Source organism: Alcaligenes sp. CHO6 (genome assembly GCF_037120595.1).
Lineage (GTDB): Bacteria > Pseudomonadota > Gammaproteobacteria > Burkholderiales > Burkholderiaceae_B > Alcaligenes > Alcaligenes ammonioxydans.
Genome location: NZ_JBANCI010000002.1, coordinates 285754 through 342334, shown reverse-complemented (window position 1 = coordinate 342334; position 56581 = coordinate 285754). Strand labels below are relative to the sequence as shown.

Annotated in this window: 51 protein-coding genes, 1 tRNA gene and 1 other RNA gene (2 of these 53 running past the window's edge); 25 read left to right on the top strand and 28 right to left on the bottom strand. The window is 58.8% G+C overall.

Features of this window, described 5'->3' with window-relative positions; all coding sequences use genetic code 11:
- Positions 1–612, bottom strand: the 5' portion of a protein-coding gene (glyQ, locus tag V6936_RS09545) for a glycine--tRNA ligase subunit alpha (protein ID WP_003803477.1). Its footprint begins 294 nt before the window's first position; 612 of the gene's 906 nt are visible here — the first part of the coding sequence; its start codon is at positions 610–612; its stop codon lies beyond the left edge, outside the window.
- Between the two features lie 242 nt (positions 613–854).
- Between glyQ and V6936_RS09540 the strand changes: the two genes are divergently transcribed.
- Complete coding sequence (locus V6936_RS09540) at positions 855–1622, top strand: crotonase/enoyl-CoA hydratase family protein (protein WP_003803475.1); 768 nt, start codon at positions 855–857, stop codon at positions 1620–1622.
- Positions 1623–1661: 39 nt separating this feature from the next.
- A complete protein-coding gene (locus V6936_RS09535; RefSeq protein WP_003803474.1) occupies positions 1662–3182 on the top strand; it encodes a fumarate hydratase in 1521 nt (506 codons plus the stop codon).
- A gap of 148 nt (positions 3183–3330) precedes the next feature.
- Here V6936_RS09535 and V6936_RS09530 read toward each other — a convergent pair whose 3' ends face one another.
- The gene (locus tag V6936_RS09530; RefSeq protein ID WP_336579788.1) at positions 3331–3615 is read right to left on the bottom strand and encodes a hypothetical protein; all 285 of its coding nucleotides are present in this window, start codon (positions 3613–3615) and stop codon (positions 3331–3333) included.
- 242 nt (positions 3616–3857) lie between these two features.
- On the opposite strand from V6936_RS09530, the gene V6936_RS09525 reads away from it, so the two are divergent.
- The 3 genes from V6936_RS09525 (at position 3858) to V6936_RS09515 (ending at position 7051) form a co-directional block, all read left to right on the top strand.
- Complete coding sequence (locus V6936_RS09525; RefSeq protein ID WP_003803472.1) at positions 3858–4136, top strand: hypothetical protein; 279 nt, start codon at positions 3858–3860, stop codon at positions 4134–4136.
- 139 nt (positions 4137–4275) lie between these two features.
- Positions 4276–5481, top strand: coding sequence for a putative DNA modification/repair radical SAM protein (locus V6936_RS09520; RefSeq protein WP_003803469.1), 1206 nt, complete (start codon positions 4276–4278; stop codon positions 5479–5481).
- A gap of 52 nt (positions 5482–5533) precedes the next feature.
- On the top strand, positions 5534–7051 hold the full coding sequence (locus V6936_RS09515; RefSeq protein WP_301607459.1) for a UdgX family uracil-DNA binding protein: 1518 nt from the start codon (positions 5534–5536) through the stop codon (positions 7049–7051).
- Here V6936_RS09515 and folK read toward each other — a convergent pair.
- Genes folK through hda form a run of 4 tightly spaced genes read right to left on the bottom strand, consistent with a single transcriptional unit; the run spans position 7035 to position 10310 of the window.
- The gene (folK, locus tag V6936_RS09510) at positions 7035–7520 is read right to left on the bottom strand and encodes a 2-amino-4-hydroxy-6-hydroxymethyldihydropteridine diphosphokinase (protein ID WP_059318699.1); all 486 of its coding nucleotides are present in this window, start codon (positions 7518–7520) and stop codon (positions 7035–7037) included. The genes V6936_RS09515 and folK overlap by 17 nt on opposite strands.
- On the bottom strand, positions 7517–8896 hold the full coding sequence (pcnB, locus tag V6936_RS09505; protein WP_059318700.1) for a polynucleotide adenylyltransferase PcnB: 1380 nt from the start codon (positions 8894–8896) through the stop codon (positions 7517–7519). The genes folK and pcnB overlap by 4 nt, the downstream gene beginning before the upstream one ends.
- 10 nt (positions 8897–8906) lie before the next feature.
- Positions 8907–9608, bottom strand: coding sequence for an HAD family hydrolase (locus V6936_RS09500; protein ID WP_003803460.1), 702 nt, complete (start codon positions 9606–9608; stop codon positions 8907–8909).
- Positions 9609–9611: 3 nt separating this feature from the next.
- Positions 9612–10310, bottom strand: coding sequence for a DnaA regulatory inactivator Hda (hda, locus tag V6936_RS09495; protein ID WP_003803457.1), 699 nt, complete (start codon positions 10308–10310; stop codon positions 9612–9614).
- A gap of 54 nt (positions 10311–10364) precedes the next feature.
- Here hda and purM point away from each other — a divergent pair, with 54 nt between their 5' ends.
- The gene (gene purM / locus V6936_RS09490; RefSeq protein WP_059318701.1) at positions 10365–11414 is read left to right on the top strand and encodes a phosphoribosylformylglycinamidine cyclo-ligase; all 1050 of its coding nucleotides are present in this window, start codon (positions 10365–10367) and stop codon (positions 11412–11414) included.
- Between the two features lie 364 nt (positions 11415–11778).
- On the opposite strand, the gene miaA is transcribed toward purM, so the two are convergent.
- Both miaA and mutL read right to left on the bottom strand, forming a co-directional pair.
- Positions 11779–12717 (bottom strand): tRNA (adenosine(37)-N6)-dimethylallyltransferase MiaA, encoded by a 939-nt coding sequence (gene miaA / locus V6936_RS09485; RefSeq protein WP_059318702.1) that lies wholly within the window; start codon positions 12715–12717, stop codon positions 11779–11781.
- Positions 12714–14588 carry a DNA mismatch repair endonuclease MutL gene (gene mutL / locus V6936_RS09480; protein ID WP_059318703.1) on the bottom strand — a complete coding sequence of 625 codons (1875 nt, stop codon included), beginning with the start codon at positions 14586–14588 and terminating at the stop codon, positions 12714–12716. Before mutL ends, miaA begins: the two co-directional genes overlap by 4 nt.
- A gap of 145 nt (positions 14589–14733) precedes the next feature.
- Here mutL and V6936_RS09475 point away from each other — a divergent pair, with 145 nt between their 5' ends.
- Positions 14734–15384: a VTT domain-containing protein gene (locus V6936_RS09475; RefSeq protein WP_003803450.1), complete on the top strand. Its 651-nt coding sequence runs from the start codon at positions 14734–14736 to the stop codon at positions 15382–15384.
- Between the two features lie 51 nt (positions 15385–15435).
- Here the strand turns inward: V6936_RS09475 and V6936_RS09470 are convergent, their stop codons facing one another.
- The 7 genes from V6936_RS09470 to V6936_RS09440 form a co-directional block, all read right to left on the bottom strand.
- Positions 15436–16413, bottom strand: a complete 978-nt coding sequence (locus tag V6936_RS09470; protein WP_301606852.1) for an FAD:protein FMN transferase — start codon at positions 16411–16413, stop codon at positions 15436–15438.
- On the bottom strand, positions 16394–18577 hold the full coding sequence (locus V6936_RS09465; protein WP_336579785.1) for a PepSY domain-containing protein: 2184 nt from the start codon (positions 18575–18577) through the stop codon (positions 16394–16396). The genes V6936_RS09470 and V6936_RS09465 overlap by 20 nt, the downstream gene beginning before the upstream one ends.
- 9 nt (positions 18578–18586) lie before the next feature.
- Positions 18587–19066 carry a DUF2271 domain-containing protein gene (locus tag V6936_RS09460; protein WP_003803447.1) on the bottom strand — a complete coding sequence of 160 codons (480 nt, stop codon included), beginning with the start codon at positions 19064–19066 and terminating at the stop codon, positions 18587–18589.
- Positions 19067–19140: 74 nt separating this feature from the next.
- The gene (locus V6936_RS09455; protein WP_336579784.1) at positions 19141–19461 is read right to left on the bottom strand and encodes a PepSY domain-containing protein; all 321 of its coding nucleotides are present in this window, start codon (positions 19459–19461) and stop codon (positions 19141–19143) included.
- 458 nt (positions 19462–19919) lie between these two features.
- Positions 19920–21290: an N-acetylmuramoyl-L-alanine amidase gene (locus V6936_RS09450; protein ID WP_003803445.1), complete on the bottom strand. Its 1371-nt coding sequence runs from the start codon at positions 21288–21290 to the stop codon at positions 19920–19922.
- A complete protein-coding gene (locus V6936_RS09445; RefSeq protein ID WP_003803444.1) occupies positions 21254–21754 on the bottom strand; it encodes a bifunctional alanine racemase/tRNA (adenosine(37)-N6)-threonylcarbamoyltransferase complex ATPase subunit type 1 TsaE in 501 nt (166 codons plus the stop codon). The genes V6936_RS09450 and V6936_RS09445 overlap by 37 nt, the downstream gene beginning before the upstream one ends.
- A gap of 9 nt (positions 21755–21763) precedes the next feature.
- On the bottom strand, positions 21764–22660 hold the full coding sequence (locus V6936_RS09440; RefSeq protein WP_003803443.1) for an AEC family transporter: 897 nt from the start codon (positions 22658–22660) through the stop codon (positions 21764–21766).
- Between the two features lie 208 nt (positions 22661–22868).
- On the opposite strand from V6936_RS09440, the gene V6936_RS09435 reads away from it, so the two are divergent.
- Positions 22869–23807, top strand: a complete 939-nt coding sequence (locus V6936_RS09435) for a tripartite tricarboxylate transporter substrate binding protein BugE (RefSeq protein ID WP_230406312.1) — start codon at positions 22869–22871, stop codon at positions 23805–23807.
- Between the two features lie 70 nt (positions 23808–23877).
- On the opposite strand, the gene V6936_RS09430 is transcribed toward V6936_RS09435, so the two are convergent.
- Positions 23878–26166, bottom strand: coding sequence for an NADP-dependent malic enzyme (locus tag V6936_RS09430; protein WP_003803441.1), 2289 nt, complete (start codon positions 26164–26166; stop codon positions 23878–23880).
- Between the two features lie 167 nt (positions 26167–26333).
- On the opposite strand from V6936_RS09430, the gene V6936_RS09425 reads away from it, so the two are divergent.
- On the top strand, positions 26334–27311 hold the full coding sequence (locus V6936_RS09425; RefSeq protein WP_336579783.1) for a LysR substrate-binding domain-containing protein: 978 nt from the start codon (positions 26334–26336) through the stop codon (positions 27309–27311).
- Between the two features lie 137 nt (positions 27312–27448).
- Here the strand turns inward: V6936_RS09425 and V6936_RS09420 are convergent, their stop codons facing one another.
- From V6936_RS09420 to dctP, 6 genes are read right to left on the bottom strand one after another with little or no spacing between them, the layout of a single operon-like run.
- Positions 27449–28933 carry an aldehyde dehydrogenase gene (locus V6936_RS09420; RefSeq protein WP_131071339.1) on the bottom strand — a complete coding sequence of 495 codons (1485 nt, stop codon included), beginning with the start codon at positions 28931–28933 and terminating at the stop codon, positions 27449–27451.
- Positions 28934–29821: a dihydrodipicolinate synthase family protein gene (locus V6936_RS09415; RefSeq protein ID WP_003803436.1), complete on the bottom strand. Its 888-nt coding sequence runs from the start codon at positions 29819–29821 to the stop codon at positions 28934–28936.
- A 35-nt stretch (positions 29822–29856) separates the two neighbouring features.
- A complete protein-coding gene (locus V6936_RS09410) occupies positions 29857–30507 on the bottom strand; it encodes a GntR family transcriptional regulator (RefSeq protein WP_003803434.1) in 651 nt (216 codons plus the stop codon).
- 25 nt (positions 30508–30532) lie between these two features.
- Complete coding sequence (locus V6936_RS09405) at positions 30533–31852, bottom strand: TRAP transporter large permease (RefSeq protein ID WP_336579781.1); 1320 nt, start codon at positions 31850–31852, stop codon at positions 30533–30535.
- The gene (locus V6936_RS09400) at positions 31849–32370 is read right to left on the bottom strand and encodes a TRAP transporter small permease subunit (RefSeq protein ID WP_003803430.1); all 522 of its coding nucleotides are present in this window, start codon (positions 32368–32370) and stop codon (positions 31849–31851) included. The genes V6936_RS09405 and V6936_RS09400 overlap by 4 nt, the downstream gene beginning before the upstream one ends.
- A 26-nt stretch (positions 32371–32396) precedes the next feature.
- Positions 32397–33455, bottom strand: coding sequence for a TRAP transporter substrate-binding protein DctP (gene dctP / locus V6936_RS09395; RefSeq protein WP_003803428.1), 1059 nt, complete (start codon positions 33453–33455; stop codon positions 32397–32399).
- A gap of 550 nt (positions 33456–34005) precedes the next feature.
- Between dctP and V6936_RS09390 the strand changes: the two genes are divergently transcribed.
- Positions 34006–34080 (top strand) — tRNA-Arg (locus V6936_RS09390).
- A gap of 1052 nt (positions 34081–35132) precedes the next feature.
- A complete protein-coding gene (locus V6936_RS09385) occupies positions 35133–35612 on the top strand; it encodes a low affinity iron permease family protein (protein WP_003803425.1) in 480 nt (159 codons plus the stop codon).
- A gap of 27 nt (positions 35613–35639) precedes the next feature.
- On the opposite strand, the gene V6936_RS09380 is transcribed toward V6936_RS09385, so the two are convergent.
- Complete coding sequence (locus V6936_RS09380; protein ID WP_003803424.1) at positions 35640–36251, bottom strand: ferritin-like domain-containing protein; 612 nt, start codon at positions 36249–36251, stop codon at positions 35640–35642.
- Between the two features lie 325 nt (positions 36252–36576).
- Here V6936_RS09380 and V6936_RS09375 point away from each other — a divergent pair, with 325 nt between their 5' ends.
- Positions 36577–37002 carry a PACE efflux transporter gene (locus V6936_RS09375; protein WP_003803423.1) on the top strand — a complete coding sequence of 142 codons (426 nt, stop codon included), beginning with the start codon at positions 36577–36579 and terminating at the stop codon, positions 37000–37002.
- A 74-nt stretch (positions 37003–37076) separates the two neighbouring features.
- Here V6936_RS09375 and V6936_RS09370 read toward each other — a convergent pair whose 3' ends face one another.
- Complete coding sequence (locus V6936_RS09370) at positions 37077–37466, bottom strand: winged helix-turn-helix transcriptional regulator (RefSeq protein ID WP_003803422.1); 390 nt, start codon at positions 37464–37466, stop codon at positions 37077–37079.
- Positions 37467–37617: 151 nt separating this feature from the next.
- Between V6936_RS09370 and V6936_RS09365 the strand changes: the two genes are divergently transcribed.
- Complete coding sequence (locus V6936_RS09365; protein ID WP_336579777.1) at positions 37618–38229, top strand: NAD(P)-dependent oxidoreductase; 612 nt, start codon at positions 37618–37620, stop codon at positions 38227–38229.
- A gap of 496 nt (positions 38230–38725) precedes the next feature.
- Here V6936_RS09365 and V6936_RS09360 read toward each other — a convergent pair whose 3' ends face one another.
- From V6936_RS09360 to xerD, 3 genes are all read right to left on the bottom strand, one after another.
- Positions 38726–39952: an MFS transporter gene (locus tag V6936_RS09360; RefSeq protein ID WP_336579776.1), complete on the bottom strand. Its 1227-nt coding sequence runs from the start codon at positions 39950–39952 to the stop codon at positions 38726–38728.
- Positions 39953–40073: 121 nt separating this feature from the next.
- Complete coding sequence (ybaK, locus tag V6936_RS09355; RefSeq protein WP_003803417.1) at positions 40074–40568, bottom strand: Cys-tRNA(Pro) deacylase; 495 nt, start codon at positions 40566–40568, stop codon at positions 40074–40076.
- Between the two features lie 15 nt (positions 40569–40583).
- A complete protein-coding gene (xerD, locus tag V6936_RS09350; protein WP_039943829.1) occupies positions 40584–41480 on the bottom strand; it encodes a site-specific tyrosine recombinase XerD in 897 nt (298 codons plus the stop codon).
- A gap of 185 nt (positions 41481–41665) precedes the next feature.
- On the opposite strand from xerD, the gene modA reads away from it, so the two are divergent.
- Genes modA through V6936_RS09335 form a run of 3 tightly spaced genes read left to right on the top strand, consistent with a single transcriptional unit; the run spans position 41666 to position 43812 of the window.
- Positions 41666–42415 (top strand): molybdate ABC transporter substrate-binding protein, encoded by a 750-nt coding sequence (modA, locus tag V6936_RS09345; protein ID WP_003803413.1) that lies wholly within the window; start codon positions 41666–41668, stop codon positions 42413–42415.
- Between the two features lie 18 nt (positions 42416–42433).
- Entirely contained in the window at positions 42434–43114 is a 681-nt protein-coding gene (gene modB / locus V6936_RS09340; RefSeq protein WP_336579774.1) for a molybdate ABC transporter permease subunit, read from the top strand.
- Positions 43111–43812 carry an ATP-binding cassette domain-containing protein gene (locus V6936_RS09335; protein ID WP_003803409.1) on the top strand — a complete coding sequence of 234 codons (702 nt, stop codon included), beginning with the start codon at positions 43111–43113 and terminating at the stop codon, positions 43810–43812. The genes modB and V6936_RS09335 overlap by 4 nt, the downstream gene beginning before the upstream one ends.
- Here V6936_RS09335 and V6936_RS09330 read toward each other — a convergent pair.
- Positions 43802–44614: a TOBE domain-containing protein gene (locus tag V6936_RS09330; RefSeq protein WP_131071346.1), complete on the bottom strand. Its 813-nt coding sequence runs from the start codon at positions 44612–44614 to the stop codon at positions 43802–43804. The genes V6936_RS09335 and V6936_RS09330 overlap by 11 nt on opposite strands.
- A gap of 108 nt (positions 44615–44722) precedes the next feature.
- Between V6936_RS09330 and V6936_RS09325 the strand changes: the two genes are divergently transcribed.
- The 9 genes from V6936_RS09325 to V6936_RS09285 form a co-directional block, all read left to right on the top strand.
- Positions 44723–47371: a hypothetical protein gene (locus V6936_RS09325; RefSeq protein WP_336579772.1), complete on the top strand. Its 2649-nt coding sequence runs from the start codon at positions 44723–44725 to the stop codon at positions 47369–47371.
- Positions 47371–50796 (top strand): UvrD-helicase domain-containing protein, encoded by a 3426-nt coding sequence (locus V6936_RS09320; RefSeq protein ID WP_336579771.1) that lies wholly within the window; start codon positions 47371–47373, stop codon positions 50794–50796. The genes V6936_RS09325 and V6936_RS09320 overlap by 1 nt, the downstream gene beginning before the upstream one ends.
- 16 nt (positions 50797–50812) lie before the next feature.
- Positions 50813–50910, top strand: an RNA gene (gene ffs / locus V6936_RS09315) — signal recognition particle sRNA small type.
- Between the two features lie 115 nt (positions 50911–51025).
- On the top strand, positions 51026–53395 hold the full coding sequence (gene dnaX / locus V6936_RS09310) for a DNA polymerase III subunit gamma/tau (protein ID WP_131071349.1): 2370 nt from the start codon (positions 51026–51028) through the stop codon (positions 53393–53395).
- Between the two features lie 41 nt (positions 53396–53436).
- Positions 53437–53763: a YbaB/EbfC family nucleoid-associated protein gene (locus tag V6936_RS09305; protein ID WP_003803398.1), complete on the top strand. Its 327-nt coding sequence runs from the start codon at positions 53437–53439 to the stop codon at positions 53761–53763.
- Positions 53763–54374, top strand: a complete 612-nt coding sequence (gene recR / locus V6936_RS09300; protein ID WP_240209016.1) for a recombination mediator RecR — start codon at positions 53763–53765, stop codon at positions 54372–54374. The genes V6936_RS09305 and recR overlap by 1 nt, the downstream gene beginning before the upstream one ends.
- A 103-nt stretch (positions 54375–54477) precedes the next feature.
- Positions 54478–55518: an ABC transporter substrate-binding protein gene (locus V6936_RS09295; protein WP_131071350.1), complete on the top strand. Its 1041-nt coding sequence runs from the start codon at positions 54478–54480 to the stop codon at positions 55516–55518.
- Positions 55511–56317, top strand: a complete 807-nt coding sequence (locus tag V6936_RS09290) for an ABC transporter ATP-binding protein (RefSeq protein ID WP_059318716.1) — start codon at positions 55511–55513, stop codon at positions 56315–56317. Before V6936_RS09295 ends, V6936_RS09290 begins: the two co-directional genes overlap by 8 nt.
- Position 56318: 1 nt before the next feature.
- On the top strand, positions 56319–56581 hold the start of the coding sequence (locus V6936_RS09285) for an ABC transporter permease (protein WP_003803390.1). The gene runs 532 nt beyond the window's last position; the window shows 263 of its 795 coding nt (coding positions 1–263); it begins with the start codon at positions 56319–56321; its stop codon lies off the right edge, out of view.

Sequence of the window (56581 nt, the reverse complement as noted above, 5' to 3'; positions counted from 1 at the left end):
GGTGGACTGCTCCACTTCGTTCTGGTGGAACACGTCGCGGTAGTAAATACGCTGGCCGTTGTGACCTTCGGTCCAGACCAGATCGTAGACGCTTTCCACGCCTTGCAAGTACATGGCCAGACGTTCCAGACCGTAGGTGATTTCGCCCGTGGTTGGCGTGCAATCCAGGCCGCCTACTTGCTGGAAGTAGGTGAACTGGGTGACTTCCATGCCGTTGAGCCAGACCTCCCAGCCCAGACCCCAGGCGCCCAGCGTGGGGTTCTCCCAGTCATCTTCCACAAAGCGGATGTCGTGCGCCTTGGGGTTGATGCCCAGGGCCTCCAGCGAGCCGATGTACAAGTCCAGAATGTTTTCAGGCGCAGGCTTGAGCACGACCTGAAACTGGTAATAGTGTTGCAGGCGGTTGGGGTTGTCGCCGTAGCGCCCGTCCTTGGGACGGCGTGAAGGCTGCACATAGGCCGCGCGCCAGGGCTCGGGGCCAATAGCCCGCAAAAAGGTTGCCGTATGGGAGGTTCCTGCACCGACTTCCATGTCGTAGGGCTGAAGCAGAGCGCATCCGTGCTTGTCCCAGTATTGCTGGAGCGTAAGTATGATTTGCTGAAAGGTGAGCATGAGCAATGGCCAGTAAAGCGAGAATCTGCAAAATTTTTCTATTTTAGCGTGAACTGCGCCCTTACAGCAGAAAAGCGCCTGCAATGCCTGGTTTTGGCCGTCCGGACTACGGGCAAGCGCTGTTTGTACCGGGCGGTCAGCTGGCATTTGGACGTATCATATGCGTTTGTCCAAATACTGCTTATTTGCTGGCCTGATTCCCGAGCGGGAGCCCGGGCCGCAATTTACAGGAGGCTAGGTCCATGAGTGAGCTTGTCACGCTAGAGCGTAAAGGCAAGGTATTGTTGATTACCTTGAACCGTCCCGAGGCACGTAATGCCATTAACCTGGAAACGGCCCAGGCGCTGGCCCAGGCGCTTGACGCGTTCGACGCCGACTCCACTATTGCCGTGGGCGTGCTGACGGGCGCAAACAACACATTTTGTGCTGGTATGGATCTGAAGGCCTTTGCCAAAACGGGTCAGCGTCCCTATGTGGGTGACCGAGGCTTTGCGGGTATTTGCGAACGTCCACCCGCCAAGCCCCTGATTGCCGCGGTGGAAGGCTACTGTCTGGCGGGCGGCTTTGAGATTGCCCTGTCCTGTGACCTGATTGTGGCTGCCAACAATGCCAACTTTGGTCTGCCTGAAGTCAAGCGTGGCATTGTGCCCGGTTCCGGCGGCATGGTGCGTTTGCCCAGTCGCATTCCGTACCACATGGCCATGGAGATGGTGCTGACTGGCGGCATGTACCCGGCTGCCCGTATGGCCGAACTGGGCCTGGTCAGCCGTCTGGCCGAGCCCACCCAAGCCACTGAGCAGGCGTTGGAGCTGGCCGCCCAGATTGCTGCCAATGGTCCGTTGGCCGTGCAAACCGCCAAAAGCATTATTTCCCAGTCGCGCGACTGGCGTCAGGCGGATCTGTTTGATCTGCAGCGCCCTCGCATCGCCGGCATCTTCACCTCTGCAGACGCCAAAGAAGGCGCGACGGCTTTTGCCGAGAAGCGCGAGCCTGTCTGGCAGGGCAAGTAGTTTCCCCTTGTTCATCCCGTTTTTGATATTGACGCCACCATGACCACCATTAAAGAAGACGATCTGATTCAGTCCATCGCCGATGCGGTGCAGTTCATCAGTTACTACCATCCCACTGATTATCTGGAGCATCTGGCCCGCGCCTACGAGCGTGAGCAGAACCCGGCGGCCAAAGATGCCATCGCCCAGATCCTGACCAACTCGCGCATGTGCGCCGAGGGCCACCGCCCCATCTGTCAGGACACCGGGGTGGTGAACGTATTCCTGAAAGTGGGGATGGGTGTGCGTTTCGATACCCAGCGCTCCTTGCAGGAGCTCTGTGACGAGGGGGTGCGTCGCGGTTATCTGAATCCGGATAACCCGCTGCGGGCCTCCATCCTGAACGACCCTCTTTTCACGCGCAAGAACACGCGCGACAACACCCCCTGTATCGTGAATGTCGAGCTGGTCGCCGGCGATCAGGTTCATATTCAGGTTGCAGCCAAGGGCGGTGGCTCGGAGAACAAGAGCAAGTTTGTGATGCTCAACCCCAGCGACTCCCTGGTGGATTGGGTTCTCAAGACCGTTCCTACGATGGGTGCGGGCTGGTGTCCTCCCGGCATGCTGGGTATTGGTGTGGGCGGCACGGCCGAAAAAGCCATGCTGATGGCCAAAGAGGCCCTGATGGAAGACATCGATATGTACGAGCTGCTGCAACGCGGCCCGCAAAGCAAGCTGGAAGAGCTGCGTATCGAGCTCTACGAGAAGGTCAATGCCCTGGGCATCGGCGCTCAGGGTCTGGGTGGTTTGACTACTGTGCTGGATGTGAAGATCAACACCTTCCCGACCCATGCCGCTTCCAAGCCTGTAGCCATGATCCCCAACTGTGCCGCGACGCGCCACGTCCATTTTTCGCTGGACGGTAACGGCCCCGCCGAGTTGGTTCCTCCTCCTTTGTCAGCCTGGCCTGACATTCACTGGGCACCGGATTACAACAAGTCCCGCCAGGTGAACCTGGACGAACTGACGCCAGAAGAGGTGGCTTCCTGGAAACCTGGTCAGACCCTGCTGCTGTCGGGCAAGATGTTGACGGGCCGTGATGCGGCTCACAAACGCATCCAGGACATGCTGGAAAAGGGTGAGTCCCTGCCTGTGGACTTCACCAACCGCGTGATTTACTACGTGGGCCCGGTTGACCCCGTGCGTGACGAAGCCGTTGGTCCAGCAGGCCCAACCACCGCTACTCGCATGGACAAGTTCACCGAGATGATGCTGTCTAAAACCGGCCTGATCTCCATGATCGGCAAGGCCGAACGCGGCCCGGCCGCCATTGAGGCCATCCGTGCTCACAAATCGGCCTACCTGATGGCCGTGGGTGGTTCCGCGTACCTGGTTTCCAAGGCCATTCGCAATGCGAAAGTGGTGGCTTTTGAAGATCTGGGCATGGAAGCCATTTACGAGTTCGAGGTTCAGGATATGCCCGTGACCGTCGCGGTGGATTCGCAAGGTGTGTCCGTGCACAACACCGGCCCCGCTGAATGGCGCAAACGTATTGCAGAGATCTCTTTGGTCGCTGTGTAAGACGTAAAGCGGGAAGCTTGGGCTTCCCGGCGTTGTTGATAAAAAACCCGCATGAGTGTTTCTGGCCTGCTTGTAAAAGCAGCGTCAGTACAGCATTCAATGCGGGTTTTCTTTGGCCTGGACACTGGCTCCTTTTAGCATCACCCGTTCAGGACCTGAGCAACAAGCCTCGCAGCCGCAAATCCAAGGCTGCCAGCCCTTTTGCCAAGCGGGCATCGTCATCCTCGTTCTGGGCTACCCAGAATGCGGTTTCGGCCAGACTGCGGTAAATCAGACAAGCCAGGGCATGGGGGGCTGCCCGTTCAATTCGGCCTTGATCCATCAGCGCCTGGTTCCTGGCTCGGCGGGCAACTGGTGCATGCGTATGGTGTGCAGGCCAATCCGGGGCTGAGCAGTGTGGGATCGGGTGTTGTGTTTCTGCTGCTCTGGGCACAGGTATTGCGTCGCCAAAACTGGATTCGGGAAGGTGGCAGGCTGTCTCTTTGGGTTTCACCAAGCGCAAGCGCGGGTTATTGCGGATTGGTATCTGGCATGCGTACTGCGACGATGATTGTCAGAACTCATTGAAATATTCTGTACATCGTTATGGTGTACGGTATAGGGATGCTTTCTGGCTGACCACCGAGGGGGCCCACACAAGCGGCCCATAGAGGTGGTCTTAATCAAGGGCCTTGTATGACGCAACTTCAGCGCTCCACCACTATTCCGCAGCTCAACCCCATGATTTGGAACACGCTTGAGCTTGTGCGTTTACGCCAGACTCCCTGGCACAAGAAACAAGCCGTGTTTGAACAACTACAGTCGCTGGGATTAGTTCAGGCCATCCCACAAACGACGCAGACTCCTTCTCCTTTTCCCGCGCCTTTGATTGCCATGTTGACCGAAGAAGGACGGCAATTGCTGGAGGCTCGCTCTCATCATCAAGAGGCATTGATCAAGCTGCTGGACGCTTGACTGTCGCTATAACGGGCCTGACGGTCAGCTGCCTGGCAGCTTGACCGGTGCAGGGTTCTCTTTTTTTGCCGAGTCGCAGGCTTGGTGACGCCGTCGCTGAAAACGGTATAATACTGTTTTTATATACAGCAATGGTGCCATGGAGCTTGCGCGCAAACTTGAGATTCTGGCTGACGCGGCCAAGTATGATGCCTCGTGCGCCAGCAGTGCGGCCCCCAAACGGGATTCCCGTGGGCGCACGGGTCTGGGCGCCAGTACCGGTGCCGGTATCTGCCACAGCTTTACGCCGGACGGACGCTGCGTTTCGCTGCTCAAGATACTGCTGACCAATTTTTGCCAGTATGACTGCCTGTATTGTGTGAACCGGCGCTCCAGCAACGTGCCACGCGCGCGTTTTCGGCCTGCAGAAGTGGTGGATCTGACGCTGGATTTTTATCGGCGCAACTATATAGATGGGCTTTTCCTGAGCTCGGGCATCATCCGCAGCTCGGACTACACCATGGAGAGTCTGGTCGAAGTGGCGCGTTCCTTGCGCGAGGATCATCATTTTCGTGGCTATATCCACCTTAAAACCATTCCGGATGCCGACCCGCAGTTGATCACGCTGGCAGGCCAGTACGCGGACCGGCTCAGCGTCAATATTGAGCTTCCCACGGATGCCGGCCTGAATCGCCTGGCTCCGGAAAAAAGCGGTCACACGATCAAGCGGGCCATGGGGGTGATTCGTCTGGCCCAGGAGCAGGCCCAGCAAGAGAAACGGCCCAAGGTGCCGGCGGGGCAAAGTACGCAGATGATCGTGGGGGCCGATGCGGCCGATGACCGCAATATTTTGCAAACCGCCCAGACGCTGTACGGGGCTTACAAGCTCAAACGGGTGTATTACTCCGCTTTTAGTCCTATTCCGGATAGTTCCTCGGCGCTGCCGGCGCAGCCGCCCCCGCTCTTGCGCGAGCACCGTCTGTATCAAGCCGATTTTTTGTTGCGCAGCTACGGGTTTCGGGCCGAGGAACTGTTTCAGAATACAGGCGACCTGCCTTTGGATATTGATCCCAAGTTGTCTTGGGCCTTGTCGAACCGGGATATTTTTCCGGTGGATCTGAACCGGGCCCCTGAACGACTGATTGCCCGTGTGCCGGGCATTGGTATTCGCAATGCCAAGCGTCTGGTGGAACTGCGTCAGATGCGGGCTATTCGATACCAGGACCTGATCCGTTTGCGTTGCTCTATCCGTACATTGCAGCCTTTTGTTGTGGTGCAGGATTATCGTCCCGGGCTAGCCGAGGCGGCCTCCGACACCTTACGTCGCATGCTGTCGAGCAATCCGCAGCAACTGAGCCTGCTATGAGGCCCGCTTGCCAGCTCTCCGCGTGGCCGACACCCGGCAAGGGCAGGCCCGGATGGTAACCCTGCAGGTAGACGGGGGGTACGCTGGCTGGCGGGAACAGGCTTTACGTGCTCTGGCCGCCGGCTGGGCACCGGAACAACTTTGCTGGGCAGACTCCTTCGCGGAACCGGGGCCCAGGGCGGGGCAAATCGGGCTGGAATATGAGCTCTCCCAGTCGCTGCCCCCCGCAACTGAGGTGTTGCAAGAGCCCCAGGGGCATGAACCCGCCAACCGGCCGTCGGTCCGTATTTCAAAAGGACTGGCTGCTTTGCTGCAAGATGCGGCGTTGTGCCGTACTGCACAGCGATGGGCCTTGCTCTATCGTGTCTTGTGGCGCTGGCACCACGGTGATCGCAGTGTGGAGTCCGTGGCCGACGAGGATGGGGCGCGTTTGTATGAGATGGCCAAGGCCGTTCGCAAGGAAAAGCACGACATGATGGCGTATGTGCGGTTTCGCCATTGTGGAACGGGCCAGTTGCCTGAGTACTGGGCTTGGTTTGAGCCCGAGCACGATGTTCTGGAGTGGATCGCTGATTATTTTTCCAGACGGATGGGGGGAACCTCTTGGTGTATTGCGACGCCTCGGCGTGTGGCGCTGTGGGATGGTCATACGCTGCAGCTACGGGATGCGCCGGACGATCTGAAAGCCCGACAGGCTGGTCCGGGGCAGGACCAGGTAGAAGCCTTGTGGCTTCGTTATTACCAAAGCATTTTTAATCCCGCGCGCTTGAATGAAACGGCTTTGCAGCAGAGCATGCCGGTTCGATTCTGGAAGGGTTTGCCTGAAGCGAGCCTGATTCCGGCCATGGTCAGTGAGGCCCGTCGTGGAGCCCGACGAGTCGGGCAGTTCAGTGCGGTAAGTCAGATGCCAGGCAAGGTGATTGCGATCCAGGCCGACCATGCACAGCCCGAACGCAGTGCGCCGTCGGTCCTGGAGGCCTGTCGTCGCTGCGGCCTTTGGGAGCACGCGACACACGGGGTGCCGGGGGAGGGCCCGGCAAGGGCCCGCATGATGCTGCTGGGGGAGCAGCCTGGCGACTACGAGGATTTGGCGGGGCGCGTTTTTGTAGGGCCTGCCGGGCAGATTCTGGATCAGGCATTGCAGCGTGCCGGTATTGAGCGCAACGCGCTGTATCTGAGCAATGCCGTCAAGCATTTCAAGTGGAAAGCGAGGGGTAAGCAGCGTTTACATGTCAGTCCCTCCCAGGCCGAAGTGCAGGCATGCGGGTATTGGCTGCAAGAGGAACTGGCGCGCCTTGAACCGGCTGTCATTGTTACGCTGGGAGCCACCGCCTTGTCTGCTTTGCTGGGGCCTGAGCGACGGCTTGCCGAATATCTGGCCAAACCTTTTCTCTGGGGGCAGACTTGGGTCATTGCGACCTGGCACCCCTCCTATGCGCTGCGTGTGGGCAATGCGGCCCGTCGTGAAGAGATTGTCAGCAGCATTGCCCAGGTGCTGCAAATGGGGTGGCAGCGGGCTGCAGAGCCGGCTGCGGACAGGGCTGAAAGCAGCCTTAGCCCAGCCGTGTGATGGCCTGGTCGCGCACCTGGGCAAGCAAGTCCTTCACGCTGCCTTGCGCCAGTTCAAGCTCAGGTGCCAGATCAGCCAGCGGAACCAGCACAAAGGCACGTTCGTGCATGCGCGGGTGTGGCACGGTCAGCCGTTCGGTGTCGATTTGTTCTTGACCGTAAAGCAGCACGTCCAGATCCAGAGTGCGGGGCGCATTGCGGTACAGGCGAGTGCGACCGTGCTCTTGCTCGATGGCTTGCAGTCTGTCCAGCAAATCCTCGGGAGCCAGCGTACAGGTGAATCGGGTGACGGTGTTGACGTAGTCCGGGCCACTGGAATCCACCGGTGCGGTGCTGTAGAAGTGCGCCAGTGTCAGATCCTGGATGCCGGGAGTAGTGGCCAGCTCTGCCGCCGCGGTTTCCAGTGTCTGACGTGCCTGACCCAGGTTCGCACCCAAGGCCACATAAACCGTTGTTCCGGCTGTGCTCATGCTGCATTTCCGCTGCTGGTACTGCTGCGCTTGGCATTGGAGCGGCGGCGGCGCGTGCGACGTTGTCCGCTGCGAGAGCCCGTGGCGGTCGCTGTAGTGGGTTTGCGCACGGCAATCATGGTGCTGCGCTCCTCGTCGCCTGCATCGGCCAGATCCATCCACCACTGTGCCTGCACGCTATCGACTTCTTTGGCTTCAGCACGAAGTTGTAAAAAGTCCACAGCGGCGCGAAAACGGGGCTGTTCGGTCATGCGCCAGATTGCACGGTTGGCGACGCGTTCAAAACGCGGCTGCATGAACCAGATTTCCCGCATATCCGATTGGAAGCGCTTTTGGATCGGCATGATGCGGCTTTGCTTTTCCAGAACCAGGTCGGCGGCCTCCAGCAGGGCTTGTTGAGGATGCATGTCCTGGCTGCTGCGTCGGTCCCACTCCTGCTTGACCAGTTTCCAGAGCAGGCAGGCATAAATAAAGCTGGGGCTGACGGATTTGCCGGCGCGCACACGGGTGTCGGTACGGGCCAGGGCCATATCCAGAAATTCCGCGCCGCCGGGCAGGCGCTGAACCGGCTCCACCATAGGCAATAGTTTGCTGTGCAGGCCCAGCGCTTGCAGGCGCTGTATGCAGTCCATGGCGTGACCGCAGTTCAGCAGTTTCAGCGTCTCGTCGGCCAGACGGGACTCGGGCACGTTCTCGATCAGACGTGACAAGGAACGGATCGGCGCGTCGGTGGCTGGTTCGATGGTGGCATCGAGCTTGGAGGCAAAGCGCACGGCGCGCAACATGCGTACCGGATCTTCGCGATAGCGGGTTTGCGCATCACCAATAATGCGCACCTGACGGTTTTTCAGATCGGCTACCCCGTTGTGGTAGTCGATGACGGTCTCGGTCAGCGGGTCGTAATAGAGCGCGTTCAGCGTAAAGTCACGGCGTGCGGCATCGTCCTCGATGGTGCCGTATTCATTGTCGCGCAGGATACGGCCATGCTCGTCCGTTTGTTTGCCGCTGTCATCGGCCCGGAATGTAGAGGTCTCGATGACTTCCTGACCAAAGACCACGTGGACCAGACGGAAGCGGCGCCCAATAATGCGTGCGCGACGAAACAGAGGACGGATCTGTTCGGGCGTGGCATTGGTGGCCACATCAAAGTCCTTGGGCTCCAGGCCCACCAGCAGATCGCGCACGGCGCCACCAACGACATAGGCTTGATAGCCTTCATGGTTCAGGACCTCGCACACTTTGATGGCATGACGCGAGACCAGACGCCGGTCTATGCCATGTTCTTCACGTGTGTAGCGGCGCGGCCCTTTGGGACGCGCGCTTTTGGCTGGTTTGAGCAGCCGATCGACAAATGTTTTTATTGTTCGCTTTAGCATGCGTCTGATTTTACGATTTGCTGTCCATCATGTCAGCGAACAAATCGATGACTTCCCAATTACGTTCGGTCGCTACGGCGCGCAGTTTGTCGCTGGGGTTGGTGGCAACGGGGTCCGTCACCACTTCCATCAGGGGCAGATCGTTGGGCGAGTCGCTGTAGAACCAGCTGCGCTCGAAGTCGGACAGGGATTTGTCCATGGTCTGCAACCATTGTTGCACACGGGTAATCTTGCCAGCCTGAAAGCTGGGCACACCACTGATCTTGCCCGTGTAGCGACCTTCCTTCATTTCGGGGGTGGTGGCTATCAGGTGGTCCACGCCCAGCGCGGCGGCAATGGGGCGGGTCACAAATTCGTTGGTGGCAGTCACAATCGCCACCAGATGGCCCTGATCCTGGTGTTTGGCCAGCAACTCGCGGGCAGCCGGGCTGATCGAGGGCAGGATCACGGCTTGCATGAACTCGTCCTGCCAGGTCAGCAGTTCTTCCTGGCTGGCGTTGGTGAGCAGGCCCAACATGAATTCGGCCGATTCTTCGGCCGTCAACAATCCCTGGTTATAGCGTTCCATCAGTTCTTCATTCAGACGGATGGCTTGGACAGGATCGCCGACGCGGCCGGTACGGGCCAGAAAGTCTGCCCACTGGTAATCGCTATCTAAAGGAAGCAGGGTGTGGTCCAGATCAAACAGGGCAATAAAAGAAGAAGCAGTCATGACTCAACTAGAAGATTGGGTCTGGCTGTTGGCCAGAAGTTCTTTGAGCAGGGGTAAAGTGATGGGGCGTTTCTTTACCAGTGAATAGTTGTCCAGCGCATCAATCAATGCGCTCAGGCGGTTCATATCGCGATCGTAGTGAGTCAGTATCCAGCTGAGCACTTCTGCTTGCAGTTGCAGCCCGCGGGCCGCAGCCCGCTGTTGCATGGCTTCGGCCCGGTGGGCGTCCGACAGGTATTCCAGCCTGAACACCAGGTCCCACCCCAAGCGTGTGCGCAAGTCCTCGCGCACGGACATGGTTTTGGGAGCCCGGTCGCCGGAGACCAGCAGTGTGAAGGCGTCTGGCCGGGTGGCCGACTCGCGCCAGCGATTGTACAGTGCAAATACGGCAGCCTGTCCGTGCTCGTCAAAACGTTCGATATCGTCGATGGCTAAAAGGCTGGGAGGGGCTTTGTCATCGGTAGCGATGTCAAAGATGGGCTGGAAAGGAGTATCTGCACTAAAATAGCGGCTGTCGTCTCGACTGGCCATCGCCCGCAGCAGATGTGTTCGACCTGCACCGGGCGGTCCCCACAGGTAAACCGCGCGTCCTGGACTACACTGACGCAGAGCCTGCAACGCAGCCTGATTCGCTCCGGCAACAAAGTTGTCCAAAGAGGCAGGCGGTGCTGGAGATATATCCAGAATCAGTTGCTCGGTCATGTGTCGTACAATTTCGTCCAACTCGCAATTTTCACATATCCCACGGCTTTTCCCATGAAAAACACTACTTCTGTTTCCTTGACCTACCGCGATGCAGGCGTGGATATCGACGCGGGCGATGCCCTGGTCGACCGTATTAAACCACTGGCTGCCAAAACCATGCGTGCAGGCGTCATGGCTGGAATCGGAGGCTTTGGCGCTTTGTTTGAAGTGCCTACCCACCTTAAAGAGCCCGTTCTGGTGTCCGGCACCGACGGTGTTGGTACCAAACTACGCCTGGCATTTGACTGGCAGCGCCACGACACTGTGGGTATAGACCTGGTGGCCATGAGTGTCAACGACATTCTAGTCCAGGGCGCAGAACCCTTGTACTTTCTGGATTATTTTGCCTGCGGCAAGTTGTCGGTGGATACGGCAGCCCAGGTGGTCGGTGGTATTGCCAAGGGGTGTGAACTGTCCGCTTGCGCCCTGATCGGTGGCGAAACAGCCGAGATGCCCGGCATGTACCCCGAAGGTGAGTATGACCTGGCTGGTTTTGCAGTGGGTGCGGTGGAAAAATCCCGCATTATTGATGGCAAGTCCATTGTGCCAGGGGATGTGGTCTTGGGTCTGGCCTCCAGCGGCGCCCACTCCAACGGCTACTCGCTGATCCGCAAGATTCTCAAGCATGCCAATGCCAAGCCGACTGACGAGCTTGATGGCCGTCCGTTGGCGGATGTGGTCATGGAGCCCACCCGCATCTATGTGAAATCCGTCCTGGCTGCCCTGGCTGCCCACGGTGCGGACATCAAGGGTCTGGCCCATATCACGGGTGGCGGATTGCTGGAGAACGTGCCCCGTATCCTGCAAAAGAACCTCACCGCCCGTCTGAATCGTGATTCCTGGACCATGCCAGCCTTGTTCCAGTGGCTGCAAGCCAATGGCAACGTAGCGGACGAAGAAATGTACCGCGTGTTCAACTGCGGTATTGGCATGATCATGATTGTTCCTGCCGACAAGGCTGAGGCCATCAGTGCAACCCTGTCCGAGCATGGGGAAACCGTTTACACGCTGGGCGAGATCCTGGAACGTCAGGAAGGGCAGGCGCAGACTGAAGTGGTGTAAACCACGGAGATCGCGTTAACCCATGAAGCGGAAAAAGGCAGCGACAGGCTGCCTTTTTTTTGCCCTGTTCCCGTCCCTGACGCTGCCCCCGATTCAGTTTGCAGTCCCCAGGCTCGGATTTTTCGACCTTGCTTCCCAGCCTCGACGCTCTCCCTTGATCCAAGCTCAGGTGCCAAGCCAACATCGCCATGCTGCCCCCTCGCGTTGAGGTAGGGCTTTGGGTCTGCAAACTTGGCCCATCGTCTTGCCTCAAGGCCTGGAACCGACGTCTTACGCGAATCGCCGGGGCCTCATCTCTATCTTGTCGTTTGCTCTTGTGTGCCGGGCTTATGGCTTGTGCGCACAGCGCTGGCCTGCCAGATCCTCATGCAGGCCAGTAGTGGCGCGCTGCCGCTACGACGTGTTCGGCTGCCTGCGGGTCCTGGCAGTTGAATTGCAAACGGCCAGGCTCGGAGCGCAGCCAGGTTAATTGGCGTTTTGCCAGTTGTCGGGTAGCGGCAATGGCCTGCTCAACAGCCTGTTCCAGGCTCACCTCACCGTCCAGATAAGCCCAGAGTTGCCTATAACCTACACACCGGATGGAGGGCAGACCCGGGTGCAGATCAGAGCGCTGATGCAATTTTTCGACCTCCTGCAGCAGACCCTGCTCGATCATGTCCCGGTAACGGGTGGCGATGCGACGGTGCAGCCAGGCCCGGTCTTGGGGCTCCAGACTCAGGGTGATGTAGTGGTGGCTCTTTTCTTGCGGCTGGGCTTTCTCTTGTAACCAGTCGCTCATGGTTTTGCCGCTGATATGAAAAATTTCCAGAGCACGCTGAATGCGCTGGCTGTCGCGTGGGGCCAGCCGGGCGGCGGTGTCCGGGTCGATACGGCGCAGTTCTTCATGCATCGCGGGCCAGCCGATTTCCTGGGCTCGCTCATCCAGTTGTCGCCGGATGACAGGATCTGCCTGCGGCAGGTCATTCAGCCCTTCACGCAGGGCTTTGTAATACAGCATGGTGCCGCCGCACAGCACGGGGTAACGTCCGCGCGCCTGGATGCCTTGAATCAGGCGGCTTGCGTCGCTGGCAAACTCGGCAGCCGAGTAGCTCTCTGCCGGATCGCGAATATCCAGCAGGTGGTGGGGGATAGCGGCTTGTTCCTGAGCACTGGGCTTGGCCGTGCCAATGTCCATGCCACGATAAATCGTCGCTGAATCCATCACGATCACTTCAATCGGCCAGTATTGGGCCAAGGTGTGCGTGGTGGCGCTTTTGCCGCTGGCGGTGGGCCCTGCCAGGCAAAGAATGGGTAAATCGTTCATTGTCCACGCATAAAAAGTTTGTCCAGCTCACTCAGCGTCCATTGGAACCAGGTGGGGCGGCCATGATTGCACAGGTCGGCCCGGTCGGTTTGCTCCATTTTGCGCAGCAGGGCGTTCATCTCCGGGATGCTCAGGCGGCGGTTGGCGCGCACGGCACCGTGGCAGGCCATGGTGGAGAGCAGCTCGTTACGTTGTTCGTCCAGGTGGCGTGAGGAGCCCACCTGAGCCAGGTCGCGCAGAACAGCCCGGGCCAGGGATTCAATATCGCCTTGTGCCAGCAGTGCAGGAACGGCGCGCACAGCGATTGTGGCAGGGCCAGCCGGATTCATGCTCAAGCCCAGTTCGCTCAGGGTGTCGTGATGCTCGTCCAGCAAAGCAAGGTCCGTTTCCGAACAACTGAACACTACCGGTACCAGCAAATCCTGGCGGGGCAGATCGCGGCCATCGAGCGCCTGCTTCAACTGTTCATACACCACCCGCTCATGGGCGGCATGCATATCCACCAGAATCATGCCCTGACGGGTTTCGGACAGAATGTAGACACCGTGCAACTGGCCTAGTGCCATGCCCAGGGGGAACTCGTCAATAGCCGTGTCGGTATCGCTTTGATAGTGGGTGGCGGGAGGGTTGTCGTGCGTTGGCTCAATGGGGCGGTACAGGGATTTCCAGTCCGCATTGCCGCCCCCCGCGGGTTCGCGCAGACTAAAACTGGATTGCCAGCCTTGACGGGCCGGATGGCTGTAAGGCAGGGACGGTTCGTGGCTACTGTACTCGCCTGATGAGCCCAGGCTCGCAGCGCCCGCCGGTGAGGCAGAAGCCATGTCGGGCAAGGAGGTTGCGCTTTGTGGCAGGGGCATGGCGGCCACCGGTGTATCGCCGGCCATGCTGCCCTGAGCCAGAGCTTGTCCGACCGCCTGCAAGACAAAGCGGTACACGGCGCCACTGTCGCGAAAGCGAACCTCGTGCTTGGCCGGGTGCACGTTCACATCCAGCGTAGAGGGGGCAATGTCCAGAAAGAGCGCATAGGCAGGTTGGCGATCCCCGTGCAGCACATCGGCATACGCGCTGCGTATGGCGTGCGATACCGTGCGATCGCGTACAAAGCGGCCATTGACGAACAGGAACTGCTTGTCTGCGTTGGGGCGAGCATGGGCCGGGTGGATCACCAGCCCGCGCAAGCCAATCAAACCTTGTTCTTGAGCCACGGGCAGGCTTTGTTCGATGAACTCCTTGCCCAGAATATCCAGCAGACGCTGTTCCAGGGTGCCACTGCGCCAGTGACGCTGCGGCTTGTCATTGTGGAACAATCGAAAAGCGATCTGTGGTTGAGCCAGAGCGATGCGCTCCAAGGCGGTCACACAGTGACCGTATTCGGTTCCTTCGGTGCGCAGAAATTTGCGGCGTGCGGGAATATCGTCAAAAAGCTGGCGTACATCCACATGCGTGCCAATCTGCCCCGAGGCTGGTTGCGGTTCACTCAGGCCCAGCGAATATTCCCAGGCGTGCGGATCTTCCTGGGTGCGCGAATTGATGGTCAGGCGGGCCACCGAGGCAATGGATGGCAGGGCCTCGCCCCGAAAGCCCATCGAGGCAACGGATTCCAGCTCGTCCAGCGAGCGGATTTTGCTGGTGGCGTGCTGCAGCAGCGCCAGGGGCAGTTCGTCCTGGGGAATGCCGTGGCCGTCGTCGCTGACACAGATGCGGCGTATGCCTCCGCCGTCCAGGCGAATCTCGATGGCACTGGCTCCGGCGTCAATGGCGTTTTCCAGTAGTTCTTTCAGGACCGATGCCGGGCGCTCAATAACCTCACCGGCTGCAATTTGGCTTACAAGCAGGTCCGGGAGTGGGATAATACGGCGTCGTGATGACATAGGGCGGCTGGCCTTGTGTGTATTCAGGGTTGAACGGTACAGGTTCAACGGGTTTCAACAGGTAGCGGCTTATTTTACCCGCTTGCTCTAGCGGGCCGGTCTGAGCCGTATCGGACCGGCTAAATTATTATTTTGGTGTGGAACTATGCCCGATTTACTCAGCATGATCCTTCATATTGACCAGTACCTGGGTGTGTGGGTCGAGCAGTATGGAGCATGGATTTATCTTGTTCTGTTCTTGATTATATTTGGCGAAACCGGGCTTGTGGTTTTGCCCTTTTTGCCAGGCGACTCCCTGCTGTTTATTGCGGGGGCCTTCGGGGCCTCGGGCATGCTGGACCCGGTGTTGCTCGGTGGGCTACTGATTGTGGCGGCAGTGCTGGGCAATACCGTCAATTACCATGTGGGACGTTATATAGGTCCGAAAGTCTTTACCCAGGAATCGCGCTTTCTGGATCGCCGCGCGCTGGTCAAGACCCATGCATTCTATGAAAAGCACGGGGGCAAGACCATTGTCATTTCTCGCTTCCTGCCCCTGTTTCGCACCTTTGCCCCCTTTGTGGCGGGGGTGGGCCATATGAACGCCTTGCGCTTTCAGGCGTACAACGTGACCGGGGCGGTGCTGTGGATTTGCAGCTTGATCACCCTGGGCTATTTTTTTGGAAATGTGCCCTTCATCAAGGCGCACTTGAACACTATTGTGTTGATCGGCATTGCGGCTGCGGCCGTGCCGGTTGTGCTCGGTGCCGTATGGAAACTGCTCAAACGCAAGAGCAAGGGGGACGCCGCGCTCTAGGCTGGCCGGCCATCGGGCGAGTGTACAAAAAGGACGCTAAGGCGTCCTTTTTTATTCTGCCTGCTTGGGGTCTGTCACCGCTTCGCTGAACCGTCCCAGCCCGACGGTGGTCAAGCGATTGTCGCGTCGCAGCAGCCACAGCGCCTCGATACCCAGGCTTTGTGCCAGTGCCATGCCATCGTTGCCGCTGACCAGCAAGGCAGTGGCCCAGGCGTCAGCCCGCATACAGTCTGGCGCCAGAACGGTGACAGAAGCGATATCGTTGCGAACGGGTGCGCGCCGCCGACCATCCATGGTGTGTGCGACTCGAACTTCACCGAGTTGTAGAAAGTGCCGGTAATCGCCGGAGGTGGCGATGGACAGATTATCCAATTCAACCACGCTGTGCGTGGCGCGTCGTCCGTCCTGGGGGTACTCGACCGCTACCGCCCAAGGTTGGCCTTGAGCCTGGCTGTTCAGAGCGCGAAGTTCGCCGTCCAGGGCCAGCAAGGCGTGATCAAGTCCATATTGACGCAGCACCTGGGCCATACGGTCTACGGCATAGCCTTTGGCGATCCCGCAAAGATCCAGCTGTATCGGCGCGTGCTTGATGGCGCGGCCGGCGGCCACATCCAGCTCCAGTGTCTCATGAGCCGGGGCAGAAGCAGCTTGGGCAGCACGACGGATGGCAGCAGCATCGGGGCTCTGTCGGGCCGGGCCAAAGCCCCAGGCCTGCACCAGATCCCCGACTCCAGGGTCAAAAGCACCCTGGCTGCGACGATTGACCTCCAGGGCGCAGGCCAAAACCTCAAGAATTTCTGGCGGTAAATCCAGCCAGGTGCCAGCAGGAGTGCGATTGAGCCGGTTCAGCGCGCTGTCGGGTAGCCACGGGGACATCTGCCGGTCCACCTGCTGGACAGCGTCTGCCAACGCCTTCTGCAGGCCTGCAGCCTGTGCCGCATCGTCTGTATCCACCAAGGCAGACCATCGCGTGCCCATGGTGGGGCCGTTCAGCGTCAGACGTTGAACGTCAGAAGAGGTCTTCGGCATAGCGCCCGTTCTCCTTGAGCCAGGCCAGGCTTTTGCCCATGTCCATCAGAATCGTGTCCAGCTCCTGTTTGACGGCCTGAGCCATGGGGCGGCTGCCACAAACACGCACAAGCGCGCCTTTTTCCAGAAGGGTACGGATCTGTTGAGCGTCACGCTGCACGGCGTTCTGGACATAACCGCCCCCATCGGGCATTCGGGAAAAAGTCGTGTGTAGTTCGCGCAGATGGCCCTGGGTCTGCCAGTCCTTGAGCTCCTTGCCAAAATAGAAATCCCGCTTGCAGTCCCGGGTACCGTAATACAGGTACATGGGACGATGGCGTGTGTTGTCTCGAATAAAGCCGGCCAGTGGGGCGACGCCGGTCCCTGCGCCGATCAGCACCACCGGGCGTCGGGAGCCGGTAAGCGTGAAGCCGGGGTTGGGTCGGATGAAGGCTTGAATCGTGTCCCCGATGCGCAGGCTATGCAAATAGGGAGAGCAGACTCCGCCGCTGGTGTGTCGCACACAGATTTCCACGAATCCATCCTGTTTGCCTGAGGCCAGAGAGTAGTAGCGTGGGACTGACTGCTCACCGGGAGGAAGAATGCCCAGCAGGTCTCCGGCCGCGAAGCGTGCCAAGGGCTGGTCGGGCAGCGCAAAGCGCAGGATGACGGCAGGCTGGCCCGCTGCACCGGGAAAGTCCTGGCGTGACAGCAGGGTCAGGCTTGCCATGCGCGGCAGTCGGGGTTGATAGGCCAGCGGCACAGGTTGACCCAGTACGTCGGACAGTGCGCGCCCCCAGCGGGCAAATTCCTGGGGGGACTGCTGATGGATACGCTCCAGCGCCATCAAGGGTTGCCACCCCCGTTCCCGTAAGCTGTGTTCGAGCGCGTTGGCAAATCCGCAGAAATCAGGAAACTGGCGATCCCCAAACCCTAGAACGGCGACTTGAGCGTCGGTGGGTGGCTGGCTGGCGATCCGCTTGAGTGCTTTTTGTGCGTGGGCAGGAGGCTGGCCTTCACCGTACGTGGCGGCGAGGATATACACATGGCGTGCCGCTGGCGGCACCCGCCAGTTCTCCAGCGATGTGGTATGAACCTGACGGCCCATGGCTTTGAGGGCATCGTGCAACGCTTGCGCAAAGCCCCAGGTACTGCCGCCTTCACTCGCGACAAAAATCAGGCTGTCGGCCTGGGTCAGAGGGCTATTGCCTTTAAGTCTGGGGCGGCTGCGGCGCGCTTGCCACCACATCAGAAGGCCTGTGTACCAGAACAGGGGGATGCTCGCTGCCGACAGGCACAGAAAAACAGCCCACAGCCAGGCTCCCTCTCCGGTATGCAAAAGCAGGGCCCAGTCGTAGAGGCGCTGTGCCTGGGTGGATGCTTCCCACGCCAAGGTCTGGCCCCTGTACTGGTCCGCCCAGCCCTGGCCTTGAGCGGTGACCACACGCCAGGTGTCCTGTGGATCATCGGGCGTGGGCAGATTGAGCCGTTCCAGATCCTGCGCGCGCAAGCTCCGAAGCAGTTCGATCTGGTCCGGGGGAAGGGGTGGCTGTCCGGTGGCTTGTGAGCTCACCTCGGGCTCCGTGTCCGGACTCAGGGTAATGAGTTCGAACGTGCTGGCGCTCATGTAAAGAGCGGTGGCTGAGGACAGGGCCAGGATCAGCACAATGACCCTGCCGCTCAGGACATGCAGGCGTTGGGGCAGGGTTCCGCGAACGGGGCCGGCAAGACCCCGCCATCCTCCCATGCGACGCAGCAGCAGTAGGAGTCCGGACACGGACAAGACCAACATGGCCAGCGCCACCATGGCGGCGGTAATGCGCCCCGGATCGTCCATCAAGAAAGTACGATGCAGGTTCTTGACCCAGCGTGGCAGCAGGGAAGCCTGGTAGTCCCCCAGAATCTTGCCATCTGCCGGGTCCACACGTACGGCCTGGGCTTGTCCGTCCTCAAACGCATAGACAACGAAGATCCCCGAGGGCAGATGACGGATTTCTTCTGCGCCAGGGACGGTGCCCTTGATGCGCTCAACCAGTGTGGCAAGCGGCAGGTCGGACTCGGTTGGAGCCGCCTGTACGGCGTTACGCAAGGGGTCAAGTGCCAACATCGTGCCCGTGATACCCAGAACCAGCGCGAGGGTGCCCGCTACCAGCCCCAGCCATCGATGGACGAATCGCCAGATCATGTGGATTCCTTACTGCAACTGATAGGTCAGGGATTGAATATATTGTTTACCTGCCTGGGGCGAACCGGCATTGGCGGCAGTCAGGGGAACACGGATTTCCGAAGGGCTGTCCCGCATGTCTTCGGCGGCAGCATCGACACGCAGCTCGTACCCGGCATCAATCAGGGCATCCTCCAGTTCTGCTGTCACCTCCAGCGTGCGTCCGGCACCGACGCTGGCGCCTGTTACGCCTTGCAGACGTTGCCCATCGCCGGCTGACAGGCGATTCCAGTCCGACAGATGTTTGTAGTATTTGGCTTTGCCGCCGGCGACCCACAGCGTGCGCACGTAGGCGCCTTGGGCATCGGTCAGGTAGACCGCCAGGTAGGCCCCGTCACCGCCATAGTTTTTCAGAGTGGTGGAAAGTGCCACAGTACGGCCCTGCGCTAAAGTGGGCAGGGCCACGCTACAGGCTGCGGCCAGGGTGGTGAGAAGAAAGCGTTTGGACATATTGGTCCTCCAGGGTGAGCAAAGGGAAACGACTTCAGGATGGGGGTAAGAGCGGCGGCACTCAGGCACACGCGTTAGTGGCTTCTTTCGCGGTCACGTTCGCGCTCCGGTTTGTCATGGCCATCGCGCACTTTCATTTTCACGACGCGCAGCGTTTGCGGATCAAGCTTGGCTTTAAATGAGCGACCCTGGGCATCCCGCCCGCGGATTTCATAGCAGCCGTCGTCTATTTTCAGGCGTTGCACCTCCCAGCCCAGACTGGCGGCATGTTCCAGCGCAGCATCCCGGCTCTGCCATTGCTGTACGGGGACATCACAGTCGTCGTCAGCATGGGCTGGCGCGGCCATCAGGGACAGACAGAGGTACACAATAAGCAGGCAGGGGCGGTGTTTCATGATCTTTTCCTTGTCGTTTGGAGCAAAGGCAGGAACGCTTGGCGGACGGGGCAGGGCAGGCGGGTCAGCGTGCTGAGCCAGGCTGCCACTTGTGGCAGAGGCGGCCGTTCAGGCAGGCGGCTCGGACGGGGCGGGCCCCGCCGCTGGATTTGTGGCTCCGGTCTGAGATGAGGCGCACGGGCAGGGAAGGCGATAAAGCGCCAGACCGGTCAGGCTGAACATAGCCTGGTTGGGACGGCGCAAAAAAGTAGAAGGAGACTGGATTTGCCTCATCGACTATCTCTTGGAGAGGTGTGTCGCTTAAGGTGTGCTCACGCAAAAGCGCCGTAAACAGGAATAGGGATAGTGTAGCGGGTAAGGAGGGCGGTGAAACGGCGTTAAGCCGGCAGCCATTGCCAAAGATCAAAAAAAAGCGCAGCAGAAAACTGGTGCGCTTTTTTGGGCAGGGGCTGTCGGGTTTAGCTCCGGCTGGCCAGTGCGGGGAATTCGGCAAAATACCCCCGGATACCGGTCAGAATAGCCTGGGCAATTTTGTCCTGATGGGAAGCGCTTCGTAACAGGCGTTCTTCTTCAGGATTACTGATAAACGCAGTCTCGATCAGGATGGATGGGATGTCCGGTGCCTTGAGCACCGCAAAACCCGCCCGCTCAACATTGCGTTTATGCAGACGATTGATCTTGCCGATCTCACTTAGCAATCGTGAACCCACTTTGACGGAGTCGTTAATCTGGGCTGCCGTGGACAAGTCCAGCAGAATCTGGGCGACCTGACGGTTGTGGGAGCCCAGATTCAGTCCACCGATCAAGTCTGCATCGTTTTCTTTCTTGGCCAGCCAGCGGGCGGCCGAACTGGTCGCGCCGTTCTGGGACAGGGCGTAAATGGACGAGCCACGGGCACTGGGTTTGATCCAGGCGTCAGCATGAATACTGATGAACAGGTCTGCCTTGACCCGCCGCGCTTTCTGTACTCGCACCTGCAGCGGCACGAAGAAATCCGAGTCGCGGGTCAGGTACGTGCGCATATTTGGCTGGGCATCGATCAAGCGTTTCAGCCGTCGAGCGATGTTCAGCACGACATCTTTTTCCCGTGTTCCACCGGGGCCGATCGCGCCTGGGTCCTCGCCGCCATGGCCAGGGTCCAGCGCAATCAGCAAGGGGCGATTGGGCGTGCCGGGCGTGGCCGCGGGAGCGGGGGAGCGGGGAGGCGTGCTGACCGGTGGCGGCGTCGGGCGGGCCACCGGAGGCAGTGTTTGCCCCTGTACCGTTGGCACGGGTGCGTCGGGCGAGTTTTGTGCCAGGCTTTCCAGGACGGAGGCCAGCGGATCGTTGTCATCCTGGATTTGCAGGGCCAGCAAAGGGTCTTGCGCAACGCGCGGATATAAGTCCAGAACCAGACGGTACTTGTATTCGCCAACGGGCTTGAGCGTGAAAATCTGCGGAGCGACGGCTTGTTTCAGATCCAGCACCAGACGCACCACGTCGGGGCGGTTCTGGCCCACGCGCACTGAGCGGATGTAGGGATCATTGGGGCGGACCTTGGACACCAGCTCTTCAATGGTGCGGTTCATGGTCAAGCCCTGGATATCGACCACCATGCGGTGGGGATTTTCCAGTGTGAAGTGCTCGGCCTTGAGCTCGCTATCCATTTCCAGGGTAACGCGAGTGTACTCGTCGGCCGGCCAGGTGCGGACCGCCACAATGGTGCTGGCATTGGCCAGTCGCGGGATGACAGGAAGCAGGAACAGGGTCGTGGCCGTGGCGACGAATCGGCGACGGGCCTTGCCGGCTGGGGCTACTTCTGCAGGCTGGGGGCGAGTGTCGTAATCCATAGCGTTCCTTTGGCGCTGTGTGCATCCAGGGTGGCCAAACGACCGTCACCACAATAATCCAGGTGTAAATCCAGATCGGGCTCGGGCAATAAATCCCCTGCTTTTTCGGGCCATTCGATCAGCACAACAGCATTGTCTTGCAAAATATCGCGAAAACCTGCATCGACCCATTCTCGTGGATCGCTAAATCTATAAAAATCAAGGTGATAGAAGTATAAGCTAGAAACTTTATAACTTTCAAGCAAAGCATAGCTGGGACTTTTGATACGGCCGGTAACGCCGCAGGCACGCAACAAGGCGCGCACAAAGTGGGTTTTACCGGCGCCCAGGTCGCCATGTAGATGGATTCGGCCGCCTGGCGGCACACCGGCTACCTGACCGCTGAGCAGCGGCGCAAGGCCCTGGGCCAGGGCGGTCGTGGCGTCCTCGTCAGGCAGGGATACAGTCAAGGAGTGCGGATTCATAGGCACAGATCAGGGAGCAAGGGATAACCACAGTGGAATGGTCAAGCCCGCTAGTATAGTGCCGATCGACATGCTCAGCGCGACCAGGCGGCTGTCGGCGCCCATGCGGGCAGCCAGCACATGAGCCGAGGAAGCGGTGGGCAGGGCGGCAAACACCAGTAGCATTTGACGCTCCAGGGCGCTCATGTCCAGGGCCCAGGCAATCAGCAGTGCGGCGGCCGGCAAGGCAAGCAGTTTGACGGTGCTGATCCAGCCGATCAGGGCACTGGCCTGACGTGAACCCTGCAGCGACAAGGTCGCACCCACGCACAGCAAACCGATACCCAGGGCGCACGCTCCCAGCCGGCCCAATGCGAGCTGCACAGGCGCGGGCACGGACAGGCCGGCCAGGTTCCAGGCCAGGGCTGCCAGGGTGGACAAAATAAGCGGGTTTTTAAGCAGCTCAATGGCGATGCGTCCTTGTTGACCGCGAGCCAGCACCGTGACTGCCACCATATTGGCCATCGGAACAGAAAAACCGACCAGCAAGGCCATGACAGCCACCCCTGGCGGGCCGGCAATTGCGCTGGCCAGGGACATGCCCAAATAGGTATTAAAACGAAAAGCGCACTGGGTCAGCGCGGCGTGTTGCAGGGGATCCGGTTTGAGAACCGGCAGTGCCAGCCAGGCCAGTGCCGTGCCTACGGCAATCAGGGTCGCGGCTGCCAGCAACAGGGGCCAGGTATCGCTCAGGTTCAGGGGGATGCGGGTAATGGAATCAAACAGCAAGGCAGGAAACAGGACGTAATAGACCAGTTTTTCCGCACCGAGAAAGAATTCCCGACTGAAATGAAAGCGATGCAGCAGCAGCGCCCCCAAGGCGATCAATAAAAAGTCGGGCAGGATCAGCGGGAATATTGTGACCATGATGACGGTAAATGCCAGCAGATATAGGTATATCCCCGGTGGGTATCTGCAACGATAATTAAGTATTGAGGGGACCGAGCTGCGCTATGATTAGTTAGGTCCCCTTACCCAGGGGAAGGATCGACAAAAAGATGAAAGAGGAGATGTTCCCATGATAGAGAAGTTTCCCAAGAAATTTGCGCTGCTATCCCTTTGTGCAAGTTTGTCCATGATCGGCACGGCAACAGTGGCGCACGCTCAGGCCGATTACCCCAGTCAGCCGATTCGCGTCATTGTGCCGTTTGCTCCCGGCGGTTCCACCGACATTGTGACGCGCATTGTGACCAAAGGCATGAGCGAAGTATTGGGCCAGTCCATGGTGGTTGAAAACAAGGGCGGCGCCGGTGGTGCTATCGGTGCGGCCGAGGCAGCGCGTGCCAAGCCGGACGGCTATACCCTGTCCATTGCCACTATCTCGACCCTGGCGGTGAACCCTGCCTGCCGCCCCAATGATTTGCCCTACGATCCCTTGAAAGATTTTGTGCCGGTCAGCAATTTTGCAAACCTGCCCAACGTGATCGAAGTCAATCCCAAGTTTCCGGCACAGAACTTCAAAGAGTTCGTGCAGCAGTTGAAAGACAATCCTGGCAAGTACTCCTACGGCAGCTCGGGCACCTGCTCGGTACTGCATTTGTTTGGTGAGGCCTTCAAGCTGGCAACCGGCACCGATATTGTGCACGTCCCCTATCGTGGCGCAGGTCCGGCGGTAACCGATGCGGTGGGTGGCCAGATCAATGCGATGTTCGATAATCTGCCCTCGTCCATGGCCCAGATTCAGGCAGGCAATCTGCGTGCTTTGGCCATTGCCTGGCCCGAGCGTCTGCCCGCCTTGAAAGATGTGCCAACCCTGGCCGAAGAAGGCTATCCGCAGCTGAACAGCCCTGCCTGGTATGGTCTGCTGGCCCCCAAGGGCACCCCGCCGGAGATCGTCGCCAAGCTGCATCAAGCGGCTGTTGAGGCGTTGAAGAAGCCTGAAATCATTGCGGCCTTGGAAAAGCAGGGTGCAACGCCATCGGGTAATTCGCCTGAAGAGTTCGCCAAGGAAATTCAGGAGCAATACGACTGGGCACATGATGTTGTCAAGAAAGGCAATATCAAGCTGGAATAAGCGCTTTTTGTCGTTCCATCAATAAAAAAACCGGCCTGAAAAGGCCGGTTTTTGTTTTTGTCTAGAGGCTTTAGCCGCGATTGGCCTGCAGCACAGTCAGTGCGGTCATATTGATGATGCGACGTACCGTTGAGCTGTAAGTCAGGATATGCACTGGGGCATTGGCGCCCATCAGGAAGGGCCCGATGGCCACGTTGCTGCCGGCAGCCGTTTTGAGCAGGTTGTAGCTGATATTGCCGGCGTCCACGTTCGGGCAGACCAGCAAGTTGGCCGAGCCTTTCAGTGGGGAGTTGGGCAGGGTGCGGCTACGCAGGGCCTCGTCCAGCGCGCAGTCGGCATGCATCTCGCCATCAACCTGCAGGTCAGGGGCCTGTTCCTGAATCAACTTCAGGGCTTCGCGCATTTTGGGGCCCGACGCGGCCGAGTCCGAACCGAAGTTCGAGCGCGACAGCAGGGCCACTTTGGGCTCCAGGCTCAAGGTGCTGAGCATGCGGGCTGCTTCAATCGTGTATTCCGCTATTTCCTGCGCATTGGGGTCGTCATTGACATGGGTGTCGGTCAAGGCCACCGTGCGCTCGCCCAGCAACAGGATGTTCATCGCGGCATAAACGCTGGAACCGGGCTTGCGTCCGATCATCTCGTCGATGTAGCGCAAGTGGTTGTGATAAGAGCCGATCGTGCCGCAGATCATGCCATCGGCATCACCCAGGTGCACCATGGTGGCGCCGATCAGCGTCAGGCGGCGGCGCATTTCCACCCGTGCCATCTCTTTGCTGATGCCGCGACGGCACATTTTTTCCCAGTAGGTCGTCCAGTACTGGTGGAAACGGTCGTCAGACTCTGGATTGGTCACTTCAACGTCCACACCCAGGCGCAGGCGCAGGCCGAATTTTTTGATGCGGGACAGCAGGACAGCGGGGCGGCCCACCAGAATCGGATGAGCCAGTTTTTCGTCCACGATCACCTGCACCGCACGCAGCACACGCTCTTCCTCGCCCTCGGTAAAGACGATGCGGGCTTTGCCGCCTTCACGTACCAACTGCTTGGCAATGGCGAACACGGGCTTCATGAAGGCGCCCGAGTGATAGACAAATTGCTGCAGCTTGGCAATGTAGCCTTCCAGGTCTGCGATGGGGCGTGTCGCAACCCCTTCTTCCATGGCAGCCTGGGCCACGGCAGGGGCGATACGCACGATCAGACGGGGGTCAAAGGGCTTGGGAATCAGGTAGTCGGGGCCAAAGCTCAGGCCATAACCGCCATAGGCGGCCGCCACGGCTTCGTCCTGCTCTTCTTCCGCCAGCGCGGCAATAGCACGCGCTGCAGCTTTTTCCATGCCGCGGGTAATGGTGGTGGCCCCCACATCCAGCGCACCGCGGAAGATGTAAGGAAAGCACAGTACGTTATTGACCTGGTTGGGGAAGTCGGAGCGACCCGTTGCCATGATAATGTCGTCACGAGCGGCCTTGGCCACTTCCGGCAGGATTTCAGGTGTGGGATTGGCCAGCGCCATCACAAAAGGACGGTCTGCCATTTTCTGCACCATTTCGGCTTTGAGTACGCCACCGGCGGACAGGCCCAGGAACACATCGGCATCTACAATCACATCAGCCAGCTTGCGGGCTTCGGTTTCCTTGGCAAAACGGGCCAGTTCGGGCACTTGATGACCGGGGCGGCCTTTGTAGACCACGCCATCAATGTCAGTCACCCAGACGTTCTCTTCCGGCAGCCCCATATCCACCATCAGATCCAGGCAGGCCAGCGCGGCCGCACCGGCACCCGATGTGACGACTTTGATCTTCTTGATGTCTTTGCCGACGACTTTCAGGCCATTCAGAAAGGCGGCTGTCACACAAATGGCGGTGCCGTGCTGATCGTCGTGAAAGACGGGGATGTTCATGCGCTCGCGCAGTTTGCGCTCGACCTCAAAGCATTCGGGTGCCTTGATGTCTTCCAGGTTGATGCCGCCAAAGGTCGGCTCCAGACCCGCGATGATGTCAACCAGTTTGTCCGGATCGGTTTCATTGATCTCAATATCAAACACGTCCAGGCCTGCAAACTTCTTGAACAGCACGGCCTTGCCTTCCATCACGGGCTTGGAGGCCAGGGCGCCAATATTTCCCAGGCCCAGCACGGCGGTACCGTTGGAGATGACGCCGACCAGATTGCCACGGCCGGTATAACGGAAGGCATTTTGCGGGTCGGCCACAATTTCTTCGCAGGCGGCAGCCACACCAGGGGAATAGGCCAGGCCCAGATCACGTTGGCTGACCAGGGGTTTGGTCGCGGCAATGGTCACTTTGCCGGGAATGGGAAACTCGTGGTAGTCCAGGGCGGCTTGTCGATCTACTGGTGAACTCATCGTGTCCTCTTGCTCAGGCGCCAAACAGATGTTTGGTGAAATCCAGGGAAGGTCTGGCCACTCGTACGCCAGTACCGGTTTTCAACAAGTGTAGATAATTAATCTGGCGCGGCTATTAGGGCTTATTATTACCCTATTAGTAAACGCTTATAGTGGAAGGTAAAGGCTTGGAAACAAACGATATCGCGCATCGCTTGGTGCAACGGCTCAAGTTGCGCCATCTGGCCTTGCTGATCGAGATTGAACGTCTGGGCTCACTGACCAAAGTGGCGGATTTGATGGCCATGAGTCAGCCTGCAGTGACCCAGGCACTGGCCGAGGTCGAGCAGGTGTTTGGTACGTCGCTGTTTCTGCGTTCCTCCCGGGGTATGGAGGCCACTGCACAGGGGCAGATTGTGATTTCACGCGCCCGGGCGCTGGTCCAGGACATGGAATTGTTGACCCTGGATTTGCAGGCCCACAGCCGGGGGCGTCAGGCTCATTTGCGTTTGGGCGTGATTCCACTGGTGTCCGGCAAGCTGGTGTCCACTGCTTTGCGGGCGACGCGTCCGCAGGGGCAGGTGGTGTCGGTCAGCATTACTGAGGGGCTGACAGAAACTTTGCTGGAGCAACTGCGCGATCATGCCTTGGATGCGGTGGTTGCACGCAGTTCCCCCGATCTGAATATGAAAGGGCTGCGCCATGAGGCCCTATATAGTCAGCAGCCGCGGCTGATTGCCAGCCGGGAGCTGGCGGGACGTCTGGGTCGCCGCAAACTGGACTGGGCGCAACTGCAGGACCTGGACTGGATTCTGGGACCACGTCATACCCCGATGCGACAGCAGGTAGCGAACCTGTTTTTGCGGGCTGGCCTGCCCGAGCCGGTGCCCAGCGTAGAAACATCCTCGCCCAAGTTGATCGGTGAGCTGATCGTAAACCATGCGCGTGCCGTGTCGGTGGTGCCTACTGAAATTGCCGAGGAACTGGTGCGGGTGTCGGGGGTGGCGATTGTGCCCTATTCCTTCGAGTGGGGCTTGGCACCCATTGCCCTGTTCACACGGATGGCGGGGCCCCAGCGTGCGGTGGACAAACTGTTTGCTCAGGAACTCAAGCGTGTGTGTACCGACAAGACGGTACCGCTGGAGCGAGGGGCCTTCTTTTACTGAAGCCGTGGATGTTGGGGAGCGGAGGGCGGCCCTGGAAAGGACGCCGCCCCCGCAGCCCCTGGTCAAACTGGCGTACCAAGGGGCGGGGGCGTTGAAGGGCCGATCATCTGTGGCGCCGCTTGCCGGCTCCAACCCACTTATTGGTTGACGTACCAGATCACCTTGGTTTGCTGGTACTGGTCCAAGGCTTCCATCCCCTTGTCCTTGCCGCCAAAGCCAGACTGCTTGAAGCCTCCAAAGGGCGCCGTGATATCGCCTTCGGAAAACCCATTAATGGAGACCGTTCCAGCCTTGATCTTGCGAGAGACGCGCTGGGCTCGACGTACGTCATGGGTATAGATGGAGGCGGCCAGGCCATATTGGGTGTCATTGGCCAGTGCAATGGCTTCTTCCTCTGTGTCAAAAGTGCTCACGGCAAGGACCGGGCCGAACACTTCTTCCTGAAACAGGCGGTCTTGCGGCGTGATTCCGTCGAAAATAGTGGGTTCGATGTACCAACCGCTGCCCAGTTCGCTGTGAATCCGCCCACCATGAACCAATTTGGCATTTTTGCCCGGGTTCTTCAGAAAGCTGGCGACTTTTTCAAAGTGTGCCTGCTCGACCATCGGACCAATCGCGACCTCTGGGTCTGTAGGCAGACCCACTTTCCAGGATTCCAGGCCCTGCTTGAGTTTTTGCAGCAGCGCGTCTTTCAGGCTGCTGTGAACAATCAAGCGTGAGCCGCAGCTGCAGTTCTCGCTCATGTTCCAGAAGGCTGCCGCCAAAATGGAAGGCACGGCCTCGTCCAGCACAGCATCGTCAAAAACGACTTGCGGGCTTTTGCCGCCGCACTCGAGCACGACTTCTTTCAGATTGCTTTCCGCCGAGTACTTCAGGAACAGTCGGCCCACGTCGGTCGAGCCCGTAAAAGAGACGATGTCCACGTCTTCGTGGCGGCCGAGCGGTTCACCGACCTGTTCGCCCGTGCCCGTGACCAGAATCAGCGCCCCTTCAGGAATGCCAGCCTGGTGCGCCAGTTGCGTCATCCGATAGGCACTCAGGCTGGTCAGCTCGGAGGGCTTCACAATTACAGAGTTACCGCATATCAGGGCAGGTGCCACTTTCCAGGCGTACATCTGGGCGGGAAAGTTCCAGGGCAGCACGGCTGCCACGACACCAATCGGCTCTTTGGTAATCAGGCCCAGTGCCTCGGAGCCGGTTGGAGAAATGCGACCAAAGCATTTGTCGGCGGTTTCTGCATACCAGCGGAAGGTGTCGATGGTGGCTGGCATATCGGTATTCAGGCATTCTGTGATGGGTTTGCCGGCGTCCACACAGTCGAGCGCTGCCAGCTCCTGGGCATGTTGCTCCAGCAAGGCAACCCACTTGAGCATGATTCTTTTGCGCTCAGCCGGAGATTGTGCCGACCACTCGCCAGACTCGAAGCTGGCCCGGGCCGCGTTGACCGCCGCCTGCACGTCAGCCGCCTCTCCCGAGGCGATTTTGCCAATGACCGCTAGATCAATGGGGCTGATGTTATCGAGCTGGGCCTGGCCGGCCGCCTGATGGGCGGGGATCAGGTGCGAGGCATGCAGCTTGCCGGCGCGGGCCAGTGCAAAGACGGATTCTATCTGCGTGGACATTCAGGCCTCCTGTGCCAGTTGGAAGGTGTTGAGTTGTGCCAGAAACTGATCGCGCTCCTCGGCCTCGACGGGCAGCAGCGGCAAGCGAACCTGGCCCACATCAATGCCATGGCGGATGCAGCCCAGCTTGGCTTTCTGGTTGTAGTTACCGGATTCCATGGCCGCGATCGCGGGCAGCATGGCGCTCATCATCTGGCGCACGCTGGCCCAGTCTTCACGTTCGGCCGCTTTCAACATTTGTACCTGTTCCGCAGGAAAGACGTTGGCTCCGCCGCTGATCCAGCTGCGAACGCCCCAGAACAAGAAGTCGGCTGCCTGATCGTCGCAGCCGCACACCACCTGAAAGTCAGGAAGATTGGCGTTCACCATGGCCACGACCCGGCTGAAGTTGCCGCTGCTCTCTTTGATACCCACAATGTTCTTGACCTGGGCCAGCTCGTAGACGGACTCCAGCTCAATCTGGATGCCAATGCGGGCTGGAAAGTTGTACATCACGATCGGCAGGTCGGTTGCAGCGGCCACTTCCTTGAAGTAGGCGATGACCTCATTTTGTCCGGGCAGGCTGTAGGGCGTGGGAGAGAGCATCAGCGCCTCGTAGCCCAGCTCTTCTGCCTCGCGGATGCGGCTGATGGCTTCGGCCGGCGACAGGGAGTTCACGCCGGCAATCAGGGTGGTGCGGCCCCGGCCGGTCTGCGCCACGATTTCCAGCACGCGGCGGCGCTCTTGTGCGCTCAAGGCGTAGTATTCTCCCGTCGTTCCGCAGGCCACGATGCCTCCCACGCCTGCTTCAATGAAACAGTTCACCAGACGTACCAGCGCGTCTTCATTTAACTGGTTGTTGGCGTCAAAGGGGGTAACGATAGGAACGAGAATTCCGTTCAGCTTCATGATGTCTCCAGATTATTAGGTGTTGGTCTATAGCGTTACTCAATGACTTTGCGGGTGAAGGCACTGAGGTAGGCCATCAGTGTCTCCGAGCCCTGCAAGGCCTTGTCGGGATCGCCGTCCTGAATGCCTTGAGCCAGGGTCAGATGGGCCTGCGCTCCGGCTTCCAGATCGCCTTCATATTGGTAGGCATACCAGAATCGTCGGCATTGAACGATCATGGGGGTGACGGCTTGTACAGCGAAGGTGTTGCGGCAAGCCTGATGGATCACCTCATCCAGATGCTGGTCTGCCAGCATGTAGGCGTCGATGTCTTTGGCGTCGGCGGCGTCTACCATGGCCTGTGCGTGAGCCAGCAAGGTGCTGCGCTGGGCCGGGGTGGCCCAGCGGGCTGCGCCTTGCACAATCAGACGTTCCAGGACCCGACGCGTTTCGATCAGGGTTAAATGCTCTGCTACGCGGATTTCGCTGACGCGCAGCCCGCGGCGGGGTTGCTGCTCGATCAGCCCCAAGGCCACCATGCGCATCAGGGCTTCGCGCAAGGGGGTGCGCCCCAGGCCCGTCATTTCCACCAGATCACTTTCCACAATGGCCTGGCCAGGCTCCAGTTTGAGTGTGGCAATTAACTGCTCAATCGCTTGGTAGGCGACTTCAGCGGCACGAGAAGAGGGGGCGGGGGCGCTACTCACAGGGACTCCAATATAAAAAATGGCATTAGAAGCCGGATACTTGCAGGGGCAGCCAAGTGGCAATTGCCGGGAACAGGGCGACGATCAGCAGGGTCAGCAGTTGGGCAAGAATGAAGGGCAGAACACCCCGGCAAACCTGCCCGTAGCTCATGTCTTTCGGGGCAATCGACAAGAGATAGAAGATCGACGAGGCCAAGGGAGGCGTCAGGTAACTGGTCTGAATCACAACGATGACCATCACGCCAAACCATAAGGGGTCCAGGCCACTTGCCACAATAAAGGGCAGGAACAAGGGCACGCAAATGAGCACGTTGGCGGTCCAGTCCAGCACAAAACCCAGCAGGAACACAATAGCCAGAAACAGGATGATCGTACCGGTACTGCCCAGTCCCAGATCGCTGGTCAGCATTTGCACCAGTCTGGCGCCGCCATTGGCAGCAAACGCCCCGGTAAACATGGTGCCCCCGGCCACAATCAACATGATCATGGCGGTAATGCGCACGGTAATGCGCAAGGCGCCGCTAAAGACCGTCCAGTTGAACTGACGATAGAACATGCACAGAACAGCCGCAGCCGCAGCGCCCAGGGCGGCTGCCTCGGTGGGGGAGGCGATGCCTTTCATCAAGGAGCCCAATACGGCGATGATCAGCAGCATCATGGGAACCAGACCACGCATGGTGATACTGATTTTTTCTCCGATAGGCCGGCGCATGTCCTCGTCATCGGCTCGTGGGCCCAGCTCCGGCTTGAGCGTGGTGGCAATGAGGATATAGGCCACAAACATGCCAGTCATCAGCAGACCGGGAAAAAGCATGGCCGCAAACAATTCCCCTACCGGTACCTGGGCCAGGGAGGCATAGACCACCGCCACCACCGAGGGTGGAATCATGGTGCCTAACGATCCGCCAGCGCAGATCGTGCCTGCAATCAGGGAGTTGTTGTAGCGAAAGCGTTTCATGGCTGGAATGGCCATCAGCCCGACCATGATTTCCACCGCCCCGACCACGCCTGCGGCAGCGGCAAAGGTAGCCGCCATGGCGATGGTGGCAATGGCCAGCCCGCCAGGCAGTCCGCCCAGCCAAAGCTGCATGGTGCGAAACAGGCGTGCAGCAATGCCTGAACGCTCCAGCAAGGCGCCCATCAGCACAAACATGGGAATGGCCGACAGGATATGGTTGGTGGCCGCTCCGTACAAGGCGCCATACATCTGGTCAAAAATCATGGGGCCAAAGGCGTACCACCCTGCCAGAAAGGCGGGCAGAATCAAGGCAAATGCTACCGGCATGCCCTGAAAAATCAGCAGGAACAAGGCTGGGAACATCAGTGCGGCGACCCATAAATTCATGGCGTCACCTCCGTGTGCTCAGGGCCCGCTTGCTTGGCGGCACAGCGCACGCCATGCGCCAGCAGTTGCAGGGTAAAGGCGATCAGGCCCAGGGCGATGCAGGCGTAAAACGGCCACATGAGCGGAGCCCAGGGGCTGACCATCTCGACCTCATTCAGCTTCCAGGCCATCCAGGCTTTGTGAATGCTGACTTTGCTCAACACGGCAAACAAAGGAAACAGCACCAGCAGATACAGGACCAGGTCTGAAATGCGAGCAAAGGACTTGGGCAAGTGCTTGCGAACCACATCAATGCTGATGTGTTCGTTCTGGCGCATGACCCAGGCCGTGCCCAACAGGAAAATGGCACCGTTCATCATGTAGGCCACATCGAACGCCCAGACCGTGGGGGCATGCAGAACGTAGCGTGCAAAGACTTCCCACACCATGGCCGTAACCAGAATGGCTGCGGCCAGTTCTGCCAGCCTGGCGCTGGCAAGGGCGATCAAGTCGATCAGTTTTGAAATAGGCTGCAGCATGGCAGCTCTCCTTCAGAAAGTAGGACTTAGTCGCGGATCAGGTAGTTGCTTTCGCTGCGCCAGCGGTTCAGAAACCCATCGTAGTCGGCGAGCAGGTTTTTCATGTAGTCGTTGCCCGACTGTGCCTGGGCGTCGGCTTTCTTGTGAACCCAGTCATTACCGGCATCGGCCAACTGTTTGATGAAGGCAGGGTCCAGCGTAATGACCTCGTTGCGCCCCTGACGATACTTTTCCATGGCCTTGATGTCGGCGTTATAGAAGTAGTCCAGCGATTGGTGGGTGGTCAGCTCTGCGGCAGCCTCGATAAGCTGTTGCAGATCGGCGGGAACTTTGTCCCAGGTGTCTTGCTTGAGCACGACTTCCCACATGAAGGTGGGCTGGTGTACACCGGGCACGACGATATACTTGGCCGCCTGATGAAAACCTTCGGGCGTGTTCGAGGAGGGGGTGGCCCATTCCACCGCGTCTACCCCTTTGCGCTGCAACAGCGTGTAGGTGTCGCCAGGGGGCACAACCGTGGGAACGGCGCCGAAATAGTCTTTCATCACATCCGCCCAGGCGCCAGACGTGCGGTACTTCAGACCCTTCAGGTCCTCTGCGGTACGGATGGGGGTGTTGGAGTGGGCCATGACTTCCGTGGACCCCAAACCCACAATCATGGTTTTCAGCCCACTTTTGGCGCGCAGCTCCTGCAACTTTTCCTTGCCGCCGCCTTCATACAGCCAGACGCGGTACGCATCGGGCCCCATACCACCCGGATAGCCCGCAAAAATGGCATTGGCCGGGTCCTGATTGACCAGGTAGCTGGAGGTGGAGTGACCCGCTTCCACCACACCTGTCTCTACCGCTTCAAATACCTTGAGGGCGGGCACGATGACTCCGGCCCCAAAGGGTTGGATCTCAACGCGGTCACCCGTCATCAACTTCACATTCTTTGCAAAGCGCTCCAGAAAGTTCTGGTAGAACGGAGAACCCTCAGGTACGGAAGTGGGAACGCGCCAGCTGATTTCGGCCGCCTGTGCCAGGCTCATGCCGCCCAGTAAAAACAAGCCGGCAAGCGTGGATGCACCAAGTTTGGTTTTCATGTTTGTCTCCAGTGGTTTTTTTATCGTCCCGCTCTGTCAGGGGCCTGAGGCCATGGCGAGAGCATGGAAAACATCTTAATATTTTATAAATATATTAACAACATATTTAGATTGGGGTTTGTCCTAAACCGTTGTGCAGGGCTAGCCGGTGGCTCAGGCAGACGGAGAGGCTTGGAGAGGGAGACCTGCGCCACTTGTTAAATAGCAGGTCGATGTGTACCGAGGAGCCTAGGGCGCGACGCACGCGGTGCGCCGGGGGAGGGATACGGATGAGGGGGCTTTTCGATGGCCCGCGAACGGACTGGATCGTGGGTTTGCGTGTTTCGGGTCTTTCGTCGCTGCGGTCTAGCTGATACACTTTGCGGCTGCTTTTCTGCATGAAGCGCCGTGGGTGGTTGATAATCCGTCAGACGCGGTAAGGCCTAACCAGAAAGTGTGTTTGCGGTCATTTTGCAGTCGATGGGGCAGAACGGGGGCTTAACCCTCCCCTCTCGTTTGTGCTTATGTGTACGTGTCGACTCTGCATTGCTGGCTGGCAGAAACGCCCGCCGGGCCCATAGTTAAATGGATATAACTTTCCCCTCCTAAGGGAAGATTGCAGGTTCGATTCCTGCTGGGCCCGCCATTGCTGGGTAGGAAGCCGATCTGGCTGTATCGTCCGCCACGCTTCTTTTTGACACCCCAGACGTTCCCTCCTGATGTGATCCCTGACATTCTGCGCAGAATCGAGGGCTTGGCGTGTGTCCACCTCTTTTCAGGGAGCCAGCCTTGTCACGTGAAAAACAAGGCTGGCGGCAGACCCGCGCCCGGCGGGTCCGGCCAACAAGGCGGAAGATCGCAGTGGTGGCGAAAGCGCATCGCGCTAATGGAGAGGTCGCTTGCCTAGTTCCTTGAGCGAGTGACGGTGCGCGTTGGCTGCACTCCATGTGCTGACCGAGTTTCGTGTGGAAGACAGGTAGTCATTTAAATCCCCGCTCCAAAGTTTGAATCCCAGGCAACTTTCCCATTTGTCTTGCTGATAAAGCCAGTAAGTTTGGCAGACGGTGCAGCAAAACAGACTTTGTATTCCTTGAGCCCCGCAGTTTTCTGCCTGGGTGACGCGTTTCATATAGGTATGTTTTGGGGTGTGCGCCTTGGAAAGAGGCAGGTTTTGGCACAAAATGCACATGCCTTTATGGTCGATTTTGCCCACTTCTTGCTCCTTTTTAAATAAAGGCGATGAATAGGGTGTTTGAAAAAAGACTGCAAGCTACTTTCTACAAAAACTATCAAACTGAAAGCAAGCTAGTCAGACCGCATCTTACAAATCTTGATGTGTCTTGGGTAGTGTCACCTGTAAAAAAATATTTCGTTCGCAAACAGCCGTAAATCGAGGGGGCCAGCAAGCCTTGGAAACGTTTGCTTATGCTCAGACATTGCCCGCTTGCCGCAGGCCTGAGCCGCGCTGCAACAAGTCTGCGCAGCCGCAAGGCATGTGAGCTTTCGCGCCTTGTGCTCAGTTGCTGGCTTTGGGGGCCGTCAGGGCGAAAGGGGCAGCGTACGTGTGGTTTACCGAGCCATCGGGCGGAAAACGTGTCATGGTTTGAAACCTGTTTTAATTTTGCCCAGTTTCGTTTTTATTTGAAATATATGCGGCTAAGCCCGGACTACACTGCCTTTATTTAGGAGGGATTAGCCATGAAAAACGACAAGGATTTTCTGGGCAAGGACGAGATGTTTTCCTCGGATTGTCGGGATCAGTCGCCACCGTTTGTGAAACCTTGCAAACCTGATTCCATAGACGGTTTTTTCGACCGTTTCGCCAAGGCAGTGACACGCTTTGCCGGCTCTCCTATCATGTTTTCCGTTGCGGTGCTGGCTGTGCTGGTATGGGCCTTGTCCGGCCCTTATTTTAATTATTCGGAAACCTGGCAGCTAATTATCAATACCGGCACCACCATTATTACGTTTTTAATGGTGTTCTTGATTCAGCAAAATCAAAACAAGGACAGCAAGGCCATACACATCAAGCTCGATGAACTTATTATTTCCTTGACGGATGCCAATGAGCGTCTGATTGATGTGGAAGAGCTGGATGAGAAACAGCTCAAGAAGCTGGAGGCCTACTATTCTGCGATTGCCTTGAAGGCACGCCGCCGTCTGGATGGGGACGCATAAAGAAAAAGGGCCGTAAGGCCCTTTTTATTAAAGCATTTTGCTGCGTTGCTGCTCGGCCCGTGAGGCTCCGATTGGTGTTTCGACCTGTTTTTGCTCTTCCGGTGGGGGCAGCACGGCGGGAAAGCCCAAGGACTGAATCCAAAGTTCGCGTGACCAGCCTTGCGTATGGTAGAGGTGGTGACCTTCATCGGGCGCGACTGCATCATGGGCCTGTTTAAGCAAGGAGGCCAGTGTCTTGTCCTTGCTTTGTTCGCCAACCAGTCCAATCAACTGCCAGTTCAGGTGATCTTTGGTTTCGGCCAGAATGACACATTCAGAGGCCACCAGCTCAGCAGCGTTGGGGTCGCCCGCTTGCTTGGCCAGTTCCATGGCCTTGACCAGCGCCGTGGCGATATGCTTTAAGACTTGTCGGCCAGGAGTTTGCTTGGCAGGGTCCAGGTTCAGCTGCTCGAAAATACGCATTAACACTTGTTGATGTGTCATGGTTTCGTCCAGATAGCCTTCCCATTCTTTTTTCAGGTCCGGGTTCTGTGCGCAGGAGATGGCCGACTTATAGACTAGTTCCCCGCCTAATTCGGTTTCCAGGGCTTGATACAGAAGTTCATGCAGCTGTTCGGTGTTGGCTTTATGGCTTGTCATCGTTCGCTCCAGTCCAAAAGTTAAGGTAGGAAGCTTCACCTTAAAGGCTCTGGCGCTAACAGATTATGCGATTTGATGGGGAGTGATACGGGCTGTGAATGACGTAAGCCCCAGGTAACAAACGGCGTGTGTTCAGGTTGAAAAGGCTTATTGCCGATGACTGGCTAAAGCCCTTGCCGGCTTGTGGTAGGATTGTGCGCTTTATCGCAGTGACGGTGCCGGCTCAAAGGGCTGCCGCAGCGGGCTGCGACTCATTGTTGAACGCATCGTCTCGTCCGGCTGGGTGTTCTCCAGTGCCAGGCTGATGCACTGCAGCAGGGTAGTCATGACACTCCAAGGTTGGAAACGCCGCGTTTTTTACGTGGGTTTGTTTGAGTTTTTTGCTATTGTTTTTTCATCCTTCTTGCTGGCGTATTTTGCCGGGGGCAAGGCATCCGAGTCCGCCCCTATCGCTGTGGCGATCTCAGTCATTGCGATAGTCTGGAATTATGTGTTCAACACGGCGTTTGAACACTGGGAGGCCCGACAAACCGTCAAGGGCCGCAGCCTGTTACGCCGCAGTGTGCATGCCATTAGTTTCGAGGCCGGCCTGGTGGTGTTTATCGTGCCTTTGTACATGTGGTGGTATCAGGTTGGCCTGTTGGAGGCTCTGCGTATGGAAGTGGCCATTCTAGTGTTCTTCCTGATTTACTCCTTCATCTTCAGTTGGACGTTTGACCGTGTGTTTGGCTTGCCGGCCAGCGCCGCCTGAGCCTGGGGGTCGATGAAAAAGCCGCGTAAAGCGGCTTTTTTCTTATCCGGCCAGGGCTGGGCTGCCCGGTCTGTTCAGCCCAGTTCAGCTTGCCGGCGTGCCTGGCAGATGCGGGCGTGATGGATATCGGCCCATTTCACCAGTTCTCTCATGGGCGTCAGAAAGGACTGCCCCAGGTCAGTGAGTGTGTACTCCACGCGCGGCGGGACTTCCGCATAGAGCGTTCGCTGAACAAACCCGTCTGTTTCCAGGCGTTTGAGAGTCCGTGAGAGCATTTGGCGCGATATATCACCAATTTCCCGGCCTAGCTCATTAAATCGCAGGGTGCCTGGCGCCAGGGCTTCCAGAATCAGCAGGCTCCACTGGTCGCCAATGCGATCCAGCACATCTCGAATGGGGCAGGGCTGCGCAAATTCTTCTTGCAAAGGACGGGGAGCGGGTGGAGCAGTGCTCGATGAGGGCATGGCTGAGGATCTTCCTGGGTTCAATAGTCACCTTCGTGTGACCTGGTCTGGCCGATGTGACTTCTTGTGGTCGCTCAAAAAACTGTCTAGCATCACACTTAATGGTCTATTTTATAGACCAGGTCTTTATTTGAGCACACAAGGAGCGTTTATGTCTCGTATTGCATTGATAGGGGCTTCTGGCGAAGTCGGCTCACGCCTGTTAAAAGAGCTGTCGGATCGTGGTCATACGGTGACAGCGATTGCCCGCCATCCCGAAAAAATAGTCAGCCTGCCCAATGTCAGGGCTGTTCAGGGTGATGTGAATGATCTGGATGGATTGATCGCACTGTTGAAAGGACACGATATTGCGGTCAGCGCAGTTCGTTTTGTGTCCTCAGATCCTTCCAAGCTGATTACGGCGGTTCGGGCGGCCGGTGTGCCGCGTTATCTGGTGGTGGGTGGCGCAGCCAGTCTGGACGTGGCCCCCGGTCAGCGATTGATTGATCAACCTGCCTTCCCGGATGCTTATCGAGCCGAGGCGCTGGGTGGCATCGCCTTTCTGGATCAACTGCGTCAAGAAAAAGAGCTGGACTGGACGTTCTTGTCGCCCTCCGCCGAGTTTGGCCCCGGCCAGCGCACGGGCACGTTCCGTATTGGTACAGACAGTCTTTTGGTTTCCGACCAAGGCAGCAGGATTTCTTACGAGGATTACGCCGTCGCGTTGGTCGACGAAATTGAGCGACCGGCTCATTCGCGACAGCGCTTTACCGTCGGTTATTGAGCCAGGAGCGGGATAGTGGGAGGATGTGATCTGATGGGTATCTCCAATTTTGTGGGCGGGCTTTTTCTGGTTGGGCACAAATGCAGCGTTGGCTGTCAATTCGCAAACTCGTGATGGGGGCAGGAAGAACGCCATCGTAAGTGAGTGATCGATTTTTACGATAGCGTCTTTAAACCGTACCGTATCGGGTTCAGGAAGCCGTGTTTGTCGCGCCGAGGACTATATCCAGCCCCATCCGCAAGCGCCAGACGGCACGATCATGGAGCCTTGGGTGGTGATTCAGGCTGTGCCGCAGGCCACCATTACTATCAACACCCTGTTTCAAGCCCAGTTGCGTGGGCTTGATGCTCTGCGCCGGTGTAAAGAGGGCGTATGGGTACCAGAAATAAAAGACCCGCCATCACTGACGGGTCTTTTTGTTGTAGGGGCAGTTAAAAGGACTGTTTTACGGACCAGCGTTTTTGCTGTTGTTTGGCAGGGTTTCACGTCCGGCCGCCTAAGCCGTCTGCATCCTGATCTTGGCTTCGCGGATCGGCAGATTGACGATGGCGGCCAAGGTGGCCAACGCAATATCGGCCCACCACATCCAGCTATAGTCCCCGAATCGGGTTAAGGTAATACCGCCTAGCCAGGCCCCTAGAAAACCGCCAATCTGGTGTGAGAACAAGGCCAGACCAAACAAAGTAGCCAGATAGCGTGTGCCAAATAGCTTGGCGACAATATTGGCCGTCGGCGGCACGGTAGCCAGCCAGGTCAAGCCCAGGCCCACCGCAAAAATATAGAACACCAGATCGGTTTTGGGCATCATCAAGTACCACAGAATCAGTACGGCCCGCGACGCATACATCAATGCCAATACGTATTTGCTGCGCCAGCGGGCAATGCAGGAACCGGCGGCAATGCTGCCAAAAATGTTTGCCAGACCAATCAGTGCCAGCGACCAGCTGGCTACCGAAGGGGGCAGGCCGCACAGATCAATTTCGCCCGGCAGATGCGTGACCAGAAAGGCAATATGAAAGCCACAGGTGAAAAACCCCAGGCTCAGCAGCAGGTAGCTGCGATCTTTCATGGCATTTTTGAGGGTCTGGGCCAGGCCTGGCCCGCTGGCAGGCGGTGCCGGCGTGAAGGCCACTGCTTTCTGGGCCTTGTTGCCCACGCTGAGTTTGCGAATCAGTGGCAAGGTCAGCAATGCCGTTAGCGCCAGGACCCAAAACGTGGACATCCAGCCGACCCAGCCGATCAGTTTTTGAACCACAGGTGCAAAGACAAACTGGCCGAAAGAGCCGCCTGCATTGATCAGACCCGACGCCTGTCCACGCGCATGATCGGGAATGCGCTGGGCGGCGGCACCAATCAGCGTCGAGAAGCTGGCGGCGCCCGAGCCGATATTGGCCAGCAGCCCCAGCGTCAGTGTCAGGCCCAGGCCGGTGCCAATAAAAGGGCTTACCGCGCAACCCAGAGCCAGAATCAGCAGGCCCGCGATCAGTACCCGATCGGGGCCCCAACGGTCAGAGCACGCACCGGCAATCGGCTGGATTGCGCCCCAGGCCAGTTGCCCCACGGCCATGGCAAAGCTGATGGACAGGATGCCCATGCCGGTTGCTTTATCGATGGGGCCAACGAACAGGCCAAAGGATTGACGTATCCCCATGGTGACCATCAGGATGCCAGCAGCAGCCAGGGTCACCGTCATGACGGCAGGCTGGCGCAAAGATTGAAACATGGGGTCCCCTCTGATTATGCAGGCCTGAATTATCTGGCGAAAAGCCAGGCCGGTGCAATCACCTGGCCGGATGTGACGCGACTGGGCGGACAGTGTGGCTACATCTTGCCGCCCGATGCGCTCAGCCTTTTTCCAGACCGGCCTGTACCGGGCGCGCTCCCAGCACGTCGATCAGTACCTGGGGATGAATACCCAGCAAATAACCGCGTCGTCCGCCATTAATGTAAATGGTCTCGAACGCCAGCAATTCTTCTTCTAACCAAACGGGCATGGCTTTACGGGTAGCAAAGGGTGAGGTGCCGCCGACCAGATAGCCGGAATGCCGCTGGGCGACTTCGGGTTTGCAGGGGGCGATTTTTTTTGCCCCGGTTTGCCGAGCCAGGTTTTTGGTGGAGACTTCGCGGTCGCCGTGCATGACGATAATCAAGGGTTTGGCGTTTTCATCTTCCATGATCAGGGTCTTGGCGACCCGGTGCAGGTCCAGGCCCAACTGGGCTGCCGCTTCCATGGCTCCGCCGTGGTCGACATAGTTGTAGCTGTGCTCGCTAAAGGAAATGCCTTTTTTACGCAGCCACTGTGTGGCCGGTGTTTCGCTGACGTGTTTTTCTTTTGCCATATCGTGCTTGGGCGCTCAGGCGCGTGGGTGATGGGCCGCGTGCAGTGCTTTCAAGCGTTCACGCGCCACATGAGTATAAATCTGGGTGGTGGAAATGTCGGCATGTCCCAGAAGCATCTGCACCACGCGCAAGTCCGCCCCATGATTGAGCAGATGAGTGGCAAAGGCATGGCGAAGAACATGCGGGGACAAGGGGGCCAGGATACCGGCCTGGAGTGCATATTTTTTGACGATCAGCCAAAAAGACTGTCGGCTCATGCAGGTGCCGCGACCGGTAATAAACACAAAGTCGCTGCGCCGCTGTCCCAGTAAAGCGGGTCGGGCTTCGCGTAGATACCGGTCGACCCAGTGCATGGCTTCCTGCCCCAGGGGAACCAGCCTGTCTTTGCCTCCCTTGCCTTGGTCAATACGCAGTACGCCATCACTCAGGCTCAGGTTCTGCAAGGGTAATTCAGTCAGTTCGGTGACACGCAAACCGCAGGCATACAAGGTCTCCAGCATGCAGCGGTCGCGCAAGCCCAGGGGATGGTGGATATCTGGTGCGGCGAGCAGACGCTCGACCTGTTCTTCAGACAAGGTATGCGGGACACGCGGCGCCTGACGGGCACTGCTCAGTTCCAGGCAGGGGTCGTCCTGGCGCATGCCTTCCTGTACCGTCCAGTTGTAAAAGCGACGCAAGGTGGCCAGCCGCCGGTTGGCGGTGCTGGCCTTGCTCTGATCGGCTTGACTGGCCATCCATTCGCGCAAATCGCTGGCTTGCAGCTGTTCCAGGGCTTTGCCGTCGCGTTCGCGCTGCGCCCATTCCTGCAGGCGTTCCAGATCCTGCCGATACGCCTGCTGCGTGTTGGCGGCTAGGCCGTCTTGCAACCAGAGCATGGTGATGAAATCGGATATCAGACTGGCTGGCGTCATGAAAGAAAAGTGCTCAAGCGTGGCTGTCAGCGTGCCGTGGGCAACGCGGATCACAGGGGAAAGCCGCCATGCTATCACTCCCGGATGATGAACTTCATTCGGCAAGGGGCGCTGACTTGCGCTATATACCTATATATATTTCCTGATTATACTCATGCCCTACACCCGTTCCGGAGGAGAAAATCATGTTCAAACGTGTCGTATCGGTAGCCGCCTTATCCCTGTTTCTGCAAGGCACAGCCCAAGCCGATGAGTTGGTGGTGGCCGCTGCTGCCAGCCTGACCAATGCCTTCAAGGAACTGGCAGGCCAGTTTGAGGCTGAAAACCCGGGCACCAAAGTGCTGACCAGCTTTGCCGCCTCGGACGTGTTGCTGCAGCAGATCATCAACGGTGCCCCCGTGGATGTGTTCGCCTCGGCAGATCAGAAGGCCATGAACAAGGCCGAGCAGGCCAAGGTGCTTGACCCTGCTACACGCAAGAATTTTGTACAAAATCAGGTTGTGCTGATTGTGCCTGCTGACAATCCTGCCAAAGTGACCAATGCCGGCGATCTGGGCAAGCCCGAAGTCAAGCGCGTGGCTTTGGGCAACCCTGCTGTCGTCCCCGTTGGCCGCTACACCCAGGCGGCTTTGGAAAAAGCCGGGCAGTGGGAAGCCGTGAAGCAACGCGAGATTCTGGGGCAGAATGTGCGCCAGGTGCTCGATTATGTGGCTCGGGGGGAGGTGGAAGCCGGGTTTGTGTTCGCAACGGATGCTGCCATCATGAGCGACAAGGTTCAGGTGCTGGAAGTACTCAAGACGACCGAGCCGGTCACTTACCCCATCGCGCTGGTCCAGCGTGATGGTCGTCACGACAAGGCGCAGGCCTTCCAGGATTTCGTCATGTCCGAGTCTGGCCAGGCAGTGCTGGCAAAATACGGTTTTGCCCAACCTTGACAGGATATTGATTGCAGGATGACTTCACTTTGGATTCCCCTGAGCCTATCGCTCAAGGTCGCCGGTTGGGCGACCCTGCTGGCCTGTGTGCTGGGTATAGGGCTGGCCTATGCCCTGTCGCGCTGGCAGTCGCGCTGGTGCGATCTGCTCGACTCCGTCCTGACCTTGCCCATGGTTTTACCCCCTACGGTGATCGGCTATTACCTGCTGGTTCTGCTGGGCCGGCGCAGCAGTGTGGGTCAGTGGCTCTCCAGCATGGGGATTGAACTGGTGTTTACCTGGCAGGGGGCGGTAATAGCTGCGACGGTGGTCGCTTTCCCGATGATACTGAAAGCGGCCCGCGCCGCGTTTGAGGATGTGGACCCGCGTTTGGAAAATGCTGCCAGTGTGCTGGGCCTCAAACCCTTGGCGATCTTTTTTCGTGTCAGCCTGCCTCTGGCGGCGCGTGGCATTATGGCCGGCGTCTTGCTGGCCTTTGCCCGTGCCCTGGGCGAGTTTGGGGCGACCTTGATGATTGCCGGCAGCATACCGGGTCGTACCCAGACCATGTCGATTGCCATTTACGAGGCCGTCCAGGCGGGCGAGGATCAGCGGGCCCTGGTGCTGGTGGCGATTATTTCAGTGACGTGCGTACTGGTCTTGTGGAGTACCAGTGCGCTGTCACCACGTCATGTGCGTCGTAAAAGAGGGATGCAATGAGCCTGACGGTACAGATTCAACGCAGCGTGTTCAGCGAGGCGCGCCGCTTCGAGCTGAATATACAGATTCAGACCGAAGCCCGTCATATCGCCCTTTATGGGCCTTCGGGTTCGGGCAAGTCTTTGACGGTGCAAAGTGTGGCCGGTTTGTTGCGTCCTGAGCGTGGCCGCATCCAGATTGACGGGCAGCTTTATTTCGATTCCGAGGCAGGCATCAATCTGAAGCCGCGCGAGCGCCGGGTCGCTTATCTGTTTCAGGATTATGGTCTGTTTCCGCATCTGACTGCTGCACAAAATATCTGCTTTGGCCTGAACAAGGGTTTGTTCAATCGCTCTGTACGGACCCTGCCCGCCGCCGCCCAGCGATGGGTCGAAGCGTTTGAGCTGGAGTCGGTGCTTGGCAGCTACCCAGCCCAGTTATCAGGCGGGCAAAAGCAACGCTGTGCCTTGGCACGGGCCCTGGCGCTTGAACCGCGGTTACTGTTGCTGGATGAGCCTTTGGCTGCGCTGGATCAGGACTTGCGCAGCCGTTTGCGCGCCGAGCTGGCCCAGTTGCAAAAGCAGATTGATATTCCTACCATCCTGATTACCCATGACCCCGAGGATGCCCGGGTGCTGGTCGAGGAGGTCTATCGCATTCGGGATGGGCGCGTCCTGGAGTGCTGTGCCAGCGCGGACTTGAGCGCGCTTACAGCGTAGCAATCATCACACTGGACGCTTTGAACAGGGCATAGGCTGCCTGGCCTGCTTTCAGTTGTAGATGCTCGGTGCTGTCCAGCGTGATGCTGGCAGTGACTGCCAGGCCCTGTGGCAGCTCCAGGCGGACTTCGGCATTGACCGCACCGTTAATGACATCCGTAATCGTGCCAGGCAACTGATTGCGTGCGGAGAGCGTGCTGCGTGTGTCACTGGTCCCAATCATGATCGAGGACGATTTCAGAAAGGCCAGCACTTTCTGTCCTTCGCGCAAGCCCAGGTTCTCAGTGCTTTCATGGGTGATGGAGGCCACAACCGTTTGGCCCTGGCCAATGTCCACATGAATTTCATCGTTGACGGCACCGGCCTTGATCGAGGTGACGATGCCGGGAAGCTGGTTGCGAGCCGAGGTTTGCATAATCATGGTTTGGAGTAACTCCATCTGAGTGGCTACGGTAGGCATCAAACGGCCAATACGGTTCATGAAACGCTGGTGCAGCCGGTCATAGGTCTGATAGAGCTCCAGCAGTTCTTCGGCTTTTGGGGTCAGGGTGGCACCGCCGCCGCGATGGCCTCCGGTGCTGCGCAGCACCAGGGGTTCGCCCGCCATATTGTTCATGATGTCGATGGCGTCCCAGGCCGCCTTGTAGCTGATGCCAATATGGCGAGCCGCGGCAGAGATCGAGCCTTGCTCAGCAATGGCAGCCAGCAAAGCCATGCGGCGTGCGCTGCCCCAGGTATGGTCGCCAGTACGCAGCGACAAGCTGCCGGTTAATTCAGTGTTGGGGGTGTTTGAGCTAGACATGGTGCTAAGTGTAAGTGCGGGAACAAACAAGTGATAGAGCGTCGGTACAATGGCCCGGTCAGCACTGCTTGCTGTTCTGTTTTCTTGCAACCTTAACTGGTTTTTTCTATGTACGACACCCCTGCCGTTTCCCTGGCTCATTTGCAGACGCTTAACAGTGCGCAGACGATTGTTTTGACGGTGAACAAGCGTTATGCGCGTCGCCTGCTCGGGCACCTGTCGGCTCGTCTGGCCAGTGCCGGGGGAACAGTGGCGGTACCGGAAATTGTGCCCCTGGGCGCCTGGCTGGCACAGGCCAGTGATCAGCTGTGTTTTTCCGAACAGTGGCAGCCTGCGGCGCACCAGATGGATCGCTTCGCTGCCTTGCAGCGATGGGAGCACAGCATCGAGCAGTGCGAGGAAGAGGGCTATTTTCTGGATGTGGGCCAGGCAGCGCGGCTGGCGTGCGAGGCCGACACCTTGCTGGATGAATGGAATATCGAGCTCAAGCCCGGCGAAGCCAGTGTGGACTTCGAACGCTTCATGCAGTGGCGCGCTCACTATCGGCAAAGCCTGGCGCAGGCGGATCTGGATGACGCCAATCTGGCTGCGCAACGCGTCTTGGCCGCCGTGCAGGCCGGCGCCTTGCATATTCGTCATCGCCATATGGTGCTGCACGGTTTTCACGAGTACTCGCCGCGTCTGCAAAGTCTGTTGAGCGGTTTGCAGCAATTGGGGGTCGAGATTTTGCGCCTGGAGCATGAAGAGCCTGTGGCCACGGAGGTCCATCGGGTGCAGGCGCAGGATGCGGATACCGAATGGCGTCTGGCGGTCCAGTGGGCGCGGCGCCAATTGGACGAGGACCCCAGTCGCACCGTGGCGATTGTGGCAGCGCAGCTGGAAACACAATTGCCACTGGTGCACAGGCTCTTGCGGCAGGCCATGCACACGGATCAGGGGGCCTTGCCCTATAACGTGGCCGCGGCCCGCTCCCTGGCCGATTGGCCGGTGGTGGCCGCGGCCCTGGCCTGGCTGCAAGCCTTGTTTACCCTGGCGACCCGGGGACAGGCGGAACCGGCGCTGCTCGGACAGGCGTTGCGTCTGGGCGCCTGTCAGGCGGAACAGTCCGAAGCGGGTGGCCGCGCCCGTATTGACAAGGCGTGGCGTGACAATCGCATCACCCAGGTCAGTCGCACAGAGTTCGCTGACATGCTCAGCTTCCACACGCCCGAGCTGGCCCTGGCCTGGAACCGGGCCATGGATCGCTTTGCAGCGGTGTCCAGCGGCGCTCAAGGAGTGGATGCCTGGGCCTCAATCATGCGTCAGTGTTTGGAAGCCCTGGGCTTTCCAGGAACCTCGATGCTGGATAGTGCTCAGTTCCAGACCTTGGAGGCTCTGGAGGCCTTGCTGCTGCAACTGGCGCAACAGGCACCTGTCCTGGGGCGTGTCAGTCCTCTGAAGGCGCAAAGCACGCTGGCCCGTATGGCCCGGGAAAATTTGTTTCAGCCGCAGCGCGACCCGCGCTCCCGACTGGACGTACTGGGTTTTCTGGAAGCAGAGGGCGGGCGTTGGGACGCCGTGTGGGTGCTGGGCCTGACCGACGATATTTTGCCTGCCGCCGTCAAACCGAATCCCTTGATTCCGGCTCAGGTTCTGCGTCGTGTACAAGCCCCCCGCAGTACGCCCGAGCGTGAGCTGGAGTGGGCTCGCTGGATATTGAGTGCATTGCTGCGCTGCGGAAAACAGGTGTTGTTAAGTGCCCCTTTGCATCAAGGTGAGCAGGCGCTGCGGCCCAGCCCCTTGATTATGCAGTGGCCCGTGCTGGACATGCCCTGGGCGGTGCAGGCAGGGTCCGCAGCCGCTCAAGAAGCGCTGCTCGACGAACAGGGGCCAGGCCTGCAACAGGAAGAACGCATACGGGGCGGGATCAGTGTGTTGGATACGCAGGCCCGCAATCCCTTATGGGCGTTTGTGAAGTTCCGTCTGCATGGACAGGCACTGCCGGATTACGCCCGTGTGGGCGATATGAATACACGCGGCATGTTTCTGCACCGTGCCGTTGAATTGTTTTGGCTGCGCGTGAAAGATCAGGACTGTTTGCATGAACTGATGGGTGGGGGTTCACTGCAGGACGTGGTGCAATCGTGCATCGATCAGGCCGCCCAGGAAGAACTGGCAGATTACGGTCCGGTACTGCGCAGTCTGGAGATGGAGCGCGGCCGTGCAGTCTTGTGCGAGTACGCGCATCAGGAAGCTCAGCGCCCCCCATTTGCGTTGGGCGCGACGGAGCACGAGTTGCGGTGGAGTCGGGGTCTGCTGAGCCTGAACCTGCGTCTGGACCGTCTGGATGATCTGGTCGGGGGTGAGCAGTTGCTGCTGGATTACAAAACCGGCATAGGCGAGCTGAGGCCGGACAAGGACTGGCTGCGGCCCAGACCAGTGAATCTGCAATTGCCGTTTTATGCCGCGGCTCTGCAAGACGAGGGGCGCACGGTCAGTGGGCTGGCTTTTGTGCGTCTGCACGCTCGTCAGGTAGGCTTGAGCGGCTTGGCTGCGCCCGGCATGGATATTGACGGCCTGACCGAACTGGAAAGCGCGCAGCAATGGACGGCGCAGATTGCACAGTGGAAGCAGGCGGTCGAAGGACTGGCTGATGAGTTCCTGCAAGGGCAGGCTGCCAATCGAATCTGGAACCGCAACGATTTGCTGTATTGCGATGTTCTGCCTTTTTTACGCTTGTTTCAGGAAGACCTCCAGGATAATGGAGGCGAGGTGTGATGCTGACAGTCCCTAGCGATAGTGCCGCCCGAGCCCGGGCCCTGGACCCCGACTCCTCTTTTCTGGTGCAGGCCCCGGCCGGTTCGGGCAAGACGGAGTTGCTGACCGACCGGATTCTGGCTTTGCTGGCGCGTGTGCAGCGGCCAGAAGAAATCGTGGCGATTACCTTTACCCGCAAAGCCGCTGCTGAAATGCATGCGCGCGTGCTGGAGAAGCTGGCCGCAGCCCATCAGGAACGACCGTCCGAGCCCTACCGGGTACGCAGTTGGGAACTGGCGCGTGCCGCCATGCAGCGCAATCAGGAGCAGCAATGGGATTTGCTCGCGTATCCGGCGCGTTTAAGCATTCGCACCATCGACTCTCTGTGTGCTCATCTGGTGCGCGCCATGCCCTGGATTACGGGGCTGGGCGGCGTGCCGGCCATCACGGACAAGGCCCAAGAGCATTACGAAGCAGCCGCCTGGGCCACGCTTGAAATGGCTGAGAGCGTGCCCAGCGTGGCCCGTTTCCTGGAACATATGGATGTGAATCTGCTGCAGGCGCAAGCCTTGTTGGCGAGCATGTTGGCCAGCCGGGATCAGTGGCTGCCGGCCGTAGGGCAGGGTGGCGATGTGGCCTTTTTGCAGGACAGCTTGCGCGAAGTGGTGGAGCAGCAGTTGCAGCAGTTAAGCGACGCTTTGCCGCCGGGCTGGGCGCAGACACTGGCACCTGTGGCCTGCTTTGCAGCCTCGAATCTGGAGGCGGGCGATGTGTTGGCCCTGGCCGATTGGCAAGGCGATCCGCTGGCCCCGGTCATGGAGGACGTGCCGCGCTGGCGGGGATTGGCTGCCTTGTTGCTGACCGAGACGGGGAGCTTGCGCAAAAGCCTGACAGTGCGCAACGGCTTCCCACCCAAAACCGCACAAAAAGAAATCCTGACGGAATGGTTGGGCAATTGTCTGGGCACCGAACCCTGGATAGCCCGTTTGGCCAGTGCGCGGCTTTTGCCCGAACAGTATTCTGCTCAACAGCAAGAGGTTCTTGCCAATCTGATACAGGTCCTGTGGTTGGCTGCGGCGCAGTTGAAACTGCGTTTTGCGGAAAAAGCTGAGGTCGATTTCACCGAAATTGCGCAACGTGCCTTGCAAGCCTTGGGCGACGCCGACGAGCCGGGCGAGCTGCTGTTGCGGATGGACCGATCCATACGTCATTTGCTGGTGGACGAGTTTCAGGACACCAGCCAGTCCCAGGTACAGTTGCTGGAGCGTCTGACCAGTGGCTGGGAGCCGGGCGACGGACGCAGCCTGTTTCTGGTGGGCGATCCCATGCAGTCCATTTACCGTTTCCGCAAAGCGGAAGTCGGTTTGTTCCTGCAAGTCTGGCAAGCTCGACGACTGGGCGAGGTTGAGCTGGAACCACTGAATCTGAGCAACAACTTCCGTTCGCATCCGCGCTTGGTGGAATGGGTGAACCAGGTGGGGGCGCAACTGTTTCCGGCTCGCCCCGACCCGGATTTGGGGATGGTCACTTACGAACACTCGACGGCTTTCAAACCTGATATACCCGAGTGGGCTGTGCATTTTCACCCCTGCTGGCACTTTCGCGTTGCGCGGGGTGAGGATGCCATGCCGTCTCAGCAGGCGGCTCAAGAGCGTGCGGTACAAGAGGCCGTTCAGTGTGCCGCGCAGGCCCTGGAACGCTACCAGGATAGCGAGCATCCGGTGGCCATTTTGGTGCGGGCACGCTCACATTTGCACGGCCTGGTGCGCAAGCTGGGGGAGCAGGGCATTCCCTGTCGTGCCGTGGAGCTGGAGCCTTTGCAACAGCGCCCCGTGGTGGCGGACCTGGTGCAATTGGTGCGTGCCTTGGCACATCCGGCCGATCGCCTGGCCTGGCTATCCGTCTTGCGCTCGCCGCTGATCGGCTTGCGTCTGGAGAGTTTGCATCGCCTGTGTGCGCTGTATCCCACGCAGACCTTGGCAGAGCTGAGTTCTGGCCTCAGTGCCTGCCCCGTCATGCACGGTGAGCTCCAGCAGGCCCAGGCGCAAACGGGTCGACAGGAGCTCTCATCTGACGGCGGTAACGCTGTTACTGCCCGCCCGGAGCGTTTTTCTCATCCTTCACGTTTTCAGGACTGGGACGCGGGTGAGCGTGCGCGTCTTTTATTTGCCTGCCAGATCTTGCTGGACAGGGGCAATCGCAGTGGCTTGATGCCCTTTGCGGCTTGGGTGCAGGAATGCTGGACGCGTCTGGGCGGGCCGCAAGTCTATCCAAGTCTGGCCGATCAGGCCGACGCTGAGCAAGTGTTGCGTTTGCTGGAAGAGCTGTGCCCTTATGGCCCGCCCGATCAGCAGCAGTTTCAGGCCCGTGTCGAGTCGTTGTACGCCACCCCACAAGGCACGGGTAAGGCAGTGGAGGTGATGACGATTCACAAATCCAAGGGTCTGGAGTTTGAAACGGTGATCTTGTTTGGGCTGCACAAGCAGTCGGCCAACGATTCCGAACCCTTGATTCGCCTCGAACACAGTGCCGACCGTCTGATCTTGGGGCCTATCAGCCACAAGGGCAGCGAGCAGCGCGATCCCGTGTCTCAATTTCTGGCCGCGCGAGAGCGTATACGGGCCGAGCAGGAAAGTCATCGCCTCCTGTATGTGGCGCTGACACGCGCCCGTCAAGAGCTGCATTTATTTGGTGAGCTGAGCATTACCCAGGACAAGGGGCTGCGTGAACCGGATGGCCGCTCTTTGCTCAGTCGCCTCTGGCCTGTGCTGCAGCAGCCGCAGGCTCCTGTGTGGCAAGCCGAGCAGGGCAGTCAGCACGAGGAGCCCGGGCAAGGCCCTGCTGCACTCTTGCAGCGTGTGGTGAGCCTGCCCGCCGCGCCGCCCGAGCAGTTGCAGACTGCCAGTTCGTCATATCAAAGCTGGCAGTGGTCTCTGGATACGACTCATGAAAAAGCCATTGGTACGGTTGCCCACGACTGGCTGGAAAAGCTGGGCCGTGAAGGTCTGGACCCGTGGCCGGTAGAACGTTTGCAGCAAAGCCGCACAGTGATGCGTCGGCAGTTGTTGCGGGCCGGGGTGCCTTCGACCTATCTGGATGAGGCTGCCCAATCTCTGTTTGAAGCGATTATCGCAACGGTACAAACCGAGCGTGGCCGCTGGTTGCTGGGTGTCAGCCGGGCTTACCGGGAATGGTCCTTGCTGGACGTCAGTGGCCGGGTGTCGATTATCGACTTGGCCATCTCGCAGGAGGATCACTGGCTGGTGGTGGATTACAAGACCGGGCGACCTGCCGAGCATGAAAGCCTGGACGATTTCAAGGCCCGGATGCTGGATCGCTATGCACCACAATTGCAGCGTTATTGCGAACAGGTGCAGGCCCTGGACGGGCGTCCCGCGCAGGCTGCGCTTTATTTCCCGCGGGTTGATCTGTGGCTGCCATATTAATGCTACACTACTTGTCGGCGGGCCCCTCCGCATGGTTCGGCGGTGAATCTGGTCAGGTCGGGAACGAAGCAGCCACAGCCGTGCAGAATCAGTGCCGGAGTCAGGCTCGCCACTTCATTTGCTTGTCGGGTTACACGCGCCCGGTCTATCTGCTTCCCTTCAGCACCGAATCCGGTACACTTTTCCTTTCGCTTATTTGTATTGATGGTTCACGCCGTCCGGAATTCGCATGACCTATCTCGTTCTGGCCCGCAAGTGGCGCCCTCGTTCCTTTGACACCCTGGTGGGTCAGGACCACGTGGTGCGCGCCTTGACCCATGCCCTGGATACCCAGCGCCTGCACCACGCCTGGCTGTTTACGGGCACACGCGGTGTGGGCAAGACCACCTTGTCGCGCATTCTGGCCAAGTCGCTCAATTGCGAAACCGGCATTACCTCCAAGCCTTGCGGCGTGTGCCGCGCTTGTACCGAGATTGATGCTGGCCGCTTTATTGATTACGTGGAGCTGGATGCGGCGTCCAACCGGGGCGTGGAAGAGATGACCCAGTTGCTGGAGCAGGCGGTCTACGCCCCCAGCTCGGGTCGTTACAAGGTCTACATGATTGACGAAGTTCACATGCTGACCGGGCACGCCTTTAACGCCATGCTCAAGACGCTGGAAGAACCACCTGCGCACGTCAAGTTCATTCTGGCCACGACGGACCCACAAAAAATTCCGGTCACGGTCTTGTCGCGCTGTTTGCAATTTAATCTGAAGCAGATGACCGTGCCTGCGATTGTGGGGCATTTGCAGGACATTCTGACTCAAGAGGGCATGCAGTTCGAGCTGCCTGCCTTGCGTTTGCTGGCTCAGGCTGCCGATGGGTCCATGCGCGATGCCTTGTCGCTCAGTGATCAGGCCATTGCCTACAGTGCAGGCGACCTTAGCGCTCAGGCTGTACAAGCCATGTTGGGCACGATTGATCAACGCCATCTGGCGCAATTGTTGCAAGCGCTGATTGCTTACGATGCGCAGGCCATCCTGGCTGTGGCCGATGATCTGGCATTGCGTGGTTTGTCGTATGCCGGGGCTCTGGCTGATCTGGCTACCTTGTTGTCCCGTATCGCCATCGAGCAGCGCATCCCCGGTACCATTTCTGATGATGACCCCTTGGCAGAAGCCGTGCGGCAATTGGCGCCCATGCTCTCGCCCGATCATGTGCAGCTGTTTTATTCGGTCGCCGTGCACAGCCGTCAGGAATTGTCCCTCGCTCCGGATGAGTACGCCGGTTTTGTGATGGCGTGTCTGCGCATGCTGGCCCTGTTGCCCGAGCCTGTGTCGGCGCATGTGCCTCCCCCGGCAGGGCCGTCCGGTGAGGGGGCTGTTGCGAGCCAGGCTACTTCTGTTTCTGAAACGGGGCCGTCCGCTTCAGGGATGGAGACAGCTTCGGCTGTCTCTGGCGCGGTGGCCGTTTCTGCTGCGTCGGTACAGCAAGCCACGCAAGGCCTTCAGACAGAAACGCAAACGGCACGAACGACCCATACGTCCGCCGATTCCCAGGCGCGGTCTCATCAACCACAGGTGTCGGCTTCTGCCGGAACTCCTGCTGCTGATCCCGTCAGTGCTCACGCGGCTCAGTCTGCTCCCGTCGCAGAATCGGTTTCTGCAGACGACGATTTCGTACCGGCTTGGGAGGAGATGCCCGGGTCTGCAGCAGCAATGGCCTCTCAGGATTCGGGACTGTCCGCCGCGCAGGATGCTGGTGCTGACGAACAAGGGGTGACCAATCAGCCGTCATCCGTTGCGAGCGTCGCGGTAGGTGGTAGTGCAGAGGAGTCCGCCTCCGCCGTGTCAGCTTCCACCGCCCCTGAACCGGGTATATCAGTTCAAACAGAGTCCGACGCCGGGCCCTCCAAGGTCCCCGGCAAGAGCGGCGCTCAAGCTTTGATGTCATCGCAGGCGGCCGCCCATGTGCAAGCTGTGGCACAGCCCCCCGCGCCGGCGTCCTCCCTGCAGGACGGTCTGCAAGAGCCCGCCTGGTTGTCCGAGGGCATGGACGAAGAATTCGAGAATTATCAGCCGTTGGATATGGACGCGGCTCTTGCCGAAGAAGAGGGCGATGTGCCTTCGGTGTCCATGTCTGATCGCTTCATGCCGGATACCGAGCTGGGCCTGCCGGTGCCGCACAGTGGCTCGGACAGCCCGCGCGCGGTCCGTTTGGGCGGCATGAAACCGGAAACCTGGCCCGACGTGGCAACCAGCTTGCCCTTGAGTGGCTGGGCTGCCGAGCTTGCCCGTCAAAGCGAATGGCTGGGGGTGAAAGGGCAGGAAATCCACTTGCGTGCCAAAATCAAGGCCACTGAAGGCAGCCAGGGCAAGGCGCGTTTGCGCACAGTATTGTCGGAATACTTTTCCCAGTCCATTCAGTTGGTGATCGAATACGGGGATACGGGCGATGCGACCGCGCATGCCGTTGAGCAGGCCAAGCTGGCCGAGCGCCAGCGACAGGCCGAAGAGCAGGTTGCCCGGGACCCCTTTGTCTTGAGCCTGATCCAGGACTTTGATGCCAGTGTCAAAGCCGGATCGATCAAGGCCACTCCTTTGGTTCGGGCCGCCTGAAAGGCCCCTTGTCAATTTCTATCAATCAGGAAAACCAAACCATGATGAAAGGTCAGATTGCCGGCTTGATGCGCCAGGCGCAGCAAATGCAGGAAAACATGAAAAAGGCCCAGGAAGCCTTGGCCGATATCGAGGTCGAGGGCGTTTCCGGGGGTGGTCTGGTCAAGGTCACCATGAACTGCCGCCATGATGTACGCCGTGTCTCCATTGATCCCAGCCTGCTGGAAGACGATAAAGAGATGCTGGAGGATTTGATTGCTGCTGCCTTTAACGATGCACAGCGCAAAGCCGAGGCCACCTCGCAGGAAAAAATGGCGGGCGTGACCGCTGGCCTGCCACTGCCTCCCGGTATGAAGTTTCCGTTCTGATGAACGAACCGCAGATCGCAGAGCCCGAACCTCTTCGGGCTCTGATCCAGGCTCTGCGTCGGCTACCCGGTGTGGGCGAGCGTAGCGCTCGCCGCATGGCCTACCATTTGTTGCAACACGATCTGGTAGGTGCCGACCAATTGAGCCGTGCGCTTGAACATGCCACGACAGCACTGCAGCACTGCCAGCGCTGCAATGGTTTCACCGTCCAGCCCATTTGTGAGACCTGTGCCAATCCCCGCCGTGATCCGGCGTTGTTGTGTGTGGTGGAGACCCCTGCCGATCAAAACATGATCGAGGCTACGCATGGCTATCGAGGCCTTTACTATGTCCTGATGGGGCGCTTGACGCCGCTGGAAGGCATAGGCCCGGACGCCTTGCAATTTGACCGCTTGCTAGAGCGAGCCGGTGATGGCCTGGTGCAGGAAGTGATACTAGCGACCAATTTCACCGCAGAGGGCGAAACCACTGCCCACCATCTGGCGGAGATGCTGACCAGCCAAGGTTTGAAAGTGACTCGTCTGGCCCGCGGTGTGCCAGCCGGAAGCGAGCTGGAATATGTGGACCCCAGCACCATTGCCTGGGCCTTGATGGAGCGTCGCGCCACTTGAACAGGTTTGACCGCGTAGCGGACAAGGGGGGTATCCCCCTTTTGTTTTTAGTATAAGTATCAAGCCTAAATAGTTAATGACCAACAACAAGAAGGGGATTGCCATGAAACTGACACGTCGTCATGCACTCAAACTGGTTGGAGCATCGGGGCTGGCCCTGTCGTTGCCGACGCTGGCCCGTGCACAGGAAGTGGAAAAAAAGAACATCACGATTGCCGTCGGTGGCAAGGCGCTGATTTATTACCTGCCTTTGTCCATTGCCGAGATCAATGGCTACTTCGAGGACGAAGGCCTTAAAGTCAAAGTGGCAGACTTTGCGGGTGGCTCCAAGGCTCTGCAGGCCGTAGTGGGCGGCAGTGCAGATGTGGTGTCTGGTGCGTTTGAACACACCATCAATCTGCAGTCCAAAGGCCAGTTCTACCGTGCCTTTGTGCAGCAGGGGCGCGCTCCCGCCATTGTTCTGGCTGTATCCAACAAAACGATGCCAGACTATAAGTCGCCGGCTGATTTGAAGGGCAAGAAAATCGGTGTCACCGCGCCGGGCTCCTCGACCAATATGATGGTCAATTTTTATCTGGAGCAAAACGGACTTAAGCCCTCGGATGTGTCCTTTATCGGTGTGGGCGCTGGCGCCGGTGCCGTTACCGCCATGCGTACGGGTCAGATCGATGCCATGGCCAATCTGGACCCCGTCATCGGCACCTTGCTCAAGGAAAACGAAGTGCGTGTCATCGCTGACACCCGTACCGTTGCCGATACCAAGGCCATTTTTGGCGGCAATATGCCCTCGGCCTGCTTGTACGCGTCGGAAGACTTCATCACTCAGAACCCGAAAACGGCCCAGGCTCTGGCCAATGCCATCGTGCGCGCCGACAAGTGGATCCAGGCCAATGATGCCGAAACCATTGCCAAGACGGTGCCCGCCTCCTATCTGTTGGGTGATGTGGAGCTGTACAAGCAGTGTCTGGATGCCAATAAGGAATCCCTCTCGCCCGATGGCCTGGTCGATGAAGACGGTCCTTCCACCGCCTTGAAGGCCCTGGCTGCGTTCGTGCCGAATCTGGACCCCGCCAAGATCGATATCAGCAAGATCTACACCAACGAATTTGCTGACAATGCCAACAAGAAGTACCCCAATGTCTGAAGCAGCACTTTCTTTAGAGAACATCAGCTGTGTGTTTGCATCCCGTGATGGCAAAGGTACATACACGGCTGTTCGTGACGCCAGCCTGAGCATTGCTCCAGGCGAGTTTGTCTCGGTGGTAGGCCCAACGGGCTGCGGCAAGTCCACGCTCCTGAACGTAGGGGCGGGCTTGCTGAGCCCTTCGTCGGGCGAAGTGCGCGTGTTCGGTAAACCTTTGCAAGGGGTGAATGAGCGTGCGGGCTATATGTTTCAGGGCGAAGCGCTGATGCCCTGGCGCAGTGCCGAGTCCAACGTAATGGCCGGACTGGAATTTGCCGGTGTTCCGCAAGATGAGGCCCGCGACCGTGCTCAGGTCTGGCTCAAGCGAGTGGGGCTGGGTGGCTTTGGTGATCGCTACCCGCATCAGATGTCCGGTGGTATGCGCAAACGCGTCATGCTGGCCCAGACCCTGATTCGGGACCCCGATATCATTTTGATGGACGAGCCGTTTTCGGCGCTCGACATCCAAACCCGCCAACTGATGGAAAACGAAGTGCTGGAGATCTGGATGGCGCAGCGTAAAGCGGTGCTGTTCATCACTCACGATCTGGACGAAGCCATTGCCATGAGTGATCGTGTGGTGGTGTTGTCGGCCGGGCCGGGCACGCATCCCATTGGCGAATTCCATGTCGATCTCCCACGTCCGCGTGACGTGGCCGAAGTGCGCAATGACCCCCGCTTTGTCGAATTGCATGCGGCGATCTGGGCCGTCTTGCGCGATGAGGTTCTCAAGGGTTATGCCCAGCAAAAGCGTGCCTGATATGTCTAAATCCTTTACTCGATCCAAGCTGGCCCTGCGCGCTTGGCAAATCTCACTGCTCATCGTTATTTTGTTGGCCTGGCATTTTCTGACGCTGGACCCCAAAGTTGCGTTTTTCTTTGGTCAGCCACTGGAAGTGGTCAAGGTGATCTGGGCCTGGTTTGTCACCAACGGTGATATTTACCTGCACCTGGGCGTGACCTTGAGCGAAACCCTGCTGGCTTTTGCCATTGGCACGATTGCCGGCCTGGCATGCGGCTTGTG

Coding starts and splice junctions, on each gene's coding strand:
- V6936_RS09540 (WP_003803475.1), top strand. CDS start 855: ATGAGTGAGCTTGTCACGCTAGAGCGTAAAGGCAAGGTATTGTTGATT.
- V6936_RS09535 (WP_003803474.1), top strand. CDS start 1,662: ATGACCACCATTAAAGAAGACGATCTGATTCAGTCCATCGCCGATGCG.
- V6936_RS09525 (WP_003803472.1), top strand. CDS start 3,858: ATGACGCAACTTCAGCGCTCCACCACTATTCCGCAGCTCAACCCCATG.
- V6936_RS09520 (WP_003803469.1), top strand. CDS start 4,276: ATGGAGCTTGCGCGCAAACTTGAGATTCTGGCTGACGCGGCCAAGTAT.
- V6936_RS09515 (WP_301607459.1), top strand. CDS start 5,534: ATGGTAACCCTGCAGGTAGACGGGGGGTACGCTGGCTGGCGGGAACAG.
- folK (WP_059318699.1), bottom strand. CDS start 7,520: ATGAGCACAGCCGGAACAACGGTTTATGTGGCCTTGGGTGCGAACCTG.
- pcnB (WP_059318700.1), bottom strand. CDS start 8,896: ATGCTAAAGCGAACAATAAAAACATTTGTCGATCGGCTGCTCAAACCA.
- V6936_RS09500 (WP_003803460.1), bottom strand. CDS start 9,608: ATGACTGCTTCTTCTTTTATTGCCCTGTTTGATCTGGACCACACCCTG.
- hda (WP_003803457.1), bottom strand. CDS start 10,310: ATGACCGAGCAACTGATTCTGGATATATCTCCAGCACCGCCTGCCTCT.
- purM (WP_059318701.1), top strand. CDS start 10,365: ATGAAAAACACTACTTCTGTTTCCTTGACCTACCGCGATGCAGGCGTG.
- miaA (WP_059318702.1), bottom strand. CDS start 12,717: ATGAACGATTTACCCATTCTTTGCCTGGCAGGGCCCACCGCCAGCGGC.
- mutL (WP_059318703.1), bottom strand. CDS start 14,588: ATGTCATCACGACGCCGTATTATCCCACTCCCGGACCTGCTTGTAAGC.
- V6936_RS09475 (WP_003803450.1), top strand. CDS start 14,734: ATGCCCGATTTACTCAGCATGATCCTTCATATTGACCAGTACCTGGGT.
- V6936_RS09470 (WP_301606852.1), bottom strand. CDS start 16,413: ATGCCGAAGACCTCTTCTGACGTTCAACGTCTGACGCTGAACGGCCCC.
- V6936_RS09465 (WP_336579785.1), bottom strand. CDS start 18,577: ATGATCTGGCGATTCGTCCATCGATGGCTGGGGCTGGTAGCGGGCACC.
- V6936_RS09460 (WP_003803447.1), bottom strand. CDS start 19,066: ATGTCCAAACGCTTTCTTCTCACCACCCTGGCCGCAGCCTGTAGCGTG.
- V6936_RS09455 (WP_336579784.1), bottom strand. CDS start 19,461: ATGAAACACCGCCCCTGCCTGCTTATTGTGTACCTCTGTCTGTCCCTG.
- V6936_RS09450 (WP_003803445.1), bottom strand. CDS start 21,290: ATGGATTACGACACTCGCCCCCAGCCTGCAGAAGTAGCCCCAGCCGGC.
- V6936_RS09445 (WP_003803444.1), bottom strand. CDS start 21,754: ATGAATCCGCACTCCTTGACTGTATCCCTGCCTGACGAGGACGCCACG.
- V6936_RS09440 (WP_003803443.1), bottom strand. CDS start 22,660: ATGGTCACAATATTCCCGCTGATCCTGCCCGACTTTTTATTGATCGCC.
- V6936_RS09435 (WP_230406312.1), top strand. CDS start 22,869: ATGATCGGCACGGCAACAGTGGCGCACGCTCAGGCCGATTACCCCAGT.
- V6936_RS09430 (WP_003803441.1), bottom strand. CDS start 26,166: ATGAGTTCACCAGTAGATCGACAAGCCGCCCTGGACTACCACGAGTTT.
- V6936_RS09420 (WP_131071339.1), bottom strand. CDS start 28,933: ATGTCCACGCAGATAGAATCCGTCTTTGCACTGGCCCGCGCCGGCAAG.
- V6936_RS09415 (WP_003803436.1), bottom strand. CDS start 29,821: ATGAAGCTGAACGGAATTCTCGTTCCTATCGTTACCCCCTTTGACGCC.
- V6936_RS09405 (WP_336579781.1), bottom strand. CDS start 31,852: ATGAATTTATGGGTCGCCGCACTGATGTTCCCAGCCTTGTTCCTGCTG.
- V6936_RS09400 (WP_003803430.1), bottom strand. CDS start 32,370: ATGCTGCAGCCTATTTCAAAACTGATCGACTTGATCGCCCTTGCCAGC.
- dctP (WP_003803428.1), bottom strand. CDS start 33,455: ATGAAAACCAAACTTGGTGCATCCACGCTTGCCGGCTTGTTTTTACTG.
- V6936_RS09385 (WP_003803425.1), top strand. CDS start 35,133: ATGAAAAACGACAAGGATTTTCTGGGCAAGGACGAGATGTTTTCCTCG.
- V6936_RS09380 (WP_003803424.1), bottom strand. CDS start 36,251: ATGACAAGCCATAAAGCCAACACCGAACAGCTGCATGAACTTCTGTAT.
- V6936_RS09375 (WP_003803423.1), top strand. CDS start 36,577: ATGACACTCCAAGGTTGGAAACGCCGCGTTTTTTACGTGGGTTTGTTT.
- V6936_RS09370 (WP_003803422.1), bottom strand. CDS start 37,466: ATGCCCTCATCGAGCACTGCTCCACCCGCTCCCCGTCCTTTGCAAGAA.
- V6936_RS09365 (WP_336579777.1), top strand. CDS start 37,618: ATGTCTCGTATTGCATTGATAGGGGCTTCTGGCGAAGTCGGCTCACGC.
- V6936_RS09360 (WP_336579776.1), bottom strand. CDS start 39,952: ATGTTTCAATCTTTGCGCCAGCCTGCCGTCATGACGGTGACCCTGGCT.
- ybaK (WP_003803417.1), bottom strand. CDS start 40,568: ATGGCAAAAGAAAAACACGTCAGCGAAACACCGGCCACACAGTGGCTG.
- xerD (WP_039943829.1), bottom strand. CDS start 41,480: ATGACGCCAGCCAGTCTGATATCCGATTTCATCACCATGCTCTGGTTG.
- modA (WP_003803413.1), top strand. CDS start 41,666: ATGTTCAAACGTGTCGTATCGGTAGCCGCCTTATCCCTGTTTCTGCAA.
- modB (WP_336579774.1), top strand. CDS start 42,434: ATGACTTCACTTTGGATTCCCCTGAGCCTATCGCTCAAGGTCGCCGGT.
- V6936_RS09335 (WP_003803409.1), top strand. CDS start 43,111: ATGAGCCTGACGGTACAGATTCAACGCAGCGTGTTCAGCGAGGCGCGC.
- V6936_RS09330 (WP_131071346.1), bottom strand. CDS start 44,614: ATGTCTAGCTCAAACACCCCCAACACTGAATTAACCGGCAGCTTGTCG.
- V6936_RS09325 (WP_336579772.1), top strand. CDS start 44,723: ATGTACGACACCCCTGCCGTTTCCCTGGCTCATTTGCAGACGCTTAAC.
- V6936_RS09320 (WP_336579771.1), top strand. CDS start 47,371: ATGCTGACAGTCCCTAGCGATAGTGCCGCCCGAGCCCGGGCCCTGGAC.
- dnaX (WP_131071349.1), top strand. CDS start 51,026: ATGACCTATCTCGTTCTGGCCCGCAAGTGGCGCCCTCGTTCCTTTGAC.
- V6936_RS09305 (WP_003803398.1), top strand. CDS start 53,437: ATGATGAAAGGTCAGATTGCCGGCTTGATGCGCCAGGCGCAGCAAATG.
- recR (WP_240209016.1), top strand. CDS start 53,763: ATGAACGAACCGCAGATCGCAGAGCCCGAACCTCTTCGGGCTCTGATC.
- V6936_RS09295 (WP_131071350.1), top strand. CDS start 54,478: ATGAAACTGACACGTCGTCATGCACTCAAACTGGTTGGAGCATCGGGG.
- V6936_RS09290 (WP_059318716.1), top strand. CDS start 55,511: ATGTCTGAAGCAGCACTTTCTTTAGAGAACATCAGCTGTGTGTTTGCA.